Annotated in this window: 47 protein-coding genes and 2 pseudogenes (2 of these 49 cut by a window edge); 21 read left to right on the top strand and 28 right to left on the bottom strand. The window is 72.1% G+C overall.

Features of this window, described 5'->3' with window-relative positions; translation table 11 throughout:
• Both AC0VX2_RS10485 and AC0VX2_RS10480 read left to right on the top strand, forming a co-directional pair.
• Window positions 1-2,322, top strand: the 3' portion of a protein-coding gene (locus AC0VX2_RS10485) for a cytochrome P450 (protein WP_136940116.1). Its footprint begins 855 nt before the window's first position; only the last 2,322 of its 3,177 coding nucleotides appear in the window; its start codon lies beyond the left edge, outside the window; the stop codon is at window positions 2,320-2,322.
• Between the two features lie 11 nt (window positions 2,323-2,333).
• On the top strand, window positions 2,334-3,707 hold the full coding sequence (locus tag AC0VX2_RS10480) for an MFS transporter (protein ID WP_205800319.1): 1,374 nt from the start codon (window positions 2,334-2,336) through the stop codon (window positions 3,705-3,707).
• A 10-nt stretch (window positions 3,708-3,717) separates the two neighbouring features.
• On the opposite strand, the gene AC0VX2_RS10475 is transcribed toward AC0VX2_RS10480, so the two are convergent.
• Both AC0VX2_RS10475 and AC0VX2_RS10470 read right to left on the bottom strand, forming a co-directional pair.
• Window positions 3,718-6,249, bottom strand: a complete 2,532-nt coding sequence (locus tag AC0VX2_RS10475) for an HAD-IC family P-type ATPase (protein ID WP_101965955.1) — start codon at window positions 6,247-6,249, stop codon at window positions 3,718-3,720.
• A 93-nt stretch (window positions 6,250-6,342) separates the two neighbouring features.
• Complete coding sequence (locus AC0VX2_RS10470) at window positions 6,343-6,909, bottom strand: DinB family protein (RefSeq protein WP_010080071.1); 567 nt, start codon at window positions 6,907-6,909, stop codon at window positions 6,343-6,345.
• A gap of 250 nt (window positions 6,910-7,159) precedes the next feature.
• On the opposite strand from AC0VX2_RS10470, the gene AC0VX2_RS10465 reads away from it, so the two are divergent.
• Together AC0VX2_RS10465 and AC0VX2_RS10460 are read left to right on the top strand one after the other, a co-directional pair.
• Window positions 7,160-8,392, top strand: a complete 1,233-nt coding sequence (locus tag AC0VX2_RS10465) for an AMP-binding protein (protein WP_240756417.1) — start codon at window positions 7,160-7,162, stop codon at window positions 8,390-8,392.
• 83 nt (window positions 8,393-8,475) lie between these two features.
• A complete protein-coding gene (locus tag AC0VX2_RS10460; RefSeq protein ID WP_136940117.1) occupies window positions 8,476-9,390 on the top strand; it encodes an LD-carboxypeptidase in 915 nt (304 codons plus the stop codon).
• 524 nt (window positions 9,391-9,914) lie between these two features.
• Here AC0VX2_RS10460 and AC0VX2_RS10455 read toward each other — a convergent pair.
• The 4 genes and pseudogenes from AC0VX2_RS10455 to AC0VX2_RS10440 all read right to left on the bottom strand — a co-directional run.
• A pseudogene (locus AC0VX2_RS10455) lies at window positions 9,915-10,454 on the bottom strand (transposase); the annotation flags it as partial.
• 12 nt (window positions 10,455-10,466) lie between these two features.
• A protein-coding gene (locus AC0VX2_RS10450) for an IS3 family transposase (RefSeq protein WP_122054391.1) occupies window positions 10,467-11,617 on the bottom strand; the annotation gives its coding sequence in 2 pieces (ribosomal slippage) (window positions 10,467-11,347 and window positions 11,347-11,617; 1,152 coding nt in all).
• An 82-nt stretch (window positions 11,618-11,699) separates the two neighbouring features.
• Window positions 11,700-12,413: pseudogene (locus AC0VX2_RS10445) on the bottom strand (IS256 family transposase); the annotation flags it as partial.
• 98 nt (window positions 12,414-12,511) lie between these two features.
• Window positions 12,512-13,528, bottom strand: coding sequence for an IS481 family transposase (locus AC0VX2_RS10440; RefSeq protein WP_475432582.1), 1,017 nt, complete (start codon window positions 13,526-13,528; stop codon window positions 12,512-12,514).
• Window positions 13,529-13,680: 152 nt separating this feature from the next.
• On the opposite strand from AC0VX2_RS10440, the gene AC0VX2_RS10435 reads away from it, so the two are divergent.
• Entirely contained in the window at window positions 13,681-16,368 is a 2,688-nt protein-coding gene (locus AC0VX2_RS10435) for a DUF3427 domain-containing protein (RefSeq protein WP_240756421.1), read from the top strand.
• A gap of 143 nt (window positions 16,369-16,511) precedes the next feature.
• Here AC0VX2_RS10435 and AC0VX2_RS10430 read toward each other — a convergent pair whose 3' ends face one another.
• The 5 genes from AC0VX2_RS10430 to AC0VX2_RS10410 form a co-directional block, all read right to left on the bottom strand.
• Window positions 16,512-18,068, bottom strand: a complete 1,557-nt coding sequence (locus tag AC0VX2_RS10430) for a DUF1846 domain-containing protein (RefSeq protein ID WP_002858124.1) — start codon at window positions 18,066-18,068, stop codon at window positions 16,512-16,514.
• 66 nt (window positions 18,069-18,134) lie between these two features.
• The gene (locus tag AC0VX2_RS10425) at window positions 18,135-19,148 is read right to left on the bottom strand and encodes a trimeric intracellular cation channel family protein (protein ID WP_060974179.1); all 1,014 of its coding nucleotides are present in this window, start codon (window positions 19,146-19,148) and stop codon (window positions 18,135-18,137) included.
• A gap of 72 nt (window positions 19,149-19,220) precedes the next feature.
• Entirely contained in the window at window positions 19,221-20,120 is a 900-nt protein-coding gene (locus AC0VX2_RS10420) for a trimeric intracellular cation channel family protein (RefSeq protein ID WP_060974178.1), read from the bottom strand.
• 31 nt (window positions 20,121-20,151) lie between these two features.
• Window positions 20,152-21,585 (bottom strand): adenylosuccinate lyase, encoded by a 1,434-nt coding sequence (gene purB, locus AC0VX2_RS10415; RefSeq protein ID WP_070708497.1) that lies wholly within the window; start codon window positions 21,583-21,585, stop codon window positions 20,152-20,154.
• 58 nt (window positions 21,586-21,643) lie between these two features.
• Window positions 21,644-22,258, bottom strand: a complete 615-nt coding sequence (locus AC0VX2_RS10410; RefSeq protein WP_010080080.1) for a GNAT family N-acetyltransferase — start codon at window positions 22,256-22,258, stop codon at window positions 21,644-21,646.
• A gap of 141 nt (window positions 22,259-22,399) precedes the next feature.
• Between AC0VX2_RS10410 and AC0VX2_RS10405 the strand changes: the two genes are divergently transcribed.
• Complete coding sequence (locus AC0VX2_RS10405) at window positions 22,400-23,980, top strand: AMP-binding protein (protein ID WP_070708498.1); 1,581 nt, start codon at window positions 22,400-22,402, stop codon at window positions 23,978-23,980.
• Between the two features lies 1 nt (window position 23,981).
• Here AC0VX2_RS10405 and AC0VX2_RS10400 read toward each other — a convergent pair whose 3' ends face one another.
• Window positions 23,982-27,572 (bottom strand): TM0106 family RecB-like putative nuclease, encoded by a 3,591-nt coding sequence (locus AC0VX2_RS10400; RefSeq protein WP_070708499.1) that lies wholly within the window; start codon window positions 27,570-27,572, stop codon window positions 23,982-23,984.
• Window positions 27,573-27,789: 217 nt separating this feature from the next.
• Between AC0VX2_RS10400 and AC0VX2_RS10395 the strand changes: the two genes are divergently transcribed.
• The 3 genes from AC0VX2_RS10395 to AC0VX2_RS10385 all read left to right on the top strand — a co-directional run bounded on the left by AC0VX2_RS10395 (window position 27,790) and on the right by AC0VX2_RS10385 (window position 30,337).
• Window positions 27,790-28,206: a PaaI family thioesterase gene (locus AC0VX2_RS10395; protein ID WP_070708796.1), complete on the top strand. Its 417-nt coding sequence runs from the start codon at window positions 27,790-27,792 to the stop codon at window positions 28,204-28,206.
• A 71-nt stretch (window positions 28,207-28,277) separates the two neighbouring features.
• The gene (locus AC0VX2_RS10390; protein ID WP_070708797.1) at window positions 28,278-29,627 is read left to right on the top strand and encodes a phenylacetate--CoA ligase family protein; all 1,350 of its coding nucleotides are present in this window, start codon (window positions 28,278-28,280) and stop codon (window positions 29,625-29,627) included.
• Window positions 29,628-29,725: 98 nt separating this feature from the next.
• Window positions 29,726-30,337, top strand: coding sequence for a TetR/AcrR family transcriptional regulator (locus tag AC0VX2_RS10385; protein ID WP_070708798.1), 612 nt, complete (start codon window positions 29,726-29,728; stop codon window positions 30,335-30,337).
• 6 nt (window positions 30,338-30,343) lie between these two features.
• Here the strand turns inward: AC0VX2_RS10385 and AC0VX2_RS10380 are convergent, their stop codons facing one another.
• From AC0VX2_RS10380 to paaZ, 3 genes are all read right to left on the bottom strand, one after another.
• The gene (locus tag AC0VX2_RS10380; RefSeq protein ID WP_070708799.1) at window positions 30,344-31,279 is read right to left on the bottom strand and encodes a hypothetical protein; all 936 of its coding nucleotides are present in this window, start codon (window positions 31,277-31,279) and stop codon (window positions 30,344-30,346) included.
• 115 nt (window positions 31,280-31,394) lie between these two features.
• Window positions 31,395-32,327, bottom strand: a complete 933-nt coding sequence (locus tag AC0VX2_RS10375) for a 3-hydroxyacyl-CoA dehydrogenase (RefSeq protein ID WP_070708800.1) — start codon at window positions 32,325-32,327, stop codon at window positions 31,395-31,397.
• A gap of 138 nt (window positions 32,328-32,465) precedes the next feature.
• Window positions 32,466-34,586 (bottom strand): phenylacetic acid degradation bifunctional protein PaaZ, encoded by a 2,121-nt coding sequence (gene paaZ / locus AC0VX2_RS10370; RefSeq protein ID WP_101965947.1) that lies wholly within the window; start codon window positions 34,584-34,586, stop codon window positions 32,466-32,468.
• Between the two features lie 277 nt (window positions 34,587-34,863).
• Here paaZ and AC0VX2_RS10365 point away from each other — a divergent pair, with 277 nt between their 5' ends.
• Window positions 34,864-35,856 carry a DUF559 domain-containing protein gene (locus AC0VX2_RS10365; protein WP_101965946.1) on the top strand — a complete coding sequence of 331 codons (993 nt, stop codon included), beginning with the start codon at window positions 34,864-34,866 and terminating at the stop codon, window positions 35,854-35,856.
• Between the two features lie 184 nt (window positions 35,857-36,040).
• A complete protein-coding gene (gene panD / locus AC0VX2_RS10360) occupies window positions 36,041-36,478 on the top strand; it encodes an aspartate 1-decarboxylase (RefSeq protein ID WP_101965945.1) in 438 nt (145 codons plus the stop codon).
• 21 nt (window positions 36,479-36,499) lie between these two features.
• Here the strand turns inward: panD and AC0VX2_RS10355 are convergent, their stop codons facing one another.
• From AC0VX2_RS10355 to paaA, 12 genes are all read right to left on the bottom strand, one after another.
• Window positions 36,500-36,994, bottom strand: a complete 495-nt coding sequence (locus AC0VX2_RS10355) for an SRPBCC family protein (protein ID WP_101965944.1) — start codon at window positions 36,992-36,994, stop codon at window positions 36,500-36,502.
• Window positions 36,994-37,122, bottom strand: coding sequence for a hypothetical protein (locus AC0VX2_RS10350; protein ID WP_255420486.1), 129 nt, complete (start codon window positions 37,120-37,122; stop codon window positions 36,994-36,996). Before AC0VX2_RS10350 ends, AC0VX2_RS10355 begins: the two co-directional genes overlap by 1 nt.
• A gap of 121 nt (window positions 37,123-37,243) precedes the next feature.
• Complete coding sequence (locus AC0VX2_RS10345; protein WP_127435150.1) at window positions 37,244-38,131, bottom strand: 3-hydroxyacyl-CoA dehydrogenase family protein; 888 nt, start codon at window positions 38,129-38,131, stop codon at window positions 37,244-37,246.
• Between the two features lie 8 nt (window positions 38,132-38,139).
• The gene (locus tag AC0VX2_RS10340; protein ID WP_127435151.1) at window positions 38,140-38,925 is read right to left on the bottom strand and encodes an enoyl-CoA hydratase/isomerase family protein; all 786 of its coding nucleotides are present in this window, start codon (window positions 38,923-38,925) and stop codon (window positions 38,140-38,142) included.
• Between the two features lie 4 nt (window positions 38,926-38,929).
• Window positions 38,930-40,147 (bottom strand): thiolase family protein, encoded by a 1,218-nt coding sequence (locus AC0VX2_RS10335; protein WP_144818950.1) that lies wholly within the window; start codon window positions 40,145-40,147, stop codon window positions 38,930-38,932.
• A gap of 290 nt (window positions 40,148-40,437) precedes the next feature.
• A complete protein-coding gene (locus AC0VX2_RS10330; protein ID WP_144820234.1) occupies window positions 40,438-41,796 on the bottom strand; it encodes an MFS transporter in 1,359 nt (452 codons plus the stop codon).
• A gap of 226 nt (window positions 41,797-42,022) precedes the next feature.
• Window positions 42,023-42,808, bottom strand: a complete 786-nt coding sequence (locus AC0VX2_RS10325) for an enoyl-CoA hydratase/isomerase family protein (RefSeq protein ID WP_144820233.1) — start codon at window positions 42,806-42,808, stop codon at window positions 42,023-42,025.
• Between the two features lie 31 nt (window positions 42,809-42,839).
• Window positions 42,840-44,009, bottom strand: a complete 1,170-nt coding sequence (gene paaE, locus AC0VX2_RS10320; RefSeq protein ID WP_144820232.1) for a 1,2-phenylacetyl-CoA epoxidase subunit PaaE — start codon at window positions 44,007-44,009, stop codon at window positions 42,840-42,842.
• On the bottom strand, window positions 44,009-44,518 hold the full coding sequence (gene paaD / locus AC0VX2_RS10315) for a 1,2-phenylacetyl-CoA epoxidase subunit PaaD (protein ID WP_144820231.1): 510 nt from the start codon (window positions 44,516-44,518) through the stop codon (window positions 44,009-44,011). The genes paaE and paaD overlap by 1 nt, the downstream gene beginning before the upstream one ends.
• A complete protein-coding gene (paaC, locus tag AC0VX2_RS10310) occupies window positions 44,515-45,348 on the bottom strand; it encodes a 1,2-phenylacetyl-CoA epoxidase subunit PaaC (RefSeq protein ID WP_041102600.1) in 834 nt (277 codons plus the stop codon). The genes paaD and paaC overlap by 4 nt, the downstream gene beginning before the upstream one ends.
• Entirely contained in the window at window positions 45,345-45,647 is a 303-nt protein-coding gene (gene paaB / locus AC0VX2_RS10305) for a 1,2-phenylacetyl-CoA epoxidase subunit PaaB (protein WP_020624884.1), read from the bottom strand. The genes paaC and paaB overlap by 4 nt, the downstream gene beginning before the upstream one ends.
• A gap of 3 nt (window positions 45,648-45,650) precedes the next feature.
• Window positions 45,651-46,658 carry a 1,2-phenylacetyl-CoA epoxidase subunit PaaA gene (gene paaA / locus AC0VX2_RS10300; RefSeq protein ID WP_144859535.1) on the bottom strand — a complete coding sequence of 336 codons (1,008 nt, stop codon included), beginning with the start codon at window positions 46,656-46,658 and terminating at the stop codon, window positions 45,651-45,653.
• A gap of 259 nt (window positions 46,659-46,917) precedes the next feature.
• Between paaA and AC0VX2_RS10295 the strand changes: the two genes are divergently transcribed.
• A complete protein-coding gene (locus AC0VX2_RS10295; RefSeq protein ID WP_144859538.1) occupies window positions 46,918-47,355 on the top strand; it encodes a hypothetical protein in 438 nt (145 codons plus the stop codon).
• A 29-nt stretch (window positions 47,356-47,384) separates the two neighbouring features.
• Window positions 47,385-48,884 carry a hypothetical protein gene (locus AC0VX2_RS10290; RefSeq protein WP_251393480.1) on the top strand — a complete coding sequence of 500 codons (1,500 nt, stop codon included), beginning with the start codon at window positions 47,385-47,387 and terminating at the stop codon, window positions 48,882-48,884.
• 34 nt (window positions 48,885-48,918) lie between these two features.
• On the opposite strand, the gene AC0VX2_RS10285 is transcribed toward AC0VX2_RS10290, so the two are convergent.
• Window positions 48,919-50,832 carry an FAD-binding monooxygenase gene (locus AC0VX2_RS10285; protein WP_102708666.1) on the bottom strand — a complete coding sequence of 638 codons (1,914 nt, stop codon included), beginning with the start codon at window positions 50,830-50,832 and terminating at the stop codon, window positions 48,919-48,921.
• A 197-nt stretch (window positions 50,833-51,029) separates the two neighbouring features.
• On the opposite strand from AC0VX2_RS10285, the gene AC0VX2_RS10280 reads away from it, so the two are divergent.
• The 8 genes from AC0VX2_RS10280 to AC0VX2_RS10245 form a co-directional block, all read left to right on the top strand.
• The gene (locus AC0VX2_RS10280; RefSeq protein WP_102708667.1) at window positions 51,030-51,758 is read left to right on the top strand and encodes an IclR family transcriptional regulator; all 729 of its coding nucleotides are present in this window, start codon (window positions 51,030-51,032) and stop codon (window positions 51,756-51,758) included.
• 56 nt (window positions 51,759-51,814) lie between these two features.
• Window positions 51,815-52,945, top strand: a complete 1,131-nt coding sequence (locus AC0VX2_RS10275) for a histidinol-phosphate transaminase (RefSeq protein WP_355504866.1) — start codon at window positions 51,815-51,817, stop codon at window positions 52,943-52,945.
• Between the two features lie 22 nt (window positions 52,946-52,967).
• Window positions 52,968-53,078, top strand: a complete 111-nt coding sequence (locus AC0VX2_RS10270) for a helix-turn-helix domain-containing protein (RefSeq protein WP_355504868.1) — start codon at window positions 52,968-52,970, stop codon at window positions 53,076-53,078.
• 12 nt (window positions 53,079-53,090) lie between these two features.
• Entirely contained in the window at window positions 53,091-53,756 is a 666-nt protein-coding gene (locus tag AC0VX2_RS10265) for an IclR family transcriptional regulator domain-containing protein (RefSeq protein ID WP_233263214.1), read from the top strand.
• A 123-nt stretch (window positions 53,757-53,879) separates the two neighbouring features.
• Window positions 53,880-55,088: a 4-hydroxybenzoate 3-monooxygenase gene (locus AC0VX2_RS10260; protein ID WP_144786468.1), complete on the top strand. Its 1,209-nt coding sequence runs from the start codon at window positions 53,880-53,882 to the stop codon at window positions 55,086-55,088.
• A gap of 45 nt (window positions 55,089-55,133) precedes the next feature.
• Entirely contained in the window at window positions 55,134-55,943 is an 810-nt protein-coding gene (pcaH, locus tag AC0VX2_RS10255; RefSeq protein WP_205800320.1) for a protocatechuate 3,4-dioxygenase subunit beta, read from the top strand.
• A complete protein-coding gene (gene pcaG / locus AC0VX2_RS10250; RefSeq protein ID WP_020625037.1) occupies window positions 55,943-56,590 on the top strand; it encodes a protocatechuate 3,4-dioxygenase subunit alpha in 648 nt (215 codons plus the stop codon). The genes pcaH and pcaG overlap by 1 nt, the downstream gene beginning before the upstream one ends.
• A gap of 453 nt (window positions 56,591-57,043) precedes the next feature.
• A protein-coding gene (locus AC0VX2_RS10245) for a lyase family protein (RefSeq protein WP_260845875.1) crosses the window boundary here: on the top strand, window positions 57,044-57,671 show its 5' portion. Its footprint extends 464 nt past the window's final position; 628 of the gene's 1,092 nt are visible here — the first part of the coding sequence; it begins with the start codon at window positions 57,044-57,046; the stop codon falls past the right edge of the window.

The raw sequence follows: 57,671 nt of genomic DNA, 5'->3' as shown, positions 1-57,671 counted from the left end.
ATCCGCTGGGTGGCGCCCATCGGCATGTATTCACGTCAGGTCACCCGGGACACCGTGCTGGACGGGGTTCACCTGCCCGCCGGTGCCCGGCTGGGCATCTGCCTGCTCTCCGCGAACCGGGACGAGACGCAGTGGAAGCATCCCGAACGGTTCGACCTCACCCGCACAGGCGAGGGTGCGCACCTGGCGTTCGGGAAGGGGGTCCACGTCTGCGCCGGCGCCTGGGTCGCCCGCGCGCAGGTAGCAGACGTCGCCCTGCCGCACCTGTTCCGCTCGCTGCCCGGCCTCGGCCTCGACCCCGACCGGGAGGCCATCCCCGGCGGGTGGGTGTTCCGCGGCATGGACACGTTTCCCGTGCTCTGGGACGAGCCGGGCCGCCGTCGCCCCCAAACGGACGAGACTGCCGCGGACACGACGGCCGAGCCGACCGACGCGCTGGCGGGGGAGAACCGCCACATCGCCGTGGTCGGTGCGGGGCCCGCGGGCTGCTTCACGGCTCAGGCCCTCCGCCGTGAACTCCCGGGTGCCCGGGTGACGGTGTTGGACCGCCGCCCGACCCCCTACGGCCTCATCCGCTCGGGTGTGGCGGGGGACCATCAGGGCACCAAGTCCGTCGCCGACCAGTTCGCGCGCGTCTTCGAGAACGAGGACGTCGACTTCGTGGGTGGGGTCCGGGTCCGTCACGGCGAACCCGCCGAGGACGTTGTCCTCACCGGCCGGCCGGGTGTCTTCGGCCCTGCCCTCCGCTCCCAGGACGCCGACGGTGCGGAACTCACCCTCGCTCAGCTGCGGGAGGCCTTCGACGCCGTCGTGATCGCCACCGGGCTGGACGCCGACCGCGCGCTCCTCGTCCCCGGGGGCGACCTGCCCGGCGTATACGGGGCCGGCCGGCTGACCCGCTGGCTCAACGGCGACCCCGTCGAATGCGCCGCCGTGGCCGCGGGTGCGGCGGTGCGCATCGGGCCGCGTCCCGCCGTTGTCGGCCTCGGCAACGTCGCCATGGACGTGGTGCGTCTGCTCGCTCGCGACCGCGCTGACGTGGACGGGACCGACATCCTCGACGACGCCCACGCCGCCCTAAGCGCCGACTTGCAGGAGTTGCACGTGATCGGCCGCTCCTCCCCGGCGGAGGCGGCCTTCGACCCGGTGATGCTACGGGAGATCGCCGCGCTGCCGGGCGTGTCCCACACCGTCCACGGGCTCACCCCCGAGGACGAGACGGCCGAGGATCCGCGCAGCAGCGTGGTGCGTGCCCTGCCCGCGCAGTCGGCCCCCGAGTCGCGGCTGCACGTGCACTGGTGGTTCGGCACGAACCCGGACGCCGTGACCGCCCACGAGGGCGCCGTCACGGGACTGCGGATCCGCGTCCGGGGCGAGGAGGTGGCACTCCCGGTGACCTCCGTGGTGACGGCGATCGGTTTCACGGACGGGCAGGACGCGCTGCTCCCGCAGGCGGAGATCGAACCGGAAGCCCGGGAGAGCGGCCGGGTGGAGCCCGGGCTCTACCTGGCAGGGTGGGCCCGGCGCGGGCCGCGGGGCACCATCCCGACCCAACGCGCCGACGCGAAGGCCCTGGCCGTCCAGATCGCCGCCGACCTGGCGGACGCCGAGCGCGGACCCGATACCTGGCGGGGCCTGGGTGTGTTGCGCCCCTACCTCGACCGCGCCTCCGACTACGAGGGCTGGCTGCGGATCGACGCCGCCGAACGTGCCGAGACGTCCCCGGGCCGTCCGCGGCGGAAGATGACCGACGCCCGGCGGCAGCGCCTGCTCAGCCGCGGGGCGTGGGAGCCCCTCGGGCGCCGCGACGCTGGCCCCACCCCGTCCGGCGAGCCAGACGACGGCCGGCCCCCGCTGCGCATCGTCTACGGCACCGAGTCGGGCAACGCCGAGGTGGTGGCCGAGGCGCTGGCCGTGCGGCTCGCGGAACGGTTCGCGACCTCGGTCCAGGACCTCGCCGACGTCGCACCGGAGGACCTGGCGGGGGAGAGCGTCGCCGTCGTGGTGTGCTCCACCTACGGCGACGGGGAGCTACCGTCCTCCGCACGCGGATTCTACGAGCGGCTGACGGGCGGAGGGCAGCGGCTGGACGGCCTGACCGTCGTGCCGTTCGGGCTCGGGGACCGCACCTACGGCACCACGTACACCCGGGGCATCGACCTGATGTGTGAGGCGCTCACGGCGGCCAGCGCCACCCTGGCGGTCGAACCCGGGCGGCACGACGCGGCCAGTGGCCTCGCCGCCGCCGACGTCGCCTGCACCTGGGTGCAGGACCATCTCCCCCTCCTCACCCGGTCCGCCACGGCGGACGACTCCCAGTGAAGGGCACGCCCATGACCACGACACCCCCGACCATGACGCGCACCCACGCCGTGAACCAACGGCGGGTGGCGGCCGCGACACTCATCGGTACGACGATCGAGTGGTATGACTTCTTCATTTACGCCACGATCGCGGGCTTGGTCTTCTCCCAGCTGTTCTTCGAACCGGCGGGCGAGTCCCTGGCCCTGATCATCACGTTCGCCTCCGTGGGGATCTCATTCCTGTTCCGGCCGCTGGGGGCTTTCCTGGCCGGCCACTTCGGGGACCGGGTGGGTCGGAAGAGGGTCCTGATCGTGACCCTCGTGGGCATGGGGTCGGCCACCACACTCATCGGACTGCTCCCCACCTATGACGAGGTGGGCCTCGCCGCCCCCGTGATGCTGCTAGTGCTACGCATCGTGCAAGGCGTCTCCGCGGGAGGTGAATGGGGCGGCGCCGTGCTGATGGCGGTCGAGCACGCCCCGCGCCACCGCCGAGGGCTCGCCGGAGCGATGCCGCAGGCGGGCGTCCCCCTCGGCATGCTTCTCGCCACCGCCGTGACCGCCCTCATGACCGGCGTCATCACGCCGGGCGATGCGTTCATGGAGTGGGGCTGGCGGGTGCCCTTCCTGCTCTCGGTCGTCCTGATCGTGGTCGGGCATCTCATCCGCCGTGCCGTGGACGAGTCGCCGGTGTTCAACGAGATGGCGGCCCAACGCGAGGAGCAGAGCGCTCCGATCCCGGAGCTTTTCCGGAAGCATGGCCCGCTGGTGATCCTCGCCGCGCTCGTCTTCGTCGGGAACAACGCGATGGGGTACATGTCCACGGGGGGCTTCATCCCGGCATATGCGACGGGTCCGAATGTCGGACTGGAGCGCACCGAGGTGCTGCTCGCCATGACGTGCGCCTCGGGTGTATGGCTGGTCTCGACGATCTTCGCGGGCTGGATCTCGGACCGAGTCGGTCGTCGCCGGATCTACCAGATCGGGTACGTCTGGCTCTTCCTGGTGGCAGTCCCGTTCTTTCTGCTCATCGACACGGGCCAGCTGCCCAACCTGTACCTCGCGCTGATTGCGGTATGCATCGGTACCGGCTTGACCTACGGGCCGCAATCTGCGCTGTACGCAGAGTTGTTCCCTGCGTCGGTTCGGTTCTCCGGGGTGTCGATCGCCTACGCCCTTGGAGCGATCCTCGGCGGTGCGTTTGCCCCGACCATTGCTCAGTGGCTCCTCACCGCGACCGGGACGTCCCTGTCCGTCTCGGTCTATCTGATGTGTGTGATCACCGTGTCTTTCGTGGCCGTCACTCTGGTGCGGGATCGGCCGGGGATCGACCTCGGCGTCGGCAATCAGGTGGAACAGGAGAGGGGGGCGACGATCTTCGGCGGGCGCCGGAGCGGACACTGACCCCGCCGCTTCAGGCCCCCGCGGCGGCCAGCACCCGCGCCACGTAGCGGCGGTGCACCTGGTGGATGACCTCGATCAGTCCGCACCCGAGCGCGGCGACCACCAGCGCGGCCACGAGCACGTCCGTGGGCGGGACCTCCATCTGGTGGTACCAGCGGGAGGCCGGCACCAGCACGACGGCGGCCAGCACCGCGTACATCGCCAGGATGAGGACCACCACGCGCGCGCTCAGCGGCCGGGACATCACGCTGAGCACCCACAGGCCCAGCAGGGTCAGGGTGATCATGAACGCGGCCTGCTGGCGGGCCAGGTCGACGTCGCCGGCGGTGAGGCGCACGTACGTCTGCAACGCCACCATGGACAGCAGGATCACCGCGCCGGAGGGGATCGCGAACCGCAGCGCCCGCCCCAGGAACCCGGGCACGTAGCGGCGCGGGTTCGGCAGCAGCGCGAGGAAGAACGTGGGCGCGCCGATCATGATGAAGTCCACCGTGGAGGCCTGCCGCGGCAGCAGCGGGAACTGCCACGCGAACAGGGAGAACACCACGCCGAACAGCAGCGCGTACGTCGTCTTCGTCAGGTAGATGTGCGCGAGCCGCTCCATGTTCGCGATCACCTGGCGGCCCTCGCCGAGCACGCGCGGCAGGCGGTCGAAGCGCCCGTCCAGCAGCACCATCCGGGACACCGCCTTGGTGGCCGGGGCCGCGTTGCCCATGGCGATGCCCAGGTCCGCGGTCTTCAGGGCCAGGGCGTCGTTCACGCCGTCGCCGGTCATGGCCACCACGTGCCCGCGCGACTGCAGCGCCTGCACCATCGCCTTCTTCTGGTCCGGGCTGACGCGGCCGAACACGCTGTGCTCCGCCATCACGTCGGCGAGCTCCCCGGGCTCGTCCGGCAGGGTGCGCCCGTCATAGGCCTGACCCGTCACCTCGAGGCCCACCTCGCGGGCCACGGCGGCCACGGTGCGCGGGTTGTCCCCGGAGATCACCACGGTCCGCACGCCCTGCGCGTGGAAGTAGTCGAGGGTCTCGGCGGCGTCCGGGCGCACGTTCTCGCGGAACGTCACGACGGCGACCGGGACGCCTCCGCCGGGCAGCGCATCCCCGATCAGGGGCTCGTCCGTGCGGGCCAGCAGCAGCACGCGGCGGCCGGCGTCCGCGTCGGCGTGGACCTGGGCGCGGACGGCCTCGGCGGCGTCGGGGCCGAGGAGCCGCTCGTCCACGAGGGCCTCGGGTGCGCCGAGCAGCCACGTGCCGGCCGCGGCCCCAGCCTCGGGGCCGAACGCGACCGCCGACCACCGGCGTGCGGAGGAGAACGCCACCTGGGCCGCGGGGTCCACGGCCGGGACGGCCGTGAAGGGCTCGCGCAGGGCCGCCGCGGTGGGGTTCACGTCCGGGTCCGCGCCGAACCAGGCGAGCACGGCCCGAGCCCCGTCGCCGACCTCGGCCGGGGCGCCGTCGTCGTGGGCGCCCGGGGACGCATCCACCGAGGCGGGCGCGGTGAGCCGGTCGAACCGGACGCCGCCCTCGGTGAGGGTGCCGGTCTTGTCCAGGCAGACGGTGTCCACGCGGGCCAGGACCTCCACGGCGGGCTGCTCCTGGATGAGGACCTCCTGCTGGGCCAGCTTGAGCGCGGCCACGGCGAACGCGATGGTCGTCATGAGCGCCAGGCCCTGCGGGATCATGCTGGTCACCGCCGCCACGGACGCGATCAACGCGGGCTCCAGGGCGGCCTCGCGCGGCTGGGAGAGGGCGAGGGCCCAGCCGCCGACCGCCGTCATCTGGCCGTGCACGATCACCGCGATGATCGGCACCAGGGCGATCGTCAGCCAGCGGGCCACCTTCTCCAGGGCGCCGCGCAGCTCCGAGCGGATGGCGGAGTAGCGGCGGGCCTCGGCGCTGAGCCGGGCCGCGTGCGAGGCCGAGCCCACCGCCGTCGCGCGCACCAGGCCCGCGCCGGCCACGACGGCCGAGCCCGAGAGGACGGCGTCCCCGGGGGTCTTGGGCACGGGGTCGTTCTCCCCGGTGAGCAGCGCCTCGTCCATGTCCAGGCCGTCCGAGACGAGGACCTCGCCGTCCACGGGCACCTGGTCGCCGCGGCGCAGCACCACGACGTCATCCCGCACGATCTGCGCCATCGGCAGGGGCACGCGCGCCCCGTCCCGGATGACGACGACGTCGTCCTGGTGCAGCAGCGCGATCCGGTCCAGCTTCCGCTTGGCCGAGTACTCCTGGACCACGCCGATCACCACGTTGGCGACGGCCGCCAGCGAGAACAGCAGGTCCAGCCAGCGGCCCATCAGGATCACGACGACGGCGCACAGCGCGATCGCCAGGTTGAACAGCGTGAACACGTGCACGCGCAGGATCTGACCCAGCGAGCGGGACGTGTCCCGCGACTGGACGTTGACCAGGCCCGCGGCCTCCCGCTCGGCGACCTCGGCGGCGGTGAGCCCGGTGATCCCCGCCGCGCCGGTGAACCCCAGGCCCGTCCCGCTCTCGGGGGCGGACGGGTGCGCGGACGCAGGGGAGGGGGAGGCCATGGCACAGAATCTACCCAGCCGGCGTGGGGCCGGGCATCCGACGAGGGGATGAACCCGGGTGCGACCGCAGGCGGGACTGCGGGTGGGGCGGGCTCACTCGCCGGTCTGGCCGTCGATGCCCTCGCGCAGCAGGTCGGCGTGGCCGGCGTGGCGGCCGTACTCCTCGATCATGTGGGTGAGGATCCACCGCAGCGAGACCGGGTCCCGCCCCTCCCGGATCCGGTGGGCGCGGGCCAGGGCCGCGGCGCCGTCGTCGCCGTCCGCCGCCAGCAGGTCCACCACGATCTGCCGGGACCGCTCCACCTGGCCCTGCCACAGGGCGCGCAGGTCCGCCGCGGAGTCCTGCGCCGCGCTGTGCCAGTCCCAGTCGGGGTCGGCGTCGAAGTCCGCGCCCACCCAGGGCGCCGAGGTGGGCTCGCCGAGGGCGACGGCCTCGAACCACCAGAACTCGACGAACGCGAGGTGCTTGAGCAGGCCGCCGAGCGTCATCGCGGACGGGTGGCCCGGCAGCCGGCGGTGCAGCGCGGCCGTGTCCAGGTCCGCCGTCTTCCACTCGATCGTGGCGCGCAGGAAGTCGAGGAAGCCCAGCAGGGTGGCGGCCTCGCCCGCGGCGAAGGGCGGCTCGGGGCGGCCCTGGTCGTCGTAGAACACGGTGGTCATGGCGGCCAGGCTACGCCCCACCTCGCGTTTTCGTTCGGGAAACGGCGCGTCCGGGGGCGGGGGCGCCCGGGAGCGGGCGGGGTGAGCTCGCGGGGTGAGCGCCGGCGGACCTGGAACGCGTGCGGTCGCTCTGAGCCTGCAAAGTGCGCCCATACCGAGCGCAGGCGTTCCCGGAACGGGCGGGCCGGCGTCGTCGGCCTGCCGGACGAGATGCACGACGTTCTCGCGGTCGGAGGCGATCCGGTGCCAGATGTTGCCCAACGTCCCGGCCTTCGTGGCGGTCTACGAGGCGCTCATGCGTCTGGGCGCGGTGATGGTGCCGCTCAACCCGCTGTTCACCGCCCGTGAGCTGGAGTACTTCCTCGAGGACTCCGGGGCGCGCATGCTCTGGGCCATGCCCGGGCTGCCGGCCGTGGACGAGGCGGCCGGGAACGTCGACGTCGAGGTGGTCACCCTGGACCTCGAAGCGGTCGGGCGGGAGTGCGCCGCCGAGGGCATCGCCCCGGTCACGGAGATCACCCTGCGGGACCCCGACGACGACGCCGTCCTGCTCTACACCTCGGGCACTACGGGGCGGCCCAAGGGTGCCCGGCTGACGCACACGAACCTGCGTTCCAACGCCATGGCGACGGCGACCGGCCTGGGCCGGCTCGGCCCGGACGACGTCGTGTTCGCGGCGCTGCCGATGTTCCACGTGTTCGGGCTTTCGGTGGTGCTCAACGGGGCGGTGTTCGCCGGGTCCGCCCTGTCCCTGATGCCGCGGTTCGAGGCGGCGGACTTCTCGAGGCTGCGCATGCCCCTCTCCGGCGGTGCGAGCCTGCCGGTGGAGACGCTGCGCGCGGCGGAGAAGCTGTACGGCGTGCCCGTGTTCGAGGGCTACGGGCTGTCCGAGAACGCGGGCGCGTGCTTCTTCAACCCCGTGGACGCGCCGACCCGTCCGGGCACCGTGGGCCGGCCGGTGGACGGCTTCGAGTTCCGGATCGTCGCGATGGACGGCGCCGAGGTGCCCGAGGAGGACCTCGAGGCCTCCGGTGAGCTGCGCATCCGGGGCGAGGGCATCATGGCCGGCTACTGGGGCCGCCCGGAGGACACGGAGGCGGCGTTCGACGAGGACGGCTGGTTCCGCACCGGGGACATCGCCCGCCGGGACGAGGCCGGGTACGTGATGATCGTGGACCGGCTCAAGGACGTGATCATCCGCGGCGGCATGAACGTGTACCCCCGCGAGGTGGAGGAGGTCCTCTACGAGCACCCGGACGTGGTCGAGGCCGCCGTGGTGGGTGTGCCGGACGAGCGGCTGGGCGAAGAGATCGCCGCCTTCGTCTCGCTGGCCCCGGGCAGCGCCGTCACGGGGGAGGAGCTCCGGGCGTTCGCGGCCGAGCGGCTGGCCCGCTACAAGCGGCCGCGGGAGGTGACCGTCCTGGACGGGCTGCCGAAGAACGCCACGGGCAAGATCCTGCGCCGCGAGCTGCGTCAGGGGTGAGGGGCGCCGGGCGGTCTGGGCGCGGGTCGTCTGGTCTGAGTGAGAGGAACGACGGACAGGTGGCCTCTCGCTACGCTCCCGGTATGACTCAGCCGCTCGTCCACCCGCCCAAGGCCCAGCCGGGCGACAGGATCGCCGTCGTCTCGCCGTCGTTCGCGGCTCCCGGCTTCGCGCCCGCGATGCACGAGCAGGCGATGCGCCGCCTGGCCGAGGTGACCGGACTGGTGCCGGTCGAGTACCCCACCACCCGGCAGCTCGGGGCGAGCGCCAAGGACCGGGCGCGGGACCTGAACGCGGCGTTCGCGGACCCGGAGATCCGTGCGGTGATCGCCACGGTGGGCGGGGAGGACCAGATCACCGTGATCGGCCACCTGGACGCGGACGCAGTGCGCGCGGACCCCAAGCCGTTCCTCGGCTACAGCGACAACACCAACCTCCACCAGTGGCTGTGGGCGAACGGCGTGGCGAGCTTCTACGGAGGCTCCACCCAGGTGCACCTGGGGCCGGGACCGGCTGTGGATGAGGTGCACGCCGCGTCCCTGCGGGCCGCCCTGCTGACGGGAGGGCGGCTGGAGATCACGGAGCCGGGGGAGTCGGAGGACCACGGCGTCGACTGGCTGGACCCGCGGGCGCTCACCGAGTTCGGGACGCGCGAGCCGGTGCCGGGCCCGCACGACGACGGCGCGCACGGCGTCGGCGCTGGCGCCTCACCGTGGCGCTGGGCCGGGCCGCGGCGTGCCGTGACTGGCCGGACGTGGGGCGGCTGCCTCGAGGTGCTGCCGTGGGTCGGGGAGGTGCGTCGGATGCTGCGCATCCTGGGGGAACGCGCTGTGCACGCCGTGCTGGCGGCCCGGCCGCCGACGAGCTCCTTCGAGGTGCCGCGCGGCGCGGTCGAGCGCGCGCGGCGGCGCAGGCCACTGGGCAGTACTCATCGGTCGTCTTTGGGAACTCCTCCACGTGCCCGGGTGGGGTGTCAGAATCAGCACCGTGAGCACTAACGACGAAGCGGTCGCAGGGCGTCTTCTTAGGCTGCCCGCGGGAACATATGAGCAGGTAGAAACCCTGCACGTGCGGCAGCAGCTGGCCGCCGCGCAGAATCTCGAGCCGGGGTTTGAACCACTCAGTGACACTGCTTTGCCCCATCAACTTGCCGTTCATGTCGGCGGTCTGCTTCGGCATGCGCTGACGCAGGCGAAAACGCCGGAGAAGCAGGTCGAGCTGGTACAACGCGTCATCGCAGCCTTGGGGGCGGACTATGCGCCTGATCTTCCGGTCTCAGAGCCCGGACGACCGGGACGACTGCGGACGCTCCAGGAGATCCGACCTGCCGCATCGCCCGTCAAGGAGCGACTGGCCCGGCCGGCGACGCCTCTCTCCGAGGTTGCCTTGCTGACGAACGCGGTGGGGGAACCCAGCATCGGCGCTGAGATTCGCGACGAACTAGCTGTAGGAGGGCATGACGTTGGGTCAAGTCCCTGGAAGTGGTGTAACCGTCTTCGAGGTTGTAGGGGGCTTGTACCTGTCAGGTCTGCAGGGTCGGCATCACCTCCGTGCTCATCACGGTCTCTTGCTCCGTGGTCAGGGGCTCACGGCACCGGGCGAGCAGTTCCAGGCCGAGATACCGGCGGCCTTCGGCCCATTCATCTGTCTGCTCGGCCAGCACGGCCCCGACCAGGCGCACCACGGCATCCCGGTTCGGGAAGATCCCCACCGAGTCCGTGCGGCGCCGGATCTCCCGGTTCAGCCGCTCGGCGGGGTTGTTCGACCAGATCTGGCACCACACGTCCCTCGGGAACGAGGTGAACGCGAGGATGTCCTGTCGAGCGGCGTCTAAGTGGGCGGCCACCGCGGGCAACCTGTCCTGCACGTAGTCCAACAGGCGCTCGAACTGGGCGTGCACGGCCGGCCCGTCGGGCTGGTCATACACGCTGTGCAGCATGGCCTTCACCGCCGGCCACATGCTCTTCGGGGTCACGGCCATCAGATTCGCCGCGTAATGGGTGCGGCAGCGTTGCCACACGGCCCCGGGCAGGTTCGCCGCCACTGCTTCCACGAGGCCGCTGAGCCGCCCCCTTCATTCGGTCCGGACGTTCTGTGAGTCGTCGGTTTCCATTTGATGGGTGCACTGCCGAGCGTACTCGGCTGGGGTTAGGTAGCCGAGCGAGGAGTGCCGGCGGTGGTGGTTGTACTCGTCCTTCCAGTCGCCGATGATGACCTGTGCGTGCAGCAGCGAGTAGAAGCTGTTGATGTTGAGGCACTCGTCGCGGATCCGGCTGTTGAACGACTCGACGTACCCGTTGCGCCACGGCGAGCCCGGAGGGATGTAGGACAGGCCGGTGCGGGTGCCGGCCCAGTCGGCCACCGCCTCGCTGATGAACTCCGGCCCGTTGTCCGACCTGAGCACCGCCGGGGCGCCCCGGGCGGCGACGAGGTCCTCGAGGTGGGCGGTGAGTCGGTCGGCGGTAATCGAGCGCTCCACGAGCCCGCCGATGCACTCCCGGGTGTGTTCGTCGACGATCGAGCAGATCTTGATCGGTCGCCCGTGCTCGTCGGCGTCGAACTGGAAGTCCACCGCCCACACCACGTTCGGCGCGTCCGCCGTCGGCGCGTCGACGGTCGAGGACCCGACGCGCTTGCGTCGACGCCGCTGCGGGACCCGGAGCCCTTCGTCACGCCACAGGCGTTGGATCTTCTTGTGGTTCACCACCCACCCCTCGGCGCGGGCGTCGTGATACGCCCGCCGATACCCGTAGCGGGGATGGTCCTTCGCCCAGGCGCGCAGCCACTCCCTGAGCGCCCGATCCGGGTCCGCGACCGTGTCGCCCTTGAGCGGTCGCCGGTACGCGGAGCGGCTCAGCCCGACCAGACGGCACGCCATCCGTTCGCTCACCCGCAACTTGCGCTTGAGGTGATCGACGGCGGCGCGGCGCCTGTCCGGGCTTAGAAGTTTCCCTCAGCCAGCTCCTTGAGCGCGGCCTTCTCCAGCTCCGCTTCCGCGAGCAGACGCTTCAGGGTCGCGTTCTGCTTCTCCAGCTCCTTCAGGCGCTTTGCGTCGTCGGCCTTGAGGCCGCCGTACTGGTTCCGCCACCGGTAGTACGTCTGCTCGGACACCCCGAGCTCCCGGCACACCGCCGCGACGTCCTGACCATCGGCGAGCATCCTGTCGGCCTGCCCGAGCTTACGGACGACCTGCTCGGGGGTGTGACGCTTCCTGCTGTTCGTCATGATCTGACCAGTCTCCCTGCCCGCGACCGCGGGCAACAGGACGACTCTCATAACGACTGGACCTACGAAACGGGGTCAGCCCACCGCGATGGGAGTCCGAGGTCACCAGTGCCACCCCGGCCAGCCCCCGGGCCACCAGATCCGCGAAGAACTCGTTCCACCCCGCCCCGGACTCCGTGGTGGCCACCCTCAGCCCGAGGACCTCGCGGCGCCCGTCCGCGTTGACCCCGGTGGCGACCATGGCCACCGCGTTGACCACACGCCCGCCCTCACGCACCTTCATGGTCAGGGCGTCGGCGGCGAGGAACACGAACGGGCCGGCCTCGCCCAGAGGCCGGTGGCGGAAAGCCTCGATGTGCTCGTCCAACTCCTGTGCCATCCGGCTGACCTGGGACTTCGAGAGCGAGTCGATGCCGAGCTGCCGTACGAGCTTGTCCATGCGCCGGGTCGAGACCCCGGCCAGGTAGCAGTCCGCGACCACGGTGATCAGTGCGGACTCGGCCCGTTTGCGGCGCTCGAGCAGCCATTCGGGGAAGTACGTGCCGGCCCGGAGTTTGGGGATGGCCACATCGATCGTGCCGGCGCGGGTGTCCAGGGGTCGGTGGCGGTAGCCGTTGCGCTGCGCTGTCCGATGTTCGGAGGGCTTGCCGTACTCGGCCCCGCAGACCGCGTCAGCGTCGGCGGAGAGCAGTGCGTTGATCACGGTCTGCAGCAGGTGGCGCAACAGATCGGGAGAGGCCTCCCCGAGAGCTTCGCGCAGCAGCCGTTCAGGGTCGACAATATGAGGAGCGGTCATCGTGGTGATGTCCTTTCGAGAGTGCTGTGGAAGGTTCGCTCGAAGGCTCCCACGGTGACCGCGTCCGTCTCGAAGATGGTCGTGGCCACCGGGGAGGGTTACACCACTATCCGGGACTCAACTATGACGTTGTTGACTCGGGCCGGTGCCAACGAGGTTGGCGGGGCGTCCCCGCAGGAGGTATGAGGCCGATGGTAGTTGTAGTGGTTCACCCACACCGCCAGGGCCTCACGCCGAGCCTGCTCTGAGGTGTAGGGGCGGGCGTAGATGACCTCATCGACCATCAGCCGGTTGTACCTCTCCACCTTCCCGTTATGGCGCGGGGTGTAGGGCCGGATCCGGTGATGCCGGCCCCCGAGCGAGACCACCTTCGCGGTGAAGTCCGCAGCCCGGTAGTTGTTTCCGTTGTCCGTGATCACCCGGTCCACGGTGATGCCGTGGGCGGCGAAGAACGCCCTCGCCCGGCAGTAGAAGCTCACGGTCGTGGCCGCCCGCTCGTCCTCCAACGCTTCGGTGTAGGCCAGCCGGGTGAACCCGTCGATCGCCGAGTGCAGGTAGGTGTAGCCGACCCGCCGGCCTGCACCACGCTTGGAAGCACGGCCTGCTTCACTTTCACGTCCGTGGGTGCGCCAACCGCCCCCGTCTGGGATCTTCCCGATCTTCTTCACATCCAGGTGCACCATGTGCCCCGGCCCTCTCGCGGTGATCTTCTGGGGTCGTTGGCGCAGGTCTTCTCCGGCCGGGGTCAGGTCCCGTAGGCGGGAGATCCCGAGTCGGTGCAGCCACCGTCCCACGGTACGAAGACACACCCGGTGGCCCTCGGAGACGAGGTGGTGATGGATGCGCCGTGCGGACCACTTGCGCTCCCGCCGCAGGGCGTGGATCTGGGCGACCAGGACCGGATCGAGCTGGGCAGGTGAACGGTGCGGCCGGCTGGGCAGGTCCTGAAGGCCGGCTTCTCCCTGGGCGCGGTAGCGGGCGACCCAGGTGGCCACCGTGGGCCGGCTCACCCGGAACTCGGCGGCCACGTGTGCCTGCGGGATCCCGTCGTGCAGGTGGCGGTGGACCATCCTGAGTCGGCCAGTGGGGGTCAGGGGTGCGTTAGCGTGAGTCATGAGTGGGTCTTCTCGGGCAGGTCGGTGGTGTAGGAACTTCCATCCTGCGGGAGAGGCCCACTCGTCTCATCTCAGCCCGTACCCCGTGGCAAGAACCTCATGACCCACAACAACTAGCCTCGGCCGACCGCGTCGATCTGTTGTGCGCGTTCGTGAAATGGCACGGGCTGCGCACTTTAGAGAAACAGTTGGCCTCTTTGGCTGAGCGCCAGGTGCCGTTCCGCGTCATCACGACGACCTACGTGGGGGCGACCGAACGGGCAGCACTGGATCGCATCGTGGGTGAGTTCGGCGGCGAGGTGCGCGTGAACTATACGACCGCCTCGACGCGCCTCCATGCAAAGGCATGGCTGTTCCACCGCGAGAGTGGCTGGAGCACGGCTTACGTTGGATCATCCAACCTATCCAAGGCCGCGATGCTGGACGGTTTGGAGTGGAATGTCCGGTTGTCCTCCATCGCGACTCCATCACTAGTCAGGAAGTTCCAGGCCACGTTCGACACGTACTGGGCCGACCCGGCGTTTGAGCCCTACGACCCGGAGCGGGACGCCGAGCGCCTCGACCGCGAACTGCGACAGGGATCATTCACAGACCGCGGGGACCGCATCGACCTCAGCGGTCTGGACGTACACCCGTATCCGCACCAGGCGAGGATGCTTGATGACCTCAACGCTGAGCGCGCGCGTGGTCATCACCGCAACCTGCTCGTCGCGGCCACCGGCACGGGCAAGACGGTGATAGCTGGCCTTGACTACCGGGACATGGCACTGCGTGCCGGTTCGCCCCCAACTCTTCTCTTTGTGGCGCACCGGGAAGAGATTTTGCGCCAGGCCCGGAAGACCTACCGCGCCATTTTGAACGACGGCACCTTCGGGGAGCTGTTCGTCGGGGGAGAGCATCCGTCGCAGTGGAAGCACGTGTTTGCGTCCGTTCAGTCCTTGGCTCGGCTAGGTGTCGCCACGTTGTCTCCGGACCTGTTCGATGTCGTCGTCATCGACGAGTTTCATCACGCCTCTGCGAGTTCCTACGAGGCACTCCTCCGCCATCTCAGGCCACGCGAGGTCCTCGGTCTGACGGCGACACCGGAACGCGCCGATGGGGTCAACGTCAAGGACCTGTTTGAAGGACGCATTGCCTCCGAAATGCGCCTCTGGGACGCGCTTGAGGCGGACATTCTTGTGCCCTTCCACTACTTCGCCGTGAACGACGACGTCGACCTTCGAGGAATCGAATGGCGTAATGGCCAGTACGACGTGGGTGCACTGGGTCGGATCTACACCGGCGACGAGGCCCGTGCTCGGAAGATTCTGGCGGCGCTCAGCGACAAGGTATCTGACCTCGATGCCATGAAGGCCCTGGGGTTCTGTGCCACGGTGGACCATGCTCACTTTATGGCCGAGGTGTTCAACCGCGCGAAGGTCCCGGCGGCCGTGGTGGTGGGGGACACCGGGTCAGAAGAACGAGCCGCTGCCTTCAGAGACCTCCGTGCTGGGACCCTGAAGGTGCTCTTCGGCGTCGATGTGTTCAATGAGGGGCTCGACATCCCTGAGGTCAACACGGTCCTTTTTCTTCGACCGACGCAGAGTGCCACGATCTTCCTCCAGCAGCTCGGACGAGGGCTCCGCCGCTCTCCCACCAAGAGCGTGCTGACAGCGCTAGATTTTGTGGGCCATCAGCGCAAAGAATTCCGTTTCGACCTCAAACTGCGCGCGCTGACGGGCAGTGGTCGGCGCCAGTTGATCGACGACGTTGAGGCAGGATTCCCCTACCTCCCGCCGGGATCGCAGATCGTGTTGGACCGGGTGGCGGAGGAAAACATCCTGGCCAATCTCAAGAATCAGGTGGGTTTGAAACTGTCGGACCTAGTCAGGGATGTGCGGGACCACGCCACTGCGGCGCGCGTCGGACTTGCCGACTATGCGCTGGCGCGGTACCTCGAGGAGGCCGGCCGTGGGCTGGAGGACGTGTACCGGCCAGGAAAATCGGGACGGAGCTGGAGTACCGTCAAAGACCTCGCGATGGGTAACCACCTCGGGGTCATCATGACTCCCGACGACCGTGGGATGACCCTCCGTGCTATCACGCTGCGCCACGTGGACGATGCCGAGCGGGCCGATGCGTACCGCCGGTTGCTCACAAATAATACACGCTATGAAGAGCTGACTCCGCAGGATCAGCAGTACGCGCGCATGCTGTATTTCACCCTCTTGCATGGGGCGGGGCCAGCCCCATTTTCCGATTTCGACGAAGCTTTCGACTGGGTTCGGGGGTTGCCCGCATTCGTGGAGGAGGTCGACCAGTTGCTCGACGTCGTCGTGTCGAGCGCCCGGACCGCTCCCGAGCACCTGCGGTTGGGGAAGCCGACGGCCCTCCGTAGCCATGCACACTATCGACGGACGGAGATTCTGGCCGGCCTGGACATCTCATCGTGGGAGCGCACGCAGTCGAGTCACCGGGAAGGCGTGGCCTTCTCCCCGGACTACAACACCGATGCTCTCCTCGTGACCCTTAAAAAGGATGCTCGGCAGTTCTCACCCAGCACGATGTACCGCGACTTTGCCGTCAGCCGGTCCGCATTCCACTGGGAGAGTCAGAACGTCACGACCGCTCGCTCCCCCACGGGCCAGCGCTACCTCAGCAAGGAGCACGGCGAGTCGCACACCCTAATGTTTGTTCGAGGGTCGGGTAGGGATGCGATTGGAGAGGGTGCTGCCTATCTGTGTCTGGGAACGGTGCAGTTCGCGGATTGGTCGGGCACAGAACGGCCGATGCAGATCACTTGGGCACTGGATCGCGAGATGCCTACCTCGGCGTACCAGGAAGCGAGGGCCGCTAGCTAGGGAGGGAGTGGGCGTCGAGTGTGACGGTCGTCGTGCGCGATAGGCGCGGGCGCGAGTTTTCCGGAGGTGTCCGGATCCCGAACGGAAACGGCCCGGGAGTCGCCCGGATCTCAAACGGAGGCGTTCGAGATCCGGGCCCACCGTCACCGCTTCCGGTAGAGCCCCTTCTTCTGGAACTTCGGCTCGCTCGTCACGAGCATCCCCAGGGACCGGAAGATGCCCTCGTCCACGGAGCCGAGGATCGTCGTCGTGTGCACGTCGCAGCCCTCGAGGCTCGCCAGCTGCTCGACGGCCGCCTTCGCGTTCTCGTCGGTCGCCGCGGACACGGACAGCGCGATCAGCACCTCGTCCGTGTGCAGCCGCGGGTTCTTGGAGCCCAGGTGCACGGTCTTGAGCGTCTGGATCGGCTCGATCGAGGCGGGGGAGAGCAGGTGCACGTCGTCCTCGATGCCGGCCAGCACCTTGAGGGCGTTAAGCAGCACCGCGGCGGAGCAGCCCAGCAGCTCCGAGGTCTTGCCGGTCACCAGGGTGCCGTCCGCCAGCTGCACGGCCGCGCCGGGCTCACCGGTGCGCTCGGCCACCAACTGTGCGGCACCCACCACCGGGCGGTCCTCCGAGCTCAGACCCAGCTTGGACATCACCAGGGCCACGCGCTCGGACTCGGTGTCGTCCGCGCCCTCCAGGGCCTCGTTGACCTGAGCCTTGTAGTAGCGCCGGATGATCTCCTGCTTCGCGGCCTCCTGGCACACCTCGTCGTCCACGATCGCCGCGCCGGCCATGTTCACGCCCATGTCCGTGGGGGACTTGTACGGGGTGGTGCCCGTGACCTTCTCCAGCAGCGCGGACAGCAGCGGGAACACCTCGACGTCGCGGTTGTAGCTCGTCACCCGCTCGCCGTACTCGGCCAGGTGGAACGGGTCGATCAGGTTGATGTCGTCCAGGTCCACGGTGGCGGCCTCGTAGGCGGCGTTCACCGGGTGCTCGAGCGGCAGGTTCCAGATGGGGAACGTCTCGAACTTCGCGTAGCCGGCCGGGATGCCCCGCTGCCGATCGTTGTACACCTGGCTCAGGCACGTCGCCAGCTTGCCGGAGCCCGGGCCGGGGGCCGTCACGACGACGAGGTCCCGCGTGGTCTCGGACCACTCGTTGGCGCCGAAGCCCTGCTCCGAGACGATCGTGGACATGGCGTGGGGGTAGCCGGGGATCACGCGGTGGCGGGCCACCTTCAGGCCGAGCCGCTCGAGCTTCTCGAGGAACGCCAGCGCGCGGTGGTTGGCGTCCTCCAGCTGCGTGACCACCACGTGCTCCACCAGGAACCCGCGCTCCCGGAACACGTCCACGAGGCGCAGGACGTCGTCCTCGTACGTGATGCCCAGGTCCGCGCGGACCTTGTTCCGCTCGAGGTCCTTGGCGTTGAAGCACACCAGGATCTCGGTCTCGTCCTTGATGCGGTCGAGCATCGCGATCTTGTTGTCCGGGGTGAAGCCGGGCAGGACGCGGGAGGCGTGCAGGTCGTCGAAGAGCTTGCCGCCCATCTCCAGGTACAGCTTCCCGCCGATCTGGCGGCGGCGTTCCTGGATGTGCTGGGACTGGAGTTCGATGTACTTCGCGCGGTCGAACCCGACGCGGTGGAGGGGGCCGGAGGCCGCGGCCTCCGTGGTGGTGCTGGCGGGGCGGGCGGTCTCATGCGTGCCGGTCATGGACTCTCAGCATAGACCTGTCCGCGGGGCGCGTGGCCCCGGCCCGGCGTCGGGCCCCCGCATCCCTCAGTCCCTCGGGTCCTCCGGGTCGTCCGCGATCCAGTCGTGCTCGGGGTCGTCGAAGCTGCGCGTGCGCCCGGTGCGCAGGTCGGTGACGTCCATGACGCCGGTGCCGCGGTCCAGGCGCACCTGCTGGTGTGAGGCGGGGTCGACGACGGTGATCGTCTGGGTCTGCGGGTCGTAGTCGTCCACCCGCACCTGGTCCTCGTACTCCTGCCGCGGTCCGTAGGACCCGTCCGCGTCGTCGTCGGGGAAGGCGGGGGCGCCGGGGGGGCGCAGCCGGCGCTCGAGGGTGCGCTCCACCCGGCGCGCGGCCGCCTCCTGCGCCTGCGTGGCCAGGCGCCGCAGACGTTCGAGGGACTCCTTGTCCTGGGAGATCTCCGCGCCGAAGAACCGCCACTGGTAGCGGTAGGCGATCATCCGCACCGCGAAGATCAGGAACGCGATGAGGAAGCCCGTGAACGCGTTGAGCGCGCCGTTCATCGCCACCACGGTCGCCAGCACCGCGCCCAGGAACGTGGGGAGCACGTAGACGCCGCGGGGGTCGAAGATGGAGGGCACCTCGTTGGCGACGATGTCCCGCAGCACGCCGCCGCCCAGCGCCGTGACCATCGCGATCACCACCGTGGACACCGGGTGCACGCCCATCGAGTGCGCCAGCAGCACACCGGACACCGTGAACAGGGCGAGACCGGCGGCGTCGAACAGGGTGATGGTCAGGTTCAGCCGGTTCGGGTGGATCACCTTGACGTACACGAGCAGGGACACCAGCACGGGCGGGGCCAGGTAGACCGGGTTCTCCAGGGACGCGGGCAGGCCGCGGTCCAGCAGGATGTCCCGCGTGAAGCCGCCGCCCAGGCCCGCCAGCAGGGACAGCGCCATCGAGCCCACCAGGTCGAACTGCTTGCGCGCCGCCAGCAGCGCCCCCGAGGTGGCGAAGAAGAAGATCCCGATCAGGTCCAGGGTCGTGAGCAGCCACGGGACGTCGGTGAGGGTGGCGAAGAACTGCTGCACGTCCACGGCGGCTCCTTCCGTCGGGTCCGGGGGGTCACCGGCCATTGTCCCGGGCGGCCCGCGCGGTGGCTCGTTTGTTCACCCGGGTGTCCCCGGAGGTGTGACGTCTTCGTCGGTTCCGGGCGTCTCCTCGTTCGCCGGGGGGCCGTCCTCACCGGGGTCGGCGGGCGGCCCGTCCCTGCCCTTGCGGTCGCGGATGTCCGGCACGGGCGGCTCGTCGTGCGGATCCAGGCGCTGGCGCTGGGTCACCCCCGAGATCTCGGCCCCCGGGGCGAGCCACTCCCTGCGCAGCGACACCACGCGCAGCACCAGCACGAGCACCATCACCGCCGCCGAGGTCAGCGGGTTCAGGAGCTCCGCCTGACCGAGGGCCGCCGTCGTGCCCGCGCCGAGGATGGCCGGCAGCGCGTACCAGCCGCGCCCGCCGAACACGGCGGGCGGTTCCCCGGCGACGACGTCGCGCAGGATGCCGCCGCCGACGGCGGTCACCAGGCCCAGCACTGCGGCGGCGACCGGGCTCAGGCCGGCGAGCAGGGCGATGCGCGTGCCCACCACGCAGTACACGGCCAGGCCGATGGCGTCGAAGGCCATGACGGCGTGGTGGCCGCGCTCGCCGTCGAAGATCCGGAGGAACACCGCCAGCGACGCGACCGCCGGCAGGATCAGGTACCAGGGGTTGTCGAAGGCCGCGGGCACGTCCCGTCCGACCACGAGGTCACGGACGACGCCGCCGCCCGTGCCCACCATGAGGGCCAGCAGCAGGGAGCCGACGATGTCGTAGCCCTTGCGCACGGCGAGCACCGCGCCCGAGATCGCGAAGAAGAACACGCCCACGAGATCCACGGCGGTGATCGCCGCGGTGATCGCGTCGGCGAGCTCGCCGTGCGCGTCGATCGGCTCGGGCACGTCCCGTTCGAGTTCGGCGGGGTCCTTGGGGGCGGCGGACAGCAGCCACACGGGGAGAAGTGGAAGCAGCACCCGCCCATCGTCCCCCGTCAGGCGGCCCGGGTCAGTCCTGCGCGGGGCCGAACTCCTTGGCCAGCTCCGCCGCCACGCCGGTGTACCCGGCCGGGGTCAGCTCCAGCAGGCGCGCCTGGGCCGCCTCCGACAGGCCGAGGCCCTGCACGAACTCGCGCATGCGCGCCCCGTCCACGCGGTGGCCGCGGGTCAGCTCCTTGAGGCGCTCGTAGGGGTTGTCCATGCCCTCGACGCCGGCGATCGCCTCGGCACGCATCACGGTCTGGACGGCCTCGCCGAGCACCTCCCAGTTCGTGTCGAGGTCCTCCGCCAGTACGGGCGCGGCGACCTGGAGCTGGCCCATGCCCTTGGTGACGTTGGTCAGGGCGAGCACCGAGTGGCCGAGGGCCACGCCGATGTTGCGCTGCGACGTCGAGTCCGTGAGGTCGCGCTGCCAACGGGACTCCACGAGGGTGGCGCCCAGCGAGTCGAGCAGGGCGCAGGAGAGCTCGAGGTTGGCCTCGGCGTTCTCGAAGCGGATCGGGTTCACCTTGTGCGGCATGGTGGAGGAGCCGGTCGCACCGGCCACGGGGATCTGCGCGAAGTAGCCGATGGAGATGTAGCTCCACACGTCCACGCAGAAGCCGTGGAGGATCCGGTTGAAGCGCGCGACGTCGGCGTACAGCTCCGCCTGCCAGTCGTGGGACTCGATCTGGGTGGTCAGCGGGTTCCAGGTGAGGCCGAGGTGCTCCACGAAGGACCGGGACAGGGCCGGCCAGTCCGCGTCCGGGGCGGCGGCGAGGTGGGCGGCGTAGGTGCCGGTGGCGCCGTTGATCTTGCCCAGGTACTCCTGGCCGGCGATGCGCCGGGTCTGGCGGGTCAGACGGTGCACGAACACGGCCATCTCCTTGCCCAGCGTGGTGGGCGTGGCCGGCTGGCCGTGCGTGCGGGAGAGCATGGGGGTCTCGGCGGCCTCGGCGGCCATCGCGGAGACGGTGGCCACGGCGGCGCGGGCGGCCGGCAGCCAGACCTGCTCGACGGCGTCGCGCACGCCCACCGCGTAGGCGAGGTTGTTGATGTCCTCGGAGGTGCACGCGAAGTGCACGAGCGGCTTCAGCCGGCCCAGACCCAGCCCCTCGAGGCGGTCGGCGATGAAGTACTCGACGGCCTTCACGTCGTGCACCGTGACCTTCTCGGTGGCCGCCAGCTCGGCCACGGACTCCGCGTCGAAGTCCGTGACGATCGCCCGCAGGCCCGCCTGCTGCTCGGCCGTGAGCGGCTCGAGACCCGGCAGCACACGGTGCTCGGCCAGGTGGATGAACCACTCGACCTCCACGTGGATGCGGTTGCGGTTCAGCGCCGCCTCGGACAGGTGCTCCACAAGCGGCTCCACCGCCGCACGGTAGCGGCCGTCCAGGGGGCCGAGGGCGATGCCGGCCTCGGCGAGGGAACGGCGGTGGGCGGTGGACGCGGGCTGTGAGGTCATGGCCCCCATTCTGGCAGGCGCCGCGGACGCCCGACGAAGGCGAGGGCCGGGTCCGTCCTCAGCCGTCCGTCGACGCCGGCCACCAGTCTCGCCGCAGCACCGCGAGTTGCACCGAGTCCCATCGCCGGCCCTCCCAGGAGCGCGCCTCGGGGATGCGGGCGACCTCGGTGTACCCGACGCGGACCGCCGACGCGATCATCCGCGCGTTGCCGGACCACGTGACCAGGCTCAGCAGGTGCGCGTCCGTCTCCGCGAACGACGCGTCCGACCACAGCGTGAGCGCCGCCCGCCCGACGCCGCGGCCCCACGTGGTCGGGTCGAACAACAGGATGCCGAGCTCCCACCAGCCCGCGCCCGCCGGATGCTGCTCCGTGCGGGTCACGAGACCGACGGGGGTGCCGTCCACCGTGACGACCCGGACGTCAGGGTCGCCGACGCGCCGGCGCGCGTGGTCGGCGTCGAAGTCCGCGCGGCTCGGCGGGGCGGCCGTGTCCGCGGCGTGGAAGTAGGGGGCGTCCCACGACTTCCACTCGGGGTCCTCGGCGCCGTGGATCCAGGTCCACAGGAAGTCGGCGTCGTCGGCGGCCACCGGGCGCAGCGCGACGTCGGTCCGGGGCGGGGCGTCCGCGCGCGTCCCTGAGGGGCGAGGGGTGGCGGGATCGAGATCAGTCATGGCGCCATCCTGCCCTCAGCCGCGACGGGGTGGCGAGTGCAACATGCGGACGCGCCCGGTGGCCCGGGGCGCGGTGGACCTACCGTGGCTGACGTCGCCGTCGCCCGGCGTCGGCATGCCGAGAGGGATGAGGAGACCGAGATGACGGAACGGACCGGGCAGGCCCACGAGGCCGGGACGATCGACCGGCTGATGGCCGGGTGGGTCGCCGACGTCGAGACCCCGGACGCCTGCGCCGCCCACCTGCTCTGCGACCGCTGGCCGGCCGACGCGGTGGCGTTCCGGTTCGTGGCGGAGGACATGTCCGCCGTCGACCTCACCTTCGGCGAGCTGGCCGACCGCTCGCGTCGCCTCGCCACCGGCCTCGCCGCCCGCGGCGTCACGCGCGGCGACCGGGTCCCCGTGATGATGTCCAAACGGGAGGAGCTCGTCATCACGCTGCTGGCCCTGTGGCGGCTCGGCGCCGTGCACGTGCCGCTGTTCACCGCGTTCGCCGCGGGCGCCGCCCGGATGCGCATCGAGGGCGCGGCGGCGCGGCTTGTCGTCGCCGAACCCCGCCAGGCCGAGAAGCTCACGGACATCCCGGGCATCGAGATCATCCGCACCGGCCCGGAGTGGGACGCGCTCGCGGACTCCGCGCCGCTGGCCGAGGACGTCGCCGTCGGCGGGGACGGGCCGATCGCCCTGCTGTTCACCTCCGGCACCACCGGCCGCCCCAAGGGGGTGCCTGTGCCGCTGCGCGCGGCCGCCGCGTTCGCCGTCTACCTCACGTGCGCGGTGGACCTGCGCCCCGAGGACCTGTTCTGGAACGCGGCCGACCACGGCTGGGCGTACGGGCTGTACTACGGGATCGTCGGCACGCTGGTGCTCGGGGCGACCTCGGTGCAGTACCGCGGCGCCTTCTCCCCGGCGACCATGGTCGAGGTGATCAGCTCGCAGGACGTCACGAACCTCGCCGGCGCCCCCACGATGTTCCGCGCGCTGGCCAAGGCCGGGGAGGTCACCGAGGACGCCCCGCTGCGGCTGCGGCGCGTGTCCACGGCGGGGGAGCCGCTGCCGCCGTCCGTGCTCGAGTGGGGCCGGGCGGCCCTCGGCACGGAGATCCGCGACCACTACGGCCAGACCGAGCTGGGCATGGTCATCTGCACCCCTGCGCACCCCGAGCTGGCCGCGCCGCCCCGCCCGGGTTCGATGGGTGTGCCCCTGCCGGGGATCGCCGCCGAGATCCGGGACGGGCAGATCGCGATCGACGCGGCCTCGCCCCTGTTCTGGTTCCCCGGCTACCTCGGGGAGCCGGAGAAGACCGCGGAGCGCTTCACCCCGGACGGGCGCTGGTACCTGACCGGGGACACCGCCCGGCAGGACGACGACGGCTGGTTCTTCTTCTCCTCCCGGGACGACGACGTGATCCTCGCCGCCGGGTACCGGATCGGCCCGTTCGACGTGGAGTCCGTGCTCATCGACCACCCGCGGGTGCAGGAGGTCGCCGTCGTCGGCCTGCCGGACCCGGAGGGGGTGCGCGGCGAGGAGGTCGTGGCGTTCGTGGTGCCCGCCGGGGCCGTCGCGGACCCGGACGCCCTGGCGGCCGAGCTGCAGGCGAAGGTCCGCGACGAGTACTCCAAGCACGCCTACCCGCGCCGGGTGCACTTCGTGGACCGGCTGCCCAAGACCCCCTCCGGCAAGCTGCAGCGGTTCGTGCTGCGCCAGGGTGCCGCCGACTGAGTCAGCGGTGCACGAGCCGCAGGAACGCGCCGATCATCGGCAGGTCCTCGGGGCTGGTGGGCAGCGCGTCCGCGAGGGCGGGGGAGTGGACGAGGTAGGCGGCCCACTGTCCGCGCGAGATCGACACGTTGAGCCGGTTCCGGTTCAGGAGGAAGTCCAGCCCGCGCGGCACCTCCTGCGGTGAGGACGCCGCCATCGTCAGGATCGCGACGGCGGCCTCCCGGCCCTGGAACTTGTCCACGGTGCCGACGGTGGTGCCCTCGAGACCGGCGGCGTCGAGCGTCTCCCGGACCGTGGCGACCTGCGCGTTGTACGGGGCCACCACGATCACGTCGGACGGCTCGAGCGGTCGGCCGGGGTCGTCCGGGCCGGTGGACCAGGTGCGGCCGAGCAGTGACCGGATGATCTCGACGACGGCCGCGGCCTCCTCCGGCGAGGACACCGCGTTGCCCGTGTGGGAGACCGGCCACGGGTGCAGCCCGGGCTCCACGCCGTCGAGGCGGCGGGCGTCCGTGACCTCCTCCCGTGCGCCGAGCCGGCCGGCGTAGGAGAGCTCGGAGACCGCGCGGGTGAGCGCCGAGTGCATGCGCCACGAGGTGTCCAGGAAGAAGCCGCGCTCGGCGCGGAGCACGGGGGCGCCCTCCGCGATCCAGGTCAGGGCCGCGTCGCCGATGGGCTGGGGGTGCTCGCCCCTGCTGACCTGGGGGAGCTGCTGCGGGTCACCCAGCAGCAGCACCGTCTCGGCCAGGGCGCTCGCGCCCAGGAGGTGCGCGAGGGAGAGCTGCCCTGCCTCGTCCACCACCAGGAGGTCGACCGGCTGGGCCGCGGCGTTCGCGAAGGTCCACGCGGTGCCGCCCAGGACCCGGCCCGGTGCCAGGAAGGCATGGACCTCCGATGAGCCCAGGGACGTCCAGCGGTGCGGTCCGTCCGGGTCCTTGGGCTCCTTGCCCACGCGGTCGGGGTCCACGCCGACGCCGATCAGCTGGTCGAGGAAGTTCTCCACCACCGCGTGGGACTGGGCGGTGACGCCGACCGTCCAGCCCCGGTCCAGGAGCTCCTTCACCGCGCGGCTGCCCACGTACGTCTTGCCGGTGCCGGGAGGGCCCTGCACGGCCACGTAGGAGCCGCGTGCGGACTCGACCGCCTCGACCAGGCCCCCGACGCCGTCCCGCCGGCCGTCTCGTACGTCCGCCCCGATCGCGGCGAGGGTCCGGCCCGCGGTGCGCGGGGCACGGCGCGCCAGGATGTCGAACACCGCTCCGTCCGGCAGTCGGCCGCGGCGGGCGGCCTCGGCGGCCTGCTCCCGGATGCGTTCGAGGAGGCCACCGGGCCGGACGTAGTTGAGGTGGAAGACCGCCATGGGCACCTCCGCGTGCGGTTCCGGCTCGTACTTGGTGCTGAGGCGCTGCAGCAGGCTGACGCGGAACCGGCCCGGTGCGATCTCCTCCACCTCGGTCACGTCCACGGGCGATCGGCTCTGCCAGCGGACGGCGTTGGGGGCCAGCTCCGCCCAGCGCGGCGGCTGCTCGTACAGGGCGTTGAGCTTGAACCTCTCCTGGCTGTTCCGACGCGGCCGGACCTCGGTGCCCGGCTCGAGGCGCCCGGTCACGGTCAGCGTCCGGGCGGGGTTGCTCCGCGGGGTGGGCCGTTCCCACGCACCCACCGACTCGACGGTGTCGAACACCAGGTTCGCGCGCGGCTCCTGCCACTCGTCCGGGGCGGACACGGCCCGATCGAACATAGCCCACCACAGCGGCTTGTTCTCCCTGGCGAAGTAGCCCAGCCCCGCGGCCAGCAGGGCGATACCGCGCCGCCCGCCGTCGAGCTCCGCCTCCGGGGCCCCCGTCCCACCCGCCTCGTCCCTCTCGGCGCCCGCCAGCGCCTGCAGCGAGGCGGCGAGGGCCGCGTCCTGCTCTTGGACCGACGGCGCGGCCTCGACCAGCGGCTCGTTCCCGGTCGCGGCGTCGTCGACGGGACGCTCCGCGACGGCGGCCTCCTCGGGCTCGACCTGCGCCCGCAGCCAGTCCCGCAGCCGCGCCGTGGAGACGCAGTCGTACCGGTTGTAGTCCTCGATGTCGGCGCGGATCGCCCTCGCGACCTCGGTGTCCCCGGCCTCCATCGCGGCGACGTACCGGTGGTACTCGGTGACGCTGTCCGCCGCCGTCGTGACGCCGTCCTCCGCCCGGTGCTCCGCCCCCATGTAGAGGGGCTCCAGCTTCTTGATGGAGTAGCTCGGCACACCGGCCCGCAGGGCGGCGCGGACCGTGGAGTAGAGGTCCACGAACAGCCCCGCGCGCAGCCAGTCGTCCAGCTCGCGCTCGCCCACACCGTGGCGCACGGTCAGGCGTTTCAGCGCGGTGACCTCGTACGCGGCGTAGTGGTAGATCCGCATCCCCGGGTGGGCCGCGCGTCGCGCCTCCACGAACGCCACGAACTGCTCGAGCGCCGCCCGCTCGGCGGCACGGGTGTCCGCCCACAGACCCGTGAACCGGAAGTCGGCCGAGGCGGTGCGCGCGGTGTCCCCACCCGGCGCCTCGACCCAGCCCCACAGGTACTCGAGGCCCTCCATGCTCCCGTCCGCGGAGACCCACAGCGGGTCCCCCTCGAAGTCGAAGAAGACGTCTCCGGCGTCCGGCGCGGGCAGCCCCGCCACGGCGCGCGGGTCCACGATCCGATGCGGCGGCAGCCCGTCCGCCCCGGCCGGCTCCAGCTGGATCGCCGCCTGTTCCCGCAGCGCCTCCCACGTGCGGCGGGCCATGCCCTCCGGCGGTGCGACGGACACCGCGAGCTGCTCGATGGTCGTGATGCCGGCCTCGCGCAGCCGGGTGCGCTGCAACCGCGTGGCCCCCGCCGTGAGCAGCACGTCCCGGTGCTCGGCGACGGCCTCCTCGCACGCCTCGCATGCGCCGCAGACGCTCAGGCGGTCGTCGCCCCAGCGAGTGGGCTCCCCGGCGGCCACGTGATCCTGCAGCAGCGCCTCCAGCCGGGCGCGCTGGTGCCGGTACACCGGGATCACCTCGTCCAGGTCCGCGACGTGCCGGGAACCGTCCCCGAGCCACAGGCTGCCCTGCCGCGCCCGCGGCACGTCCATGCCGTCCAGCAGGTCTGCGTACGCGGCGATCTGCAGCAGCGCCGTCACGCGCGCATGCCGGGCCAGCTTCGTGTCCACCACCTCGTACGCGCCCTCGGGGTGCTCCTCGTCCGTGCGGAGCACGAGGAAGTCGGCCAGGCCGCCGAACGCGCCGTCGTGCAGCATCCCCTGGAACACGACGGCGGGGCGCGCGGCCAACGCCGCCGCGGTGCGCTCGCGGGCGGCCCGCACACCCTCGGGCGTGTAGCGCTCCGGGCGGGCGAGCCGGACCACCTGGTCCGCGCCGTGCTCCGCCTCGAGGCGCGCGAGCACGCGAGACTCGTGCTCGTCCCCGAGGCGGGAGACCCGCTCGAGGAACGCGTCCTCCGCGCCGATCCGCGGGGCACGTCCGAGCGCGGGGTCCACCGTCCCGCGCAGCCACCCATAGGTACACGTGGCGGCGGCGGTGATGTCCGAGGGGCTGAGCATGAAGGAGGCGCGGTCCGGCGCGAAGGTCACCATGCGGTCACCCTAGACAGGCGCCGCGGACACGATAGGCGGGGGCCGCGCACAGGTCCCCCGGTGTGCCCCGCTCCCACGGCATGACGGCGGGGGGCGGCGCGCGTCACACACCGGACCGGACTTGACGTGGGTCACATCCAGAGAGTTACCTAATGATCGTTCAGTAATTCTCTGCGCCGCCGCGCCGGCGCGCCCGTGCCGGCAGGGAGGCCCGCCCATGACCGAGACCGCCCACCACCCCATGCTCGCGGAGGACCGCGTGGCACGGTGGCTCGGCGTCACCCTCGAGGCCGCCGAGAAGGACCACGCGCGCATCCGGATGACGCTCACCGAGGACCAGCACAACGGCTTCGGCCTGGCCCACGGCGGCGCCGTCTTCGCGTTCGCGGACACATGCTTCGCGCTGTCCTGCAACGACCCCGCCTCGGACGGCTCCACCCTCACCGTGGCCTCCGGCGTGGACGTCAACTTCCTCGCGGCCACCCGCGCCGGGCAGACCCTCGTCGCGGAGGGCCGCCTGGTCGCCGCCGCCGGCCGCTCGGCCGTCTATGACATCACCGTCACCACCGACGACGGCACCCCGGTGGCCGCCTTCCGCGGCCGCTCCCGCACCATCCCCGCCCCCGGACGCTGACCGGCGGACGCACCCGCCGGTGCGCCGCCGTCGTCGACCGCCGCCCGACCCCGCATCCCCAGGAGAACGCCATGCTCGAGGCCTCGATCCCCAACCCGTACACGCCGGCACCCCTGCCCGCCCCCGCCGACCGCGGGGCCCCGGACCCCGAGGAGACGATGAGCCGGGACCAGATCGAGGCGCTCCAGTTCGAACGCCTCCGCTGGACCCTGCACCACGCCTACGAGAACGTGCCCGCGTATCGGGAGCACTTCGACGCGCACGGCGTCCACCCCTCGGACTTCACGGAGCTCGGGGACCTCGCCAAGTTCCCGTACACGGACAAGGAGTTCCTGCGGAAGAGCTACCCGTTCGGCGCCTTCGCCGCCACGGGCCCCGAGCTGCGTCGCATCCACGCCTCCTCCGGCACCACCGGCCAGCCCACCGTGGTCGGCTATACCGACGACGACCTGGCCACGTGGGCCACCCTCGTCGCCCGCTGCTTCCGCGCCGGCGGCATCCGCCCCGGTGACCGCGTGCACAACGCGTACGGCTACGGCCTGTTCACCGGCGGCCTCGGCGCCCACTACGGCGCCGAGCGCATCGGGGCGGCCGTGATCCCGATGTCCGGCGGGCAGACGGAGAAGCAGGTGCAGCTGATCACCGACTTCCAGCCGCGCGCCATCCTCTCCACGCCCACCTACCTGCTGACCATTGCGGACGGCTTCAAGAAGCTCGGCCTGGACCCCCGCGAGTCCTCCCTCGAGGTCGCGATCCTCGGCGCCGAGCCGTGGACCGAGGAGATGCGCCGCGAGATCGAGCAGACCTTCGACCTCGACGCCCTGGACATCTACGGCCTCTCCGAGGTCATGGGCCCGGGCGTGGCCGGCGAGTCCGCGGCCACCAAGGACGGCTCCCACATCTGGGAGGACCACTTCCGCCCCGAGATCATCGACCCGCTCACGGACGAGGTCCTCGAGACCGGCCGCCACGGCGAGCTCGTCTTCACCTCGCTCACCAAGCAGGCGCTGCCGATCATCCGGTACCGCACCCACGACCTCACCCGCCTGCTGCCGGGCACCACGCACCCGGGCCACCGCCGCATGGGCCGCATCACCGGCCGCTCGGACGACATGATCATCCTGCGCGGTGTGAACCTGTTCCCGTCGCAGATCGAGGAGCTGGCCCTCAAGGAGCCGGCCCTGTCGCCGCACTTCACCCTCGAGATCACCCGCCCGGACCGCATGGACCAGATGGCCGTGAACATCGAGCGCCGCGATCATGCGACCCTCGAGGAGGCCCAGGCCTGCGCCGCGCACCTGCGCATGGAGATCAAGACGAAGATCGGCTCCTCGTGCGTGATCAACGTGGTGGAGCCGGAGACCCTCGCCCGCTCCTCCGGCAAGCTCAAGCGCATCTACGACCTGCGCGACCAGGCCTGATCCCGTCCCCGCGGCCGAACCCGACGCCGGCGTGCCCGGTAGAGTGGACCGGTGCACCGTCGTCGTCGTCGGCGTCCGCCCGCCCCCGAAGGAGCCCCGTGCCCCAGAGCAGCCCCACCCCGCGCCGCGGCCGGCCCGGCTATGACCGGCAGACGCTGCTGGCCGAGTGCGTCGAGCTTTTCAACCGGCACGGCTACGAGGCGACGTCCATGGGCATGCTCGCCACCCACCTGGGCATCTCCAAGTCCGCGATCTACCACCACGTGGAGTCCAAGGAGGCGATCCTCGACCACGCGGTGACGGAGGCGCTCGACGCCCTCGAGGCGTGCCTGGACGATGTGGTGGCCAGCGGGGACGACGCCGGCGCGCAGGTCGAGGCGGCCATCCGCGGCACGCTCGGGGTGCTGGCGGAGAAGCAGCCCGAGGTGACCCTGCTGCTGCGCCTGCGCGGGAACTCGGCGGTCGAGGTGGCCGCCGTCGAACGCCGGCGCGAGATCACCCGGCGTCTGGGCGACCTGCTCGAGGCAGCCCAGGCCGCGGGGGCGGTGCGCTCCGACGTGAGCCCGCGCAACCTCGCCCGCCTGGCGCTCGGCATGATCAACTCGATCGTCGACTGGTACCGGCCGGATCGCGGCGCCCCCGGCCAGCAGGGACCGGGCCAGATGATCGACGCCGTCACGGGCGTGGTGCTCGGGGGTCTGCGGGGCTGAGGGCCCTCAGCCCTCGCCGTCGAGCGCGGCGAGCACGTCGGCCACGATCGAGGCCGCACGGTCCTCGGCGTCCGCGGGCACCCCGCCGTCCGCGTCGGCCTGGGCCACGGCCACGGTCCGGTCGCCGTCCTGCACGGCCGTGAGGTGGGCGTAGACGGACCCCCCGGGGGCCGGGATCGCCGTGTACCCGGTGCCGCCCTCGTGCTCGGTCCGCGTCACGCTCTCCACGCCGAGCCCGGCCAGGTCCACCCCGGTGCAGGCCTGCGCCGCCGCCCGGGCGTCCTCCAGGGCGGCGCGGGCGGCCTCCTCCGTGGGGTACACGGTGACGCGCACGCCGAGCGGAGTGACCTCGGCGTCGGGGGACGCCGTGAAGGAGGGCGCCGGCGTCGTGGTGGGCCCGCCGCCGGTGGTGGCGGCCGTCTCCGGCTGGGCCGTGAGCCCCAGGTCCGCCGCCCCGGCCTCGGCGTCCCGCTCCAGGGCGGAGCGGGTGGCGTCCAGGCAGGCCTGCTGTTCCGCGCTGCGGGTGGGCGCCGGGCTCGCGCCGGCGTCGACCGCCTGCTCCAGTCCGTCGGCCCGCTGGCGCAGCTCCGTCTGCCGCTCCAGCGGCGAGGCGGCGCTCAGCCCCACCTCGGACCCCGGCCCCGCGGCCCGCTGCACGGCGGCCTGCACCGCCAGGGTCCGCTGCCCGTCCAGCGCGGGGGGCATCTCGAGGGACAGGCTGCTGGAGGCGGAGGCGCTGGCCGTGCTCTCCGCCGCGCCCGTGCTCTCCGTGGAGCTGCTGGCCGCGGGTGACGTGGACGCGGACGAGGCCGCCGTCGTCGTGGACGACACCGACGACGGGGCGGGGGAGGAGGGCTCCGCGCCGCCGCCGCCCGCGCACCCGGTGAGGGCGAGTGCGCCCACGGCGAGGGCGCCGAACAGGGGGAGTCGGGAGGTCGTCATGGCCCGACTCTACGTGCGCTGTGACGGATGCCACAAGGAAGCGGCGGGGGCACGCAACGGGGCCGCCCGATGCGTGGTGCGCACCGGACGGCCCCTGATCCGTCAGCGGAGGAGGTCAGCCGAGCGGGGTGTCCTTGTCGCCCAGGTTCCAGTCCTCCACCGGGCCGAGGTTCTCCCCGTCCGGCCCGTAGCGGTAGAACCCCTGGCCGTCGGCCACGCCGCTGTGGCCCTCGGCGATGCTCTTCTCGAGCAGCTCAGCGAAGCCGAGCTGCCAGTCGACGCCCGTGTTGCGGGAGACGTTGGCGGCCACGTGGAAGCCCACGATGTCATAGGTCTGGAACGGGCCGCGCTCGTTGCCGGTGGCCACGCGCCACGTGCGGTCGATGTCCGCCGGGTTGCCCACTCCGTGCATGTACAGCTTGGAGCCGGCCTGCAGCCACGGGATGAGCAGGGAGTTGAGGAAGTAGCCCGGGATCTCCTTGCGCACGTGCACGGGGACCATGCCGGTCTCCTCGGCGAACTGCAGGGCTCCCGCGACGGCCTCCGGCGAGGTCGCGGCGGTGCCCATGACCTCGGCGGTGTTCTGCGCCCAGATGCGGTTGGCGTAGTGCAGGGCCAGGAAGCGCTCCGGATGGCCGCTGGCGTCGGCGAAGTCCGAGGGCAGCAGGGAGGAGGTGTTCGTGGCGAACAGGGTCGTGGCGGGGGCGAGCTCGCCCACCTGGGCCCACACCTTGCGCTTGAGCTCCAGGTTCTCCGGGACGGCCTCGACCACGATGTCCGCATCCGCCAGGGCCTCGCCGAGGTCCGAGGTCGGCGTGATGCGGGCGATGGCCTCGTCGAAGCGCTGCGGGTCGTAGCCCTCCCCGAGGTCTGCTTCGTAGCCCTGGCGGATCCACGCCCAGCGGCGCTCGATCCCCTCGAGGGCGGCGGGGACGGCGTCGTAGGCCATCACCTTCTTGCCGTGGTACGCCGCCTGCATGATGATCTGCGAACCCAGCACGCCGGTGCCCAGCACGGCGACCTGCTCGAAACGGGTGAACTCGGACATGTGTGTCGACCTTCTTCTCTCGCGGTCCGAATGGGACGTACAGGTGAACGCCCCGGGCACGCTCCTTGTTCCCGGGGACGACGACGGGCCGCCCGGCGCGCAGCGGGCGCACGGGACGGCCCGTCGAAGCAGGGGGGCTCAGCCCTGGGAGGTCTCGGACGGGGCCATTGGCCAGGTCTTGGCCACGAGCGTCAGCACGTCGTACTGGGCGCAGAGCTCGTCCTTCTGGTTGTGGATCCGGCAGTCCCAGGCCACCTCGCCGTACTCGTCGCTCACGCGCGGGGTGATGCGCTTGGCCGTCAGGGTCACGCGGATGGCGTCGTCGTAGGTCACCGGCGTGATGAAGCGCAGGTTCTCCAGGCCGTAGTTGGCCAGCACCGGGCCCGGATCCGGGGCCACGAACAGCCCCGCGGCCCACGAGACCAGCAGGTAGCCGTGGGCCACCCGGCGCGGGAAGAACGGGTTGGCCATGGCGGCCTCCTCGTCCGTGTGGGCGTAGAACCTGTCCCCGGTCTCCTCCGCGAAGGCGGTGATGTCCTCCAGGGTGACGGTGCGCAGGCCGGAGGCGAACTGGTCGCCCACCGTCAGCTCGGCCAGGGACTTGTAGAACGGGTGCACGGCCGTGCCGGCCTCCACGTCCTCGCGCGTCACCGTGTGGGCCGCGGCGCCCTGATGCCACACGCCGGTGATGGCCGTGAGCATGTCCGGGGAGCCCTGGATCGCCGTGCGCTGCATGTAGTGCTTCACGGCGCGGACCCCGCCGAGCTCCTCGCCGCCGCCGGCGCGGCCGGGGCCGCCGTGGATCAGCACCGGCACGGGGGCGCCGTGACCGGTGGTGGTCGTGGCGGTCTGGCGGTTCAGGACGTGCACGCGGCCGTGGTGGGCGCCGATCCCGGCGGCGAACGCGCGGGCGGTCTCACCGTCGTTCGTGGCGACCGTGGCCACGAGCGAACCCGACCCCAGGGCGGCCAGGGCCACGGCGTCGGCCACGTCCGTGTAGCCGATCACCGAGGTGACCGGACCGAACGCCTCGACGCTGTGCACCTCGGGGGTGCGCGCGTCCTCGAAGGTGAGCACCGTGGGGGCGAAGAACGCGCCGGACTCGGCGTCGGCGTCGCCGGTCGAGCCCTCGGGGCCGCCGAGGCGGACCTGACCGCCGGCGTCGACCAGGCGCTGCACCGCGCCGCGGACCTCGCCTTGCTGCTCCTTCGAGGCCAGGGCGCCCATGGTGGTGCCCTCGACGCGCGGGTCGCCCAGGACGACCCTCGCGGCCAGGCGCTCGGTGAGGGCGGCGGTCACGGCCTCGACCCGATCCTGCGGGACGATCACCCGGCGGATGGCCGTGCACTTCTGGCCGGCCTTGACCGTCATCTCCTGGAAGACGACCTTCACGAACGCCTCGAACTCGGGGGACTCCGGGTCCGCGTCCGGGCCGAGGATGGCGGCGTTGAGGGAGTCGGTCTCCGTGGTGAAGCGGACGCCGCCCTCCTGCACGTTCGGGTGCTTCTTCAGCGTGGCCGCGGTGGCGGCGGAGCCGGTGAACGCGACGTGGTCGCGGTAGTCCAGGTGGTCCAGCAGGTCGCGGGCGGAGCCGGAGATCAGCTGGATCGAGCCCTCGGGCAGCACGCCGGACTCGAGCATCAGCTCGACGCACTTCTGCGTGACGTAGCCGGTGGGGGTGGCCGGCTTGACCACGGTGGGCACGCCCGCGACGAAGGCCGGGGCGAACTTCTCCAACATGCCCCACACGGGGAAGTTGAAGGCGTTGATCTGCACGGCCACGCCCGGGATGCGCTGGTAGATGTGCTCGCCGATGAAGGAGCCGTCGCGGGAGAGGGGCTCCACGTCGCCGTCGATGATCACGGTGGAGTTCGGCAGCTCGCGGCGGCCCTTGCCGGAGAACGTGAAGAGGGTGCCGATGCCGCCGTCGACGTCGAAGGCGTGGTCGCGCTGCGTGGCGCCGGTGGCGAAGGAGACGTCGTAGAGCTCCTGGACGCGGGAGTTCAGGTAGAGCGCGAGCTCCTTGAGCTTGAGGGCGCGCTCGTGGATGGTCAGCTCGCCCAGGGCCTGCTGGCCGACGGTGCGGGCGTGCTCGATGGCGGCGGCCGTGTCGAGGCCGTCGGTGGAGACGCCGGTCAGGCGCGCGCCGGTGTTCGCGTCCGTCACGTCGGTGACCTTGGACGGGTGCGACGGCGTCCACCAGCTGCCGGCGACGTAGCTGGGGAGGATCTCCGGGAGGGAGGGGGCGGTGACGGTCACGGGGTCTCCTGGTGTCGGGGGCGCGGACGAGTCCCGACCGATCGGTCGGTTATTGCTCCTCACCCTAGCCGAGACGTGGATCACGCGGGAGGGGGAGCCGGGCGGGTGACGCCGTCGTCGTGGAGAGGGCTTCGCCGCGCAAGCCGTGGCGCCCGGGCCCGCAGACACGCCGCTACCGCCAGGACGTAGCGGCGTGTCTGCGGGCCTCGGCGGGGCGTCGTCCACAGATCCCGGCGGACGACGACGGCGGCCCGCCCGGATCGGGCACGCTCGGCCCATGCCCCGCTCGCCCGCGCCCCTGCCTCCGATGCGCTGCGGACTGGACGGCCTCCTCCGCGCTCCGACCGTGTTCTCGACCCCGGCCGCGCGCGAGGCGGGCGTGAGCGCGGCCCGGCTGCGGCGCGGGGACGTGGTCTCCCTCGGCTGGGGGCTCTGGGGCCGGCGCGGCGTCGAACCGGACCCCATGGACCATGTGCGGGCACTGCAGGATCTGCACCCCGAGGGCGTGTTCAGCCACGTCACGGCCGCCAGGGTGCTCGGCCTGTGGCTGACCGGGCCGCTCGCCGCCGACCGGTCCGTGCACGTCGCGACCCCGCGCGGCCACGGCACCGCGTCGAGCCGGGCCGGGGTCCGCTCACACCGCCTCCGCGCCGACGCACCGGTGCGGATCGTGGACGGGGTGCGCGTGACCGCACCGGGGTGGATCTTCGTGGACCTCGCCGCGCAGGCCGGGCCGCTCGACCATCTCGTCGCGCTGGGGGACAGCATGGTGCGGACCGCCCCGACGGAGGCCCGCCGCCGTCGGCTGCCTCCCGGGGTGACGGACGTGGCCGAGCTGCGCGCCGCCGTCGAGGAACGCGGACGGGTGCGCGGGATCCGCGCGGCCCGGGAGGCGCTGGAGCTCGTCCGCCCCGGAGCCGACTCGCCGCAGGAGAGCCGACTGCGGGCGCGGCTCGTCCTGGACGGCGTCCCCGAGCCCGCAGTGAACCCGTGCATCCGCCTCGCCACGGGACAGCGGCTCCGCGTGGATCTGGTGTGGGCGGAGGCCAAGGTGGCGGTCGAGTACGACGGCGATCAGCACCGCACGGATCGCCGGCAGTGGCGTGAGGACCGCGAGCGGGACGCGGCCCTGCGCGCGGAGGGGTGGGAGGTGATCCGGGTGACCGCCGACGTGTTCCGGCCAGGGCACTGGGAGCTGTTCGTGCGGCAGCTGCGGGGCCTGGTGGCTGCGCGGACCCCGCCGGGCCGAGTGCCGCCGTCGTGGATCTGACCCGCCCAGGCCTGCAGACACGCCGCTACCGCCAGGGCGTAGCGGCGTGTCTGCGGGCTTCGGCGAGAGGGGCGGGAGCCTCGGGCCGGCGCCGACCCCCTGCCCCTCGTCCTCGGACCGGCGTAGAATCGAGCACCGGTCCTCTCGGACCCGCCCCACCCCCTCATCCGGAGAGTCCTGCCGCATGCTGCGCACCATGTTCCACGCCAAGATCCACCGGGCCACCGTGACCCAGGCGGACCTGCACTACGTGGGCTCCGTGACCGTGGACCAGGACCTGCTGGACGCCGCGGACATCCTCCCCGGCGAGCTCGTGTCCATCGTGGACGTCACCAACGGCGCGCGACTGGAGACCTACACCATCGCGGGCGAGCGGGGCTCCGGCGTGCTCGGCATCAACGGCGCCGCCGCCCACCTGGTGCATCCGGGGGACATCGTCATCCTCATCGCCTACGGGCAGATGGACGACGACGAGGCTCGCAACTTCCAGCCCAAGGTCGTCCACGTGGACGCGGACAACAGGATCGTCGAGCTCGGCATCGACCCCGCCGACGGTCTCCTCGACGGCCTCTCCCGCCCGCCGCTGTCCCGCGAGTGGAACGAGGCCCAGGCCGAGCTCTGAGCCGGCCGGGGCGCCGGGCCGTCATGGACGAGTCGTTCGAGCAGGATCAGCGGTCGGCACGGCCTTGGCCCCGAGCGCCCGACGCGCGGAGCGCATCGCGGCCGCGTGGCTGAGGCCCATCGCGGCGCGGGCGCCCGGCACACGGGCCACGGCGCGCATCCAGCGCGAGGTCAGCACCACCTCCTGCTCCCACACCACGATGCAGCGCGTCGCGCGTCTGGCCGGGGCGCCGTCGTCGTGGACGGTGACCCGCACGGTGCCCGTCAGGTCCCCGCTCAGGTGCGCGACCAGAAGGCCGCGGGCGCGGTCGTCGATGAGACGCTCCATCGTCAGGCGCACCGGCACGAACCCGCGCAGCCGGACCGCGGCGCGGTCGGGGCCCAGGCGATGGGCGCGCGGGACGGCCGGCCACCAGCGTGGGTAGCCGGCCGGGTCGGCGAGCAGGGCCAGCACGGACCGGGCGTCCGCGGGGACGGCCCAGCGGTGGGTGAAGCGGAAGGGGCGGTCGACCGACATCAGACCCGGCCGAAGATCTCGGGGTCCACGGGGCGCCGGGTGCGGGGGAGCCAGAGCCGCTGGTCCAGGTGATGGCCGGGCGTGTTCGCCACGGGCAGGGCCGTGCGCAGCAGCGTGGGCTCGTCCATGCCCGCCACGTTAGCCGCGCCCGCCCCGCCCCCGCACTTTCGAACGTGATATCGGGGGAATGGGCGCTTTCGAACGGGAGATAGGGCCTATCTCACGTTCGAAAGCGCCTGCCCCGGGGGCTCAGCGGTAGTCGAAGAAGCCCTTGCCGGACTTCCGGCCGAGCTCGCCGCGGGCCACCATGTCCCGCATGAGCTGCGGCGGGGCGAAGCGCTCACCCAGCTGGGACTCGAGGTACTCCGCGATGCCCAGGCGCACGTCCAGGCCCACGATGTCGGTCAGCGCCAGCGGGCCGACCGGGAACTTGTAGCCCAGCACCATGGCGGCGTCGATGTCCTCGGGGGAGGCTACGCCCTCCTCGACCATGCGGATGGCCTCGAGCGCGATCGCCACGCCCAGGCGCGACGAGGCGAAGCCCGGTGCGTCCTTGACGACGACGGGGGTCTTGCCGAGCCCGCGGACCCACTCGGTGGACAGGGCCTGGAGCTCCGCACCGGTCTGCTCGCCGATCACGACCTCCACGAGCTTCGAGGCGGGCACCGGGTTGAAGTAGTGCAGGCCGCAGAAGCGCTCGGGACGCTGCAGGTGCGAGGCGATCTCGTCGATGGACAGGGAGGAGGTGTTGCTGGCCAGCCAGGCGTCCTCGCGCAGGTGGGCCTCGACGTCGGTGAGCGCCTCGATCTTCACCTGCATGTCCTCGAACACGGCCTCGACCACGAGGTCGCAGCGGGCGAAGTCGGCGCGGTCCACGGAGACGGTCAGGCGCTGCGCCCACTCGTCCAGGTCGCCGTCGATCTTGCCGCGCTCGAGGGAGGCGGCCAGGTCGGCCTCGATGCGCTCCTTGGCGGCCTGGGCCGACTGCGGGTCGCGCTCGACGACGACCACCTCGGACGAGCCGGAGACGAGGAATGCGTGGGCGATGCCGCCGCCCATCCGGCCGCCGCCGAGGACGCCGACGACGGCGGGCACGGAGGACGGAGCGGTGTCAGGGGTGTGCTGCTGATCGGTCATGTCAGTCCTCACTTCTTCTTGCGGTCCAGGAACGCCTGCATGCGCTCGAACTTGGCCTCGGACTCGAACAGGATGGCCTGCGCGATCTCGTCCACGTGGGGGTGGGCCTCGCGAGGGAGGTGGAAGACGCGCTTGGACAGCCGCACCGCCAGCGGGTCCTGCTGCGCGATGCGGTCGGCGAGGGCGTCGGCGGCGTCGAGGAGGGCGTCCGGCTCGTGCAGCTCGGTGACGAGCTTGAGCTCGAGGGCCTCCTGCGCGTCCAGGAGCCGTCCGGCGAGCAGCAGCTCGAGGGCCACCGGCTCACCCACCAGCTCCTTGAGCCGCCACTGGGCGCCCGCAGCGGCCGTGATCCCCAGACTCGTCTCGGGCTGGCCCATCTTCAGCGCCGGGGTGGCGATGCGGAAGTCGGCCGCGTAGGCCAGTTCCGCGCCGCCGCCGAGGGCGAAGCCGTCGATCGCCGCGATCACGGGCATGGGCAGCCGGTGGATGCGGTCGAAGACCTGCGAGTTCACACCGCGCAGGGCGTCGTCGCGGCGGCGCTCGCGCAGCTGTCCGATGTCCGCGCCGGAGGCGAAGATGCCGGAGAACGTCCCCGGCTCGCGCTTCGACTCCACCTGTGTGCCCGAGATGATCAGGATCTTCGGCTCGCGTTCGAGGTGGGCGCAGAGTTCGTGGAACTCGTCGACCATGGTCTGGTCGATCGCGTTGCGCACGCCCGGGCGGTCCATGCGCGCGTGGACGCGGTCCTCACGCTCCTCGACGCGCAGTGCCGTGAAGTGGCTGAAGCCGGTCATCTGCTCAGACCCTCTCGACGAGCATCGCGGAGCCCTGGCCCACGCCCACGCACATCGTGGCCAGGCCCCTGTCCGCGCCCTCACGCTCCATCCGACCGAGCAGCGTGACCACGAGACGCGACCCCGAGGAGCCCAGCGGATGGCCCAGGGCGATCGCGCCGCCGTCGGCGTTGACGGTCTCCGGGTCCAGACCGAGGCGCCGCATCGAGGCCAGGGACTGGGTGGCGAAGGCCTCGTTGAGCTCGACGGCGCCCAGGTCCGCCACGGACCAGCGGGAGCGCTCGAGGGCCTTCTCGGTGGCCGGGACGGGGCCCAGACCCATGATCTCGGGGGCCAGGCCCGCCGAGGTGGACTCCACGACGCGGGCCCGCGGGGTCAGGCCGTACTTCTGCGCGGCCCGCTCGGAGACGACGAGGATCGACGAGGCGCCGTCGTTGAGGGAGGAGGAGTTGCCGGCGGTGACCACGCCGTCCTTCTTGATGATCGGGCGCAGGCCGGCGAGCACCCCGGGGGTGGAGCCGGGGCGGGGGCCCTCGTCCGTGTCCACGATCGTCTCGGCGCCCTTGCGGCCCGTGACGACGACGGGCACGATCTCGTCCTCGAAGCGGCCGGCCTCGATGGCGGCCAGCGCACGCGCATGCGAGCGGGCGGCGAAGGCGTCGGCGTCCTCGCGGGTGATGCCGTCCACCTCGCCGACCTCCTCGGCGGTCTCCGGCATGGAGAAGGTGAACTTCTCCCCGAACTCGCCGTCCGCGAAGCGCGGGTTCACGAAGCGCCAGCCGATCGCGGTGTCGAAGGCCGCACCGGGCTTGGCGAACGCCGTCGTCGGCTTCTCCATCACCCAGGGGGCGCGGGACATCGACTCCACGCCGCCGGCCACGACGACGTCGGCCATCCCGGAGCGCACCATCGCGGTGGCGATGCCGATCGCGGACATGCCCGAAGCGCAGAGACGGTTCACGGTGATGCCCGGGACGGTGTCCGGGAAGCCGGCCAACAGCCAGGCCATGCGGGCGACGTTGCGGTTCTCCTCGCCCGCGCCGTTGGCGTTGCCGAGGATGACGTCGTCCACGACCGACGGGTCGATGCCGGCGTCCTCGATCACGGCCTTGATGGTCAGGGCGGCGAGGTCGTCGGGGCGGACGGAGGAGAGGGCGCCGCCGTACTTGCCGACGGGCGTGCGGCGACCGCCGACGAGCAGGGCCTGGGACTGTGCGGACATGGAGACTCCTTGAGTGACCGACAACGGGGCGGGCGCGGCGAATTACCGACCGTGCGTTCAGGTTCAGTATCCCGGGCCGGTGTGACGGGGGTCAACTGCGGGGCGGGTGTGACGGGACAGGGACGAGCCCGCGCGGAGGCCCGCAGACGCGCCGTTACGTCCCCGAGATAGCGGCGTGTCTGCGGGCCTCGGCGCCGGTCCGGTCGCCCACGACGACGGCGCGCCCTTCCGGAGGAGGACGCGACGTCGTCGTGGGGTGGGGACGGGCGAAGCCCGTCAGGCGGGCCGGATCAGGCCGGGACCACCGGGTGGGAGCGGGTGGCGACGACCTGCTCGTCGTGCAGCTCGCGGTCCTGGATGCCCTTGGGGACGAACAGGACGGCGATGAGCGAGATCGCGGAGATCACGATGATGTACCAGGCCACGTTCTCCCAGCCGGTCTTCACGAGCTGGTCGGCGAGCAGCGGGGCGAAGGCGCCGCCGATGATGGTGCCGAGCGCGTAGCCGATGGAGACGCCGGAGAAGCGGACGCGGGCCGGGAACATCTCGGCGTACATCGCCGACTGCGGACCGTAGGACGGACCCAGGCCGAGGGTCAGGACGAACAGGCCCAGTGAGAACATCGGCAGAGACGCGGTGTTGAGCAGCCCGAACAGCGGGAAGGCCCAGACGATCAGGAAGCCGTAGCCGAGGACGAAGGTCAGCTTGCGGCCGATCTTGTCCGAGATCCAGCCGCCGAGCAGGGTGAAGATGAACCAGCCGACGCCGCCGATGAGGCTCGCGATGAGCACCTCGGAGGAGGTCATGCCCAGACCCTTCGGACCGCCGTACTTCGAGAACCACGCGATGAGCAGGTAGCCGACGCCATTGTTCGCGGCGAAGATCACGGCGGCGAGGATGACCTCCTTGGTGTGGTGCCGGAAGAGCTCGCCCAGCGGGGCAGACTCGTCCACCTTGAGCTGCTGCATCTCCTTGAAGACCGGGGACTCCTCCACGGCCTTGCGGATCAGGTAGCCGACGACGATCAGCACCACGGAGATCAGGAACGGGATGCGCCAGCCCCAGGTGAGGAACTGCTCCTCGGACATGGTGGAACGCACGATGAACAGCACGCCGGTGGCCAGGATCATGCCCAGCGGCACGCCGATCTGCGGGGCGGAGCCGAACAGGCCGCGCTTGCCGTGGGGGGCGTGCTCCACGGACAGCAGCGCCGCGCCGCCCCACTCGCCGCCGGCGGACAGGCCCTGCAGCAGGCGCAGCGCGACGAGCAGGATCGGGGCCCACACGCCGATCTGGGCGTAGGTGGGCAGCAGGCCGATGAGGGTGGTGGCCAGGCCCATGCCGATCAGCGTGAGGGACAGGACGAACTTGCGGCCGAAGCGGTCACCGAGATGGCCGGCGACGATCGCGCCAAGCGGGCGGATGAGGAAGGAGATGCCGAGGGTGGCCCACGCGGCGATCTGGGAGCCGCTCTCACCCATCGGCTGGAAGAAGAGGGCGGCGAAGACGAGCGCGGTGGCCTGGGCGAAGATGAAGAAGTCGTACCACTCGATGGTGGTGCCGACGACGGTGCCGGCGATGACCTTGCGCTCCTCGCGGCGATCGCGCGCGGGGGCGGTCGCCGCGGGGGATGCGACGGTGTGGCTCATGGGTGCTCCTGGGATGCGGGGCGGCGGCCGACCGTGAGACGGCGGCGGGACGGTGTGGTTCCCGACCGCTCGGTCGGGAAGTGACACCCGTCACCGTATACGATCCTCTGTGACTCACGCCACGATCCGAGCTGATGACGGGAATGTGACGCGGCCGGGACAACGACGGCGCCGCGCCCCTCGTGCGAAGGGTGCGGCGCCGTCGTCGGTGGCGGGGTGCGGCGGCTCAGCCGCGGCCGGTGAACTCCGGCTTCCGCTTCTCCTGGAAGGCCTGGAAGCCCTCGGCGTAGTCGGCGGTGCCGCAGAGCTCGCCCTGGGCGATGTTCTCCGCGTCGAGGGACTCCCACAGGCCCACGCGCCGGTCGCGGACCTGGGCCACGAGCTCCTTCGACGCGCGGAACGCGAGGGTCGCGCCGGAGGCCACCTGGGCGACCTTCGCACGGGTGAACTCGAGCAGCTCGTCCGCGGGCAGGGCCCGGGAGAACAGCCCGGCCTGGACGGCCTCGACGCCCGAGAGGAGCTCGGCCGTGTAGATCAGGTCCAGGGTGCGGTGCGCGCCCAGGCGCTCGGTGAACAGCCAGTGGCCGCCGGAGTCCAGGGTGGCCCCGAGGTTCGCGAACGGCGAGCCGATCTTCGCGTCCTCGGCCACGTACACCACGTCCGTGGCGATCGCGAGGCCCAGGCCCACACCCAGGCAGGCGCCCTGCACCGCCGCGAAGGTGGGCACCGGGATCTCGGACATGGCCCGCAGCACCGGGGTGACCTTGTCCCGCAGGTAGGCGGTGGCGTCGTCCTCGGCCGGGACCACGGCGGAGATGTCGCGGCCCGCGCAGAAGCCGCGGCCCTCGCCGCGCAGCAGCACGGCCCGGACCTCGCCGGACTCGACGCCGGCGGCGGCCCGCTCGTAGGCGGCCTGGAGTTCGGCCAGCGCGGCCTCGTCCAGGGCGTTCATCCTCTGGGGGGCGTCCAGCACGATCTCGGCGACGCCGTTCTCGACGGTGATCTCGATCATCGGGGGCTCCTTCGGTCTCGTGGGCGGGCGCTCAGGCGTCGAAGTCCAGCGTGATCGAGTCGGAGGTCGGGCGGGTCTGGCACGTGAGCACGTAGCCCTTCTCCACCTCGTCCTTCTCGAGCGCGTAGTTCTCGTCCATCTCGTACGCGCCGTCGACGACCTTGGCGCGGCAGGTGCCGCACACGCCGCCGGCGCAGGCGAAGGGCACGTCCGAGCGGACGCGCAGCGCGGCGTTGAGGACCGTCTCGTGGGCGGACTGGGGGGACTCGACCTTGGCGGTGAGGCCGTCGAGGTTGAACTCGATGGTCACGTTGTCGCCCTTCGGGTCCACCTCCACCACGCGGCCGGAGTGGCCCTGCGGGTTCTCCGGGCGGCCGGTGGTGAACAGCTCGAAGCGCACGTCGTCCTCGGACACGCCGCGGGCGGCGAGCGTCTCACGCGTGAGCTGCACGAGCTCGAACGGGCCGCAGAGGAACCACTCGTCGGTGCCCTCCACGTCGATCACGCGGTCCAGGAGGGTGGTGAGCTTGTCCTCGTCGATGCGGCCGGAGAGCAGCGGGGACACGCGCTGCTCGCGGGAGAGCACGTGGTGCACCGTGAACCGGGCCGGGTACTTGTCCTTGAGGTCGCCGATCTCCTCGGCGAACATCACGTCCATGGCGGAGCGGTTCGCGTAGATCAGGTCGAAGCGCGAGGTCTCGGAGGCCGCGAGCACGGCCTTGGCGATCGCCATGATCGGGGTGATGCCCGAGCCGGCCGCGAACGCCACCAGGTGCGTGTCCTTCTTCTCCGCGACCTTCTCCGCCGCCACCTTCTGGGCGTCGTTGAGAGAGGTGACGTGCGTGCGGGACGTGAACGCGCCCTGCGGGTTCATCACGTCGATCTTCTCGCCGACCTCGAGGCTCTCGTTGGCCCACGTGGAGAACTTGCCGCCGATGTCCTTCTTCACGGCCACGCGGATCTCGCCGCGCTTCGGGACGGCGCAGATCGAGTAGGAGCGGCGCACCTCGGCGCCGTCGAGCTCCTTGCGCAGGGCCACGTACTGGCCCGGCACGTAGTCGTAGTCGTCGGCGAGCTCCTCGGGCACCGCGAAGGTGACCTCCACGGAGTCGTCGGTCAGGCGGCGCAACTCGGACACCTCGAGGGTGTTGAACGTGGCGCGGCGCTTGCCGGTGGTGGGGACGTCGGTGGTCTCGGTCATCAGTGCACCTTGAAGTAGTCGAAGGGCTCGAGGCACTCCCGGCAGGTGTAGAGGGCCTTGCAGGAGGTGGAGCCGAAGCGGGTGATCTCGCGGGTGTTCAGGGAGTGGCAGCGCGGGCACTTCACGGCCATGCCGATCCTGATCGGGCCGTCCGTGGTGCGCGCGACGGGCGGGGCGATGCCGTACTCGTTGAGCTTGGCCTTGCCCTCGTCCGTCATCCAGTCCGTGGTCCACGCCGGCTGGAGCACCAGGCGCACCTCGGTGTCGGGGAACCCGGCGCGCTCGAGCGCGCGGGTGACGTCCGTGGTGATGGTGTCCATGGCGGGGCAGCCGGAATAGGTGGGCGTGATGACGACGACGGCCCTCTCGCCCTCGACCCGTGCCTCCCGGAGGATCCCCAGGTCCGCGATGGACAGCACGGGGATCTCCGGGTCGTGCACGGTGGAGGCCGCATCCCAGACCCGCGCGTCGGCGGGATCGGCGGGGCGCAGCTCGCTGGCGGTGGTCACCAGGTCGCTCCCGGGTGACGGCGCGCCAGGGACTGCATCTCCGCGAGGATGTACCCGCGGTACTCGCTCATGGCGCCGGAACGGTCGCCGCCGCGGGCGGTGCCCGTCGTCGGCACGGTCAGGCCGGCCTCCTCGATGGCCGCGCGGATGCGGGTCATCGTGGGCTCCTCGAGCGAGGACGGCAGCACGGCGACGCCCTGCTCGGCGAGGGCGCGGACGACGTCGTCGTCGTGGAAGAGCTCGGCCACGTAGGGCCACAGCTCGTCCAGGCCGCGCTGCATGCGGCGCTTCGACTCCTCGGTGCCCAGGCCCAGGCGCTGCAGCCACAGGGCGGCGTGGTCCTGGTGGTACAGGACCTCCTTGAGGGCCTTGTCCGCGATGGCGGCGAGCGTGGGGTCGGCCGACTCGCGCAGGCGGGTGTACAGCTCGTACGAGTAGAACGAGTAGTACAGCTGGCGGGCGATGGTCTTGGCGAAGTCGCCGTTCTCGGCCTCCACGAGGCGGACGGAGCGGAACTCCTCCTCGTCGCGGAAGTACGCGAGCTCGTCCTCGGTCTTGCCCCACGCGGTGCCGGCGTAGGAGAGGAGGAAGCGGGCGTGGCCCACGAGGTCCAGGGCGATGTTGCCCAGGGCGATGTCCTCCTCGAGTTCCGGGGCGCGCGAGATCCACCAGGACAGGCGCTGGCCGAGCATCAGGGCGTCGTCACCGAGGGCGAGGGCGTAGCGGGCGACGTCGTCGCTCGCCTTCTGCTCGCCCGCCGCGATCTCCTCGGCGGTGATGGCCACGCCCGCGGAGTGCCTCGTGGCGGAGTCGTTGGTCGCGAAGCTCACAGGTGCGGCACCCCCTCGGACTGCTGGTAGTAGGTGGCGTGACGGTAGGACTTGCCCTGCGCGGACTCGAAGAAGCCGCCCTTGGAGTCCGGGTCTGAGGCCGCGATGGCCTCGGCCGGGACGACCCACACGGAGGTGCCCTCGTTGCGGCGGGTGTACAGGTCACGCGCGTTGCGCAGCGCCAGGGTGGCGTCCGGGGCGTGCAGCGAGCCGGCGTGCACGTGGGAGAGGCCGCGGTTGGCGCGGACGAAGACCTCCCACAGGGGCCAGGCGTGGGAGGCGGCGGTGGTCTCGCTCATGGGTCAGGCTCCGATCAGGTGGGTCTCGGCCGGCGCGTTCTGCTCGGCCTGGCGGCGGGCGTAGGCGGCGGCGGCCTCGCGGACCCAGGCGCCCTCCTCGTGGGCCTGGATGCGGCGGGCCATGCGCTGGGTGTTCATGGGGCCGTTGCCCTTGATCACGGACATGAACTCGTCCCAGTCCAGCTCGCCGAAGTCGTAGTGGCCGCGCTCCTCGTTCCACTTCAGGTCCGGGTCCGGCAGGGTGAGGCCGAGGGCCTCGGCCTGCGGGACGATCATGTCCACGAAGCGCTGGCGAAGGTCGTCGTTGGAGAAGCGCTTGACCTTCCACGCCATGGACTGGCGGGAGTTGGGGGAGTCCTCGTCCGGCGGGCCGAACATCTGCAGGGCCGGGCCGTAGAAGCGGTCCACGGCGTCCTGGGCCATCTGCTTCTGCTCCGGGGTGCCGTGCGAGAGCTCGTAGAGGATCTCCCAGCCCTGGCGCTGGTGGAACGACTCCTCCTTGCAGATGCGCACCATCGCGCGGCCGTACGGGCCGTAGGAGGCGCGGCACAGCGGCACCTGGTTGCAGATCGCGGCGCCGTCGACGAGCCAGCCGATCGCGCCCATGTCCGCCCAGGTGCGGGCCGGGTAGTTGAAGATCGAGGAGTACTTCGCGCGGCCGGAGAGCAGCTGCGCGTTCAGCTCGTCCCGCGGGGTGCCGAGGGTCTCGGCGGCGGAGTACAGGTACAGGCCGTGGCCGGCCTCGTCCTGGACCTTGGCCATGAGGATCGCCTTGCGCTTCAGGGAGGGGGCTCGGGTGATCCAGTTGGCCTCCGGCTGCATGCCGATGATCTCGGAGTGCGCGTGCTGGGAGACCTGGCGGGTCAGGGACCTGCGGTACGCCTCGGGCATCCAGTCGCGGGGCTCGATGCGTGAGTCCTCCGCGATCAGGCGATCGAAGTTCTCCTGGCCGGCCGCATCCTCGGGGGACGGGACGGAGGCCAGGTGCTGGGGGGAGCTGGTCTGCGTCATGGGGATCACCTCACGCTGAGTGCGGGCTGGTTCCGTGGTCAGGGCGCACCGGGGCGCATCGAATTACTGACCGCTCGTTCAGAATAGGCCAGGGTGTGACCTCGGTCAACACGCCGGGGCGCGCGGGGCCCGGGTGCGACGCGGCCGCCGGGACGGTGCGGGAGGGTTGGCTCCTGCACAGGCGTCCCGACGGCGTCCCCCATCCCCGGATCGTCCCTCGCCGCGGTTGCGGGACCCGGGCCCTCCCTACGGTGGCCGCATGTCACCCCTCACCGGACCTCAGCAGATCGCCACGGCCCTGCGGGCCGCCGGACTCGACGACGACGCCGCCCGCCTGGCCGCGTGGGCCGACCCCGCCCGGCGCGAGCGGGAGGCCGCCGAGCAGGCCCTCGCCGACCTCGCCGTGGCCCAGACCCAGCTGCGCACGGCGCTGGGCGGGCTGGTCAGCGCCGCCACGGACGTGCGCTCGGCGATGCACACGGCATGGCGCGGGGAGGCCGCCGGCGCCTATGGGGAGGCCGTGCGGCGGGCGGCGACCCTGGCGGCGGAGCTCGAACGGGAGGCCGGGGAGTGGCTCGCCCTGCGGGCCACCGCCGAGCGGGACGCCGAGGACGCGCGCCGGGACGCGGAGGCCCGGCAGCGGGCGGCCGAGGAGACGGCGCTGGCCGTCCTGCGCTCGCTGGCGGTGGCGGCGTGACCGGCGGGCGGGGTGCCGGCCCGGGGGCGGTGGCCTTCAGCACGCACGGCGGCCCGGGCTCGATCTACGCGGAGGCCGAGGAGATGCGCGTCGTGGCCGGGCGGCACGAGCACGCCGCCGACGAGGCGGCCGGAGCCTCGTGGCAGGTCGACGCGGCCGCCTTCGGGCTGGGCCGGTCGGCCGCGTGGCTCGCCTCCGCCGCCCTGCTGCAGGACCGGCTGGTGGAGGCGGTCGGTCGGGTGCGGAGCCTGTCGGAGCAGTGCGCCGAGCTGCACCGTGACCTGCTCTCGGCGGCGGCCCGCTACGAGGAGACCGAGCGCGCGGCGGCCGGCATCACGGCCGCCGAGGACGCCTCCCTGGAGGAGCTGCCGGCGCTGCTCTGGCGGGACGGCCATGACGGCCTCACCACCCGCGAGGCGGAGCGGCTCGTGCAGGACCTCGTCCAGGCGGTGCCCGAGGCCATCGTGGCCGCCCTGCTCACGGCCGCCGGCTTCCCCCTGCTCGCGGCCCTGGCGCGGATCGACGTGAAGATGCTGACGAGGGCGCAGAAGCGCGTGCTGAAGCGGCCCGTCTCCTCCGCGGCGAAGAAGGGGACGGATGCTGCGTCGGACCTCACCGAGGCGCTGCGGGTCTCCCCGGACGAGGCATGGACCGCGGTGGCGGACGCCCTGACCCTCGCCGGCGCGGCGCCCCGGGGCGCGGTGACCCCGCACGGGGCGCCGCAGGACCGGCCGACGGCGCCCGCCCTGCTGGACGGCTCGGCCACGGGGCTGGCCTCTCTCATCCCGCGCGAGGAGGGGGACGGCGACCTCACGGTCACGGAGGTGGTGCGAGAGAACGGGAGCCGCGCCTGGGTGGTGGGCCTGCCGGGCACCCGCGGCGGCCTGATCCCGGATCCCGAGTCGACCGACCCGTGGGACGCCGGCGGACTGCTGGACGCCCTCGGCTCCGAGTCCGAGGTCACGGCCCCGGCGGTGCGGGCGGCGCTCGAGGCGGCCCGCGTCCCGCACGGTGCCCCGCTCGTCCTGGCCGGCTACTCCCAGGGCGGGGTGCACGCCGTCAACCTGGCCGGGCGCGATGACTTCACGTCCGTGTATCCCGTGGCCGGCGTCATGACGGTCGCTGCGCCGTCCGGCAACGCGGTGGAGACCGGGCGGACCGCGGTGCTGGAGTTCTCCTCGGACGGGGACCTGGCCGTCGCCGCGGACGGGGCGCCCACCCCCGTCTCATCGCGCCGGGCCGAGGTGGTCTTCCACCCGGCCGGCCACGGGTGGGATGCGCCCGGGGGCGGCTTTCGGACCGCCTCTCCGCTGGCGGTCGAGGACGACCTGGGCGTCGCCCACGACTTCGACGCCCAGGTGGACCTGATCCGGCAGTTCGAGGCCGCCGAGCCCGCGTCCCGGGCGGAGGTCGCCGGGCTCTCCGCCGCGTTGGCCGGGCTGACCGCCGGCACCGTGGCCTCGAGCCGGGCGGTGCGCCTGCGCCGCACGCCGCCCGAGCGGGACCACCTGCCCCCGGGATCCCGGTGAGCGCGCCGGCGGCGGGGCGCCCGCCGCCGCCCGCTCAGTTCGCGTCGAGCAGCACGCCCGCGAAGAACGCGTTCAGGCGGTCGACCTCGTCCAGGCCGAAGACGCCGGAGACGTACTGGTCCGGGCGGACCACGACGACGGCGCCGTCACGGCTGATGCCGCGGGCCTCGAAGATGTCCTCGCCGTGCGTGGGCCGGCACGTGGCGAAGATGTTGTTCAGGTCGTGCAGGCCGAGGGAGCCGGTGGTCGGCCGGAAGATCGACGGCACGTCCGGGTGGGCGAACTCGGTCTGCTTCTGCTGGTACACGACCTTGATGTCGAAGCAGGCGTCCTCCGGCCCGTCCGACGGGGTGTGGCGGTTGCGGAAGGACCGCGGGTCCTCCACGATCGCCTTCGCCCACGCCGCGACCTTCGAATCCTCGGCGCGCGGGGAGGCGGCGTCGGCGAACACGTACACGCGCCAACGGCCGTCCGCGCGGTGCAGGTGGCCCAGGTGCTTGACGTTGGTGTCGCACGAGCGCTCCACCAGCGCCGACTTGAAGCGCTTGCCGATGGGGTAGCCCTGCGCCAGCGCCTGACCGGTGGCGTCCGTGGTGAGGAGGGAGGGCCGGTACTCCGTCATGAAGCCGGCCGGGAACTCGGCGGTCTTCGTGTAGAACTCGGCCACCTCGTTCGGGTCGCCCAGCTCGGAGGTGGGCTTGGCCATGAGCGTCGACCACTCCTTGTCGAAGTCGATCAGGTTCTTGGCGATCTCCTTGCGCTCCTCCGAGTAGGTCGGCACGAGCTCGACCGGGGCCATCCCGGAGAGCACCTGGCCGAGCTTCCAGCCGAGGTTCCAGCCGTCCTGCATGGACACGTTCATGCCCTGGCCGGCCTTCGCGGAGTGGGTGTGGCAGGCGTCGCCGAGCAGGAACACGTTGGGGTGGGCCACGCGCTCGCGGTTGTCGAAGCCCGAGGTGAGGCGGTGGCCCACCTCGTACACCGAATGCCAGGCGACCTCCTTCACGTCCAGCGTGTAGGGGCGCAGGATCTGCTGGGCCCGGCGGATGATCTCCTCGAGCGGGGTCTGGCGCACCCTGTGGTCGTCGTCCGCCGGGACCTCGCCGAGGTCCACGTACATGCGGAACAGGTGGCCGCCCTCGCGGGGGATCAGGAGGATCGAGCCGCTGGACGAGTGGATCGCGCACTTGGTGCGGATGTCCGGGAAGTCCGTGTCGGCCAGCGCGTCCATGACGCCCCACGCGTGGTTCGCGGCGTCGCCGGTCAGGGTGTGGCCGATCGCCTTGCGGACGCGAGAGCCCGCGCCGTCCGCGCCCACCACGTACTTGGCGCGCACCTGGCGGGTCGGGCCCGAGGCGGGGTCCTCGAGGGCGTTGCCCTCGGCGTCCACGGTGCGGCGCAGGGTCACGAGCACGGGGTGCTCGCCGTCGTTCGTGTCCTCGAGGGTTTCGAAGGCCCAGCCGTAGTCCGGCCGCGCGCGGGTGGGGGAGTTCTTCATGTACTCGGCGAACCAGTCCAGGATGCGGGCCTGGTTCACGATCAGGTGCGGGAACTCGGAGACGCCCTCCGGGTCGTCCTCGGCCAGCGAGGTGCGCACGATCGTGTCCGCGTCGTCCTCGGCCGGGTTCCAGAACGCCATGGAGGTCAGGTCGAAGGCCTCGTCGATGATCTCGCTCGCGAAGCCGAAGGCCTGGAAGGTCTCCACGGAGCGGGCCTGGATGCCGTCCGCCTGGCCGATCTCGAGGCGGTGGGGGCGGCGCTCGATGATGCGGGTGTGGACGTCCGGGAACATCGCGAGCTGGGCGGCGGCGATCATGCCGGCCGGGCCAGAGCCGACGATCAGCACGTCCATCTCGTCCGGCAGCTCGGCGGGGCGGTCCAGGCCGATGCCGGCCGCCACCTGGACGCGCGGGTTCGTGGAGACGTAGCCGTGGTGGTGGAAGAGCATGGGGGTCCTTTCGCTGCGGGGGGATGTCGCTGCGCGGCACGTGCCACCCGACGGTGTGTTCTCTCAGAGAACACGGTGTTCTCCCTGGGAACACATGTGTGCCAGACTGTACGCGGACGTGATCGGGTTCACAACCGGCGCGCGGGCCGACCGCGCCCCGGGTGCGTCACGTCCGGCACGCGAGGCGAGGAGCACGGATGGCGGAGCACGACGACGGCCCGGTCCGGGAGGGCGCACCCTCCCAGACGCTCTCCCGCGCGCTCACCCTGCTCGAGACCGTCGTGGAAGCGCCCGAGCCGCCCACCATCGCCGACCTCGCCGACGGCCTGGGCGTCCATCGCTCGGTCGCCTACCGCATGCTGCGCACCTTCGAGGCCCACGGCCTGCTGCGCCGCGACGGCCTCGGCCGCGTCCACGCCGCCCCCGGCCTGGCCGTCCTCGCCCGCCGGGTGGAGCAGGATCTGCGCGCGGCGGCCATGCCGCACCTGACCGCCGTCTCCACCGACCTGGGCATGACCGCGTTCCTGGTGGTGTGGGACGGGGCCCACTGCCTCACCCTGGCCACGGCCGAGCCGCCCAGCGGCAACCTCGTCACGCAGCGGCCGGGGACCCGGCACCCCCTCGGGGTCGGTGCGCCGGGGATGGCGATCGCCGTCGCCCTGACCGGACAGGAGTGGGCGCGGCTGCCCAGCGGGGCCCCGCCCGAGCGGCCCGAGCTCGACGACGTGCGGGAGCGCGGCTGGGCCGTCAGCTCCGACGAGGTCATCACCGGCGTCTCCTCGGTGGCCGTGCCGCTGCGGGTCCCGGGCCAGCTGCCCGCCGCCCTCGCCGTGGTCTACGCGACGCGGCCGGAGGACCCGGCGCGCCTCGGGGACCGGCTCGGTGAGGCGGCCCGGGCCGTCGCCGTCGCCTTCGGCGCAGCCTGAGCCCGGGTCCCGTGGTGCCGCTCACGGCGTCCGCAGCCCGCATTACCCTGGTGGCCATGACTGATGACGCACAGCAGACGCCCGCCGTGGTCGCGCCCCACAAGAAGGTCGGCATGCTGCCGCCGTACGCCGCCGGCAAGCCGCCGGTCGCCGTCCCGGGCCTGCACCCCTACAAGCTCTCCTCGAACGAGAACCCCTACGCGCCCGTGCCCGGCGTGATCGACCGGGTGCGTCAGGTCGTGACCGGCCCGGAGGGCGCGCCCAGCACCCTCTGCCGCTACCCGGACACCCTCTCCACCGGCCTGCGCCAGGCCCTGGCCGCGCACCTGGACGTCCCGGCGGACGACGTCGTGACCGGTGCCGGCTCCCTCGGCGCCCTGGCCCAGGTCATCACCGCCTTCGCCGGCCACGGCGAGGCCGGGGAGGGCGACGAGGTGATCTTCGCGTGGCGCTCCTTCGAGGCCTACCCGATCGTGGTCCGCACCGCCGGTGCCGTGGACGTGCAGGTGCCGCTCACCGCGGACCACCGCCACGACCTGCCGGCCATGCTGGAGGCGATCACGGAGCGGACCCGCGTGATCCTGCTCTGCACCCCCAACAACCCGACCGGCCCCGTGCTCACCACCGCCGAGGTCGAGGACTTCCTGGCGCGCGTGCCCGCGCACATCCTCGTGGTCATCGACGAGGCGTACGTGGAGTTCGTCCGCGACGAGGACGCGGTCAAGGGTCCGGAGATGTACCGCAAGCACGCGAACGTCGTCGTGCTGCGCACCTTCTCGAAGGCGCACGGCCTGGCCAACCTGCGCGTGGGCTACTCGGTCTCGCAGCCGGAGATCACCAAGGCCCTGCGCACCGTGGCCACCCCGTTCGCGGTGTCCACGGTGGCCGAGGAGGCCGCGATCGCCTCGCTCGAGCACCTGGACGAGGTCCTCGAGCGCGTGCAGGTCGTCGTCGACGAGCGCGAGCGCGTCGCCGCCGCCCTGGCCGGGGCCGGCTGGGACCTGCCCTCCTCGCAGGCCAACTTCGTGTGGCTGCCGCTCGGCGAGCGCACGCAGGCCTTCGCCGAGGCCGCCCAGGCCCGGGCCCTGTCCGTCCGGGCGTTCGCGGGCGAGGGCGTGCGCGTGAGCATCGGCGAGCAGGAGGCCAACGACCGCTTCCTCGAGGTCGCGCGCGACTTCCTGACGTGAGCGGGTCGGCGCGAGCGGCACGTTGGACCGGCTGATCCGGGTCCGCTTCGCGTTCGACGCGGAGCGTCCGGTGTTGACCGTGGCGGCCCTGGCCCGGCGCACCGAGCTGCCCCTGGCCACCGCCTATCGGTAGGTGGACCGGCTGGTGCGCGCCGAGCTGCTGCAGAAGGACGAGGACGGCGTGGTCCGGCCCGGCCTGCGGCTGTGGGAGATGGCCTCCCGGAGCGCGCCGAGCATGTCCCTGGCCCGGACGGCCATGCCGTTCCTCGTGGACGTGCAGTCGGTCCTGCGGCAGCACACGCAGCTCGCGGTCCTCGACGACGACGGCGTCCTCGTGCTCGCCCGGCTCTCCTCCCAGGGGGCCGTGGTGAACCAGGCGGACGTCGCGGGTCGGCTGCCGCCGTTCACCACCGCCCTGGGACTCGTGCTGCTCGCCCACGCCCCGGTCGAGACGGCGGAGCGGTTCATCGCCCGGCACCGGGACCGGCTCGGCGCCGTCGTGGATCACCATCCCCTCGAGTCGGGGCGTGCGGTGCCCGCGGGCGTGCGGGCGCGGGTGGCCACGCCCAGCGAGCCGCGGCTGCGAGCGCTTCTGGCGGATGTGCGGCGGGAGGGGTACGCGGCCGTGGACGGCGCGTTGGACGAGGAGTCCCGGGGGGTCGCCGTGCCGGTCCGCGGGGCCGACGGCGTGGCGGCGGCCGCGCTCGGGGTCGTCGTCCCCCGCGAGGCGCCGTACACCCCGGGGGTGCCGCCCCTGCTGATGACGGCCGCCCGGGGGATCGCCCGCGGACTCGGCGGCCATTCTCACTGAGTGAGAACGGCCGGGCGCGGGCCGTGTCCTGCGCCACAGGATGGTCGGGACCTCCGCCGCCGGCCCCGGCAGCGCGGCCCGACCCGCCCGGCCCGACCGGTGACGTCCCCCGGAAAGGACGCCATGACCCAGCCCCCCGTGACCCGCACCCGCGTCGGCATCGTCGGCGGCGGGCCCGCCGGCCTGATGCTCTCCCACCTGCTCGCGCGGCAGGGGATCGACAACGTCGTCCTCGAGTCCCGTGACCCCGAGACCATCGCGCACACCCACCGCGCGGGCATCCTCGAGCAGCCCAGCGTGGAGATGCTGACGGACATGGGCGTCGACGGCCGGGTGAGGACGGTGGGCGACGAGCACCGCGGCATCATCCTGCGCTTCGACGGCGAGTCGCACGCCCTGGACTTCCCGGAGCTCGTGGGTGCCACGGTCACCCTGTACGCGCAGAACGAGGTCTTCGTCGACCTGGCCGCGGCGCGGCGGCGCGACGGCGGCGACGTCCGCTTCGAAACCGAGGTGCTCGAGGTGCTCGACGTCGACTCGGACACCCCCGGCGTCCGGTTCCGCTCCGTGGCCGGTGGCGAGGAGGGGCCGGTCGAGGAACTGCGTTGCGACATCCTCGTGGGCGCCGACGGCTCGCGTTCCACCGTGCGCAAGGCCCTCCAGCGCGACACCGAGGGCGAGGACCACTTCCACGCGTACCCCTTCGCCTGGTTCGGCATCCTCGCCGAGGCGCCCAAGTCCTCGCCGGAGCTGATCTACGCCCGCTCCGAGCATGGCTTCGGCCTGATCTCGCAGCGCTCGGAGACCGTGCAGCGCATGTACTTCCAGTGCGACCCCTCGACCCGCGTGGAGGACTGGTCCGACGACCGGATCTGGGACCGGCTGCAGAGCATCGTGGCCGGGCCGGACGGCTTCACCCTCAAGACCGGCCCCATCATCGACAAGACGGTGCTCGGCTTCCGCTCCTATGTGCGCACACCGCTGAGTCACCGCAACGTCTTCCTCGCCGGCGACGCCGGACACACCGTCCCGCCCACCGGGGCGAAGGGCCTGAACCTCGCCTTCGCGGACGTGCGCGTCCTGGCCGAGGCGCTCGAGTCGTGGGCCGCCACGGGCTCGCGCGACCTGCTCGACGCCTACTCGGAGACGGCGCTGACCCGCGTGTGGAAGGACCAGAACTTCTCCTACTGGATGACCACCATGCTCCACGCCCGCCCGGACGCCTCGGAGTTCGAGGACATGCGCGTGCGCGGTGAGCTCCGCAACGTGGTCCAGTCCCGTTACGGACGGCAGTTCCTCGCCGAGCAGTACACCGGCTGGCCCTCCGCCTGAGCCCGACCGATCCCCGACCCCGCAGAGAAAGGAGCCGACGTGAGCATCGCCGCCCAGGCCAAGGACGACGACACGTTCGACAGCGCCCACGTGCTCGATCCAGCCGCCACCCGCGACTCGCAGGGGCAGATCAGTGAAGAGATCGCGGCCGTCCATGCCCAGGCCCAGGGCGAGACCCAGCCGCGGCTCGACTTCCCGCCCTATCGCTCGTCGGTGTTCCGCCACCCCACCAAGTCGCTCGTGCACGCCGACCCCGAGACCGTGGAGCTGTGGTCCCCGGCCTTCGGCCACCGCGACGTGCACCCGCTCGAGGCGGACCTGGCCGTCGGCCAGAACGGCGAGCCGATCGGCGAGCGCATCAAGGTGCGCGGCCGCGTGCTCGACGACGACGGCCGCCCCGTGCGCCACCAGCTGGTGGAGATCTGGCAGGCCAACGCGGCCGGCCGCTACGTGCACAAGCGGGACCAGCACCCCGCGCCGCTGGACCCGAACTTCACGGGCATCGGCCGCACACTGACCGGCGCGGACGGGACCTACGAGTTCACCACCATCAAGCCCGCCCCGTACCCGTGGAAGAACCACCGCAACGCGTGGCGCCCGGCGCACATCCACTTCTCCCTGTTCGGCACGGACTTCACGCAGCGCATGATCACCCAGATGTACTTCCCGGGCGATCCGCTGTTCCCGCTGGACCCGATCTACCAGGGCATCACGGACCAGGCCGCCCGCGACCGGCTCGTGGCCACCTACGACCACTCGGTGACCAGCCACGAGTGGAACACCGGCTACTGGTGGGACATCGTGCTCACGGGCAGCCACCGCACCTGGATGGAAGACGAGGAGGGCGATCACTGATGCGGATCGACGAGACCACCGAGCGCACCGCCGACGGGAGGCTGGTCCCCACCCCGGGCCAGACCATCGGCCCGTTCTTCGGCTACGCGAACGGCTACGAGCAGGTCCACCTGCCGTGGCGCGACGGCCACCAGCTGGTCCCCGCGGGCCGCGCGGACGCGATGCGCCTGTTCGGCACCGTCTACGACGGCAACGGCGATCCGATCCCGGACGCCATGATCGAGATCTGGCAGGCCGACGCCGAGGGCGTCATCTCGCAGGAGGACGGCTCCCTCGTCCAGGACGGCTTCACCTTCACCGGCTGGGGCCGCTGCGCCGTGGACAACGCGGGCCGCTACACCTTCTCCACCGTGGAGCCCGGCGTGGTGAACGAGGACCGCGCCCGGTTCATCCACGTCGTCGTGTTCGCCCGCGGCCTGCTGAACAAGCTGCACACCCGCGTGTACCTGCCCGAGGACGCCGAGGCGATCGTGCAGGACGCGTTCCTGACCTCCCTCGACGAGGACCGCCGTCGCACCCTGATCGGCACCCGGAACGACGACGGCTCGCTCGAGTTCGACATCTGGATCCAGGGCCCCGGGGAGCACGCACCGAAGGAGACCGTGTTCCTGCAGTTCCCCGGCATCGAGTACCCCGAGCTCGACTGACGCCGGCCTCGGCCGCAGGCCCGGCCCCTCCCACACGCGGGACGGGTCGGGCCTGACGCCGCCTCCGGAGCCCGATCCCACCCCTCCGACCCCAGGAGCCCGCCATGACCTCAGCCGCCGCCGACCTCGCCGCCGTCGCCGACGTCGGCCTCCTGGATCCGGCCTGGGCCGGCAGTCGGGCGGAGGCCGCCACCGCGGACCGCACCTTCCTGGGGCACCTGCTCGACGTCGAGGCGGCATGGGTGCGCGTGCTCGCCCGGCACGGGCTCGCCACGGAGGCGGAGGCGGCGGCCGCCGCGGCGGCGGGCGACCCGGACGCCTACGACCTCGCCGCGCTCGCCCGCGCGGCCCAGGGCGGCGGCACCCCCCCTGATCCCGGCGCTGAAGGCGCTGCGCGCGCAGCTGCCGGCCGGCTCCCGCGCCGTGCACCTGGGCGCCACGAGCCAGGACGTCGTGGACTCCGCGCTGATGGTCATGGTGGGCCGGGTGGGCGCGATCCTGGCCGAGGACCTCGCCGCCGCGCAGGACGCGCTTGCGGAGCTGGCCCGCGCCCACCGCTCGACGCCGATGGTCGCCCGATCCCTCGCCCAGCACTCCCTGCCCTCCACCTTCGGGCTGCGCGCCGCGAACTGGCTCGACGGCCTCGGCCAGGCCGCGGATCGGCTCGCCGCCGCCGTCGCGGACCTGCCCGTCCAGTGGGGCGGCGCCGCCGGCACCCTGGCCTCCCTGTCCGGGCACGTCGACCGCGCGCACCGCGCGGGGACCCTCGGCCCCGAGGTCACCGCGTTCACCCTGGTCGAGGACCTCGCCGCCGAGCTGGGCCTCGCCGCCCCCGCCGGGCCCTGGGACACGAACCGCATGGCCGTCACGGGCGTGGCCGCGGCCCTGGCCGACGTCGTGGCCGCGTGCGGGAAGATCGCCAACGACGTGCTGACATCGGCGCGGATCGAGAACGGCGAGCTCGGTGAGCCGCTTGCGGCCGGCCGCGGCGGCTCCTCCGCGATGCCGCACAAGCAGAACCCCGTGCTCTCCGTGCTGATCCGCTCCGCCGCGCTGTCCGCCCCCGGGCTCGCGGCGCGGG

Source organism: Micrococcus sp. iso_239 (assembly GCF_056173395.1).
The sequence above is the reverse complement of the archived record's forward strand: the minus strand, read 5'-3'. Positions and strand labels throughout refer to the sequence as shown.

Coding starts and splice junctions, on each gene's coding strand:
- AC0VX2_RS10375 (WP_070708800.1), bottom strand. CDS start 32,327: ATGTCCGAGTTCACCCGTTTCGAGCAGGTCGCCGTGCTGGGCACCGGC.
- AC0VX2_RS10475 (WP_101965955.1), bottom strand. CDS start 6,249: ATGGCCTCCCCCTCCCCTGCGTCCGCGCACCCGTCCGCCCCCGAGAGC.
- AC0VX2_RS10340 (WP_127435151.1), bottom strand. CDS start 38,925: ATGACCGGCTTCAGCCACTTCACGGCACTGCGCGTCGAGGAGCGTGAG.
- AC0VX2_RS10395 (WP_070708796.1), top strand. CDS start 27,790: ATGACCGAGACCGCCCACCACCCCATGCTCGCGGAGGACCGCGTGGCA.
- AC0VX2_RS10330 (WP_144820234.1), bottom strand. CDS start 41,796: ATGAGCCACACCGTCGCATCCCCCGCGGCGACCGCCCCCGCGCGCGAT.
- AC0VX2_RS10275 (WP_355504866.1), top strand. CDS start 51,815: ATGACTGATGACGCACAGCAGACGCCCGCCGTGGTCGCGCCCCACAAG.
- AC0VX2_RS10325 (WP_144820233.1), bottom strand. CDS start 42,808: ATGATCGAGATCACCGTCGAGAACGGCGTCGCCGAGATCGTGCTGGAC.
- AC0VX2_RS10295 (WP_144859538.1), top strand. CDS start 46,918: ATGTCACCCCTCACCGGACCTCAGCAGATCGCCACGGCCCTGCGGGCC.
- AC0VX2_RS10410 (WP_010080080.1), bottom strand. CDS start 22,258: ATGACTGATCTCGATCCCGCCACCCCTCGCCCCTCAGGGACGCGCGCG.
- AC0VX2_RS10380 (WP_070708799.1), bottom strand. CDS start 31,279: ATGACGACCTCCCGACTCCCCCTGTTCGGCGCCCTCGCCGTGGGCGCA.
- paaA (WP_144859535.1), bottom strand. CDS start 46,658: ATGACGCAGACCAGCTCCCCCCAGCACCTGGCCTCCGTCCCGTCCCCC.
- AC0VX2_RS10400 (WP_070708499.1), bottom strand. CDS start 27,572: ATGGTGACCTTCGCGCCGGACCGCGCCTCCTTCATGCTCAGCCCCTCG.
- paaE (WP_144820232.1), bottom strand. CDS start 44,009: ATGACCGAGACCACCGACGTCCCCACCACCGGCAAGCGCCGCGCCACG.
- AC0VX2_RS10280 (WP_102708667.1), top strand. CDS start 51,030: ATGGCGGAGCACGACGACGGCCCGGTCCGGGAGGGCGCACCCTCCCAG.
- AC0VX2_RS10350 (WP_255420486.1), bottom strand. CDS start 37,122: ATGGACGAGCCCACGCTGCTGCGCACGGCCCTGCCCGTGGCGAACACG.
- AC0VX2_RS10260 (WP_144786468.1), top strand. CDS start 53,880: ATGACCCAGCCCCCCGTGACCCGCACCCGCGTCGGCATCGTCGGCGGC.
- AC0VX2_RS10480 (WP_205800319.1), top strand. CDS start 2,334: ATGACCACGACACCCCCGACCATGACGCGCACCCACGCCGTGAACCAA.
- AC0VX2_RS10345 (WP_127435150.1), bottom strand. CDS start 38,131: ATGACCGATCAGCAGCACACCCCTGACACCGCTCCGTCCTCCGTGCCC.
- purB (WP_070708497.1), bottom strand. CDS start 21,585: ATGACCTCACAGCCCGCGTCCACCGCCCACCGCCGTTCCCTCGCCGAG.
- pcaG (WP_020625037.1), top strand. CDS start 55,943: ATGCGGATCGACGAGACCACCGAGCGCACCGCCGACGGGAGGCTGGTC.
- AC0VX2_RS10355 (WP_101965944.1), bottom strand. CDS start 36,994: ATGTCGGTCGACCGCCCCTTCCGCTTCACCCACCGCTGGGCCGTCCCC.
- paaB (WP_020624884.1), bottom strand. CDS start 45,647: ATGAGCGAGACCACCGCCGCCTCCCACGCCTGGCCCCTGTGGGAGGTC.
- AC0VX2_RS10465 (WP_240756417.1), top strand. CDS start 7,160: ATGTTGCCCAACGTCCCGGCCTTCGTGGCGGTCTACGAGGCGCTCATG.
- AC0VX2_RS10390 (WP_070708797.1), top strand. CDS start 28,278: ATGCTCGAGGCCTCGATCCCCAACCCGTACACGCCGGCACCCCTGCCC.
- AC0VX2_RS10440 (WP_475432582.1), bottom strand. CDS start 13,528: ATGACTCACGCTAACGCACCCCTGACCCCCACTGGCCGACTCAGGATG.
- AC0VX2_RS10365 (WP_101965946.1), top strand. CDS start 34,864: ATGCCCCGCTCGCCCGCGCCCCTGCCTCCGATGCGCTGCGGACTGGAC.
- panD (WP_101965945.1), top strand. CDS start 36,041: ATGCTGCGCACCATGTTCCACGCCAAGATCCACCGGGCCACCGTGACC.
- AC0VX2_RS10405 (WP_070708498.1), top strand. CDS start 22,400: ATGACGGAACGGACCGGGCAGGCCCACGAGGCCGGGACGATCGACCGG.
- AC0VX2_RS10470 (WP_010080071.1), bottom strand. CDS start 6,909: ATGACCACCGTGTTCTACGACGACCAGGGCCGCCCCGAGCCGCCCTTC.
- AC0VX2_RS10430 (WP_002858124.1), bottom strand. CDS start 18,068: ATGACCGGCACGCATGAGACCGCCCGCCCCGCCAGCACCACCACGGAG.
- AC0VX2_RS10285 (WP_102708666.1), bottom strand. CDS start 50,832: ATGCTCTTCCACCACCACGGCTACGTCTCCACGAACCCGCGCGTCCAG.
- AC0VX2_RS10460 (WP_136940117.1), top strand. CDS start 8,476: ATGACTCAGCCGCTCGTCCACCCGCCCAAGGCCCAGCCGGGCGACAGG.
- AC0VX2_RS10335 (WP_144818950.1), bottom strand. CDS start 40,147: ATGTCCGCACAGTCCCAGGCCCTGCTCGTCGGCGGTCGCCGCACGCCC.